Source organism: Klebsiella quasipneumoniae subsp. quasipneumoniae (assembly GCF_020525925.1).
Classification (GTDB): domain Bacteria; phylum Pseudomonadota; class Gammaproteobacteria; order Enterobacterales; family Enterobacteriaceae; genus Klebsiella; species Klebsiella quasipneumoniae.
The window spans coordinates 3,738,648-3,796,318 of sequence record NZ_CP084876.1; the positions used below are offsets into that span (position 1 = coordinate 3,738,648).

The 57,671-nt window shown below is 57.1% G+C and carries 54 protein-coding genes and 7 tRNA genes (2 of these 61 cut by a window edge); 51 read left to right on the forward strand and 10 right to left on the reverse strand.

Going from position 1 to position 57,671, the window contains the following annotated elements; genetic code table 11:
- The 10 genes from nagC to LGM20_RS18120 all read left to right on the forward strand — a co-directional run.
- Positions 1-230 carry the 3' portion of a DNA-binding transcriptional regulator NagC gene (gene nagC, locus LGM20_RS18075; protein ID WP_032455136.1) on the forward strand. 991 nt of this gene lie to the left of the window's left edge, so the window shows 230 of its 1,221 coding nt (coding positions 992-1,221); the start codon falls outside the window, past its left edge; its stop codon occupies positions 228-230.
- 119 nt (positions 231-349) lie between these two features.
- On the forward strand, positions 350-1,102 hold the full coding sequence (locus LGM20_RS18080; RefSeq protein WP_023288846.1) for an HAD-IIA family hydrolase: 753 nt from the start codon (positions 350-352) through the stop codon (positions 1,100-1,102).
- Between the two features lie 278 nt (positions 1,103-1,380).
- Complete coding sequence (gene asnB / locus LGM20_RS18085; RefSeq protein WP_032455135.1) at positions 1,381-3,045, forward strand: asparagine synthase B; 1,665 nt, start codon at positions 1,381-1,383, stop codon at positions 3,043-3,045.
- 237 nt (positions 3,046-3,282) lie between these two features.
- A tRNA-Met gene (locus tag LGM20_RS18090) sits at positions 3,283-3,359 on the forward strand.
- 9 nt (positions 3,360-3,368) lie between these two features.
- Positions 3,369-3,453, forward strand: a tRNA-Leu gene (locus tag LGM20_RS18095).
- 23 nt (positions 3,454-3,476) lie between these two features.
- Positions 3,477-3,551, forward strand: a tRNA-Gln gene (locus tag LGM20_RS18100).
- A 36-nt stretch (positions 3,552-3,587) separates the two neighbouring features.
- Positions 3,588-3,662: transfer RNA gene (locus LGM20_RS18105), tRNA-Gln, on the forward strand.
- A 23-nt stretch (positions 3,663-3,685) separates the two neighbouring features.
- Positions 3,686-3,762: transfer RNA gene (locus tag LGM20_RS18110), tRNA-Met, on the forward strand.
- 47 nt (positions 3,763-3,809) lie between these two features.
- A tRNA-Gln gene (locus LGM20_RS18115) sits at positions 3,810-3,884 on the forward strand.
- A 76-nt stretch (positions 3,885-3,960) separates the two neighbouring features.
- Positions 3,961-4,035, forward strand: a tRNA-Gln gene (locus tag LGM20_RS18120).
- Between the two features lie 118 nt (positions 4,036-4,153).
- Here LGM20_RS18120 and ubiF read toward each other — a convergent pair.
- Entirely contained in the window at positions 4,154-5,329 is a 1,176-nt protein-coding gene (ubiF, locus tag LGM20_RS18125) for a 3-demethoxyubiquinol 3-hydroxylase (protein ID WP_044521625.1), read from the reverse strand.
- A gap of 179 nt (positions 5,330-5,508) precedes the next feature.
- Between ubiF and miaB the strand changes: the two genes are divergently transcribed.
- From miaB to LGM20_RS18180, 11 genes are all read left to right on the forward strand, one after another.
- A complete protein-coding gene (gene miaB / locus LGM20_RS18130) occupies positions 5,509-6,933 on the forward strand; it encodes a tRNA (N6-isopentenyl adenosine(37)-C2)-methylthiotransferase MiaB (protein ID WP_004885906.1) in 1,425 nt (474 codons plus the stop codon).
- A gap of 153 nt (positions 6,934-7,086) precedes the next feature.
- Positions 7,087-8,133 (forward strand): PhoH family protein, encoded by a 1,047-nt coding sequence (locus tag LGM20_RS18135; RefSeq protein ID WP_044521622.1) that lies wholly within the window; start codon positions 7,087-7,089, stop codon positions 8,131-8,133.
- Positions 8,130-8,603 (forward strand): rRNA maturation RNase YbeY, encoded by a 474-nt coding sequence (ybeY, locus tag LGM20_RS18140; protein ID WP_044521621.1) that lies wholly within the window; start codon positions 8,130-8,132, stop codon positions 8,601-8,603. The genes LGM20_RS18135 and ybeY overlap by 4 nt, the downstream gene beginning before the upstream one ends.
- 146 nt (positions 8,604-8,749) lie before the next feature.
- Positions 8,750-9,628 (forward strand): CNNM family magnesium/cobalt transport protein CorC, encoded by an 879-nt coding sequence (gene corC / locus LGM20_RS18145; protein ID WP_004197606.1) that lies wholly within the window; start codon positions 8,750-8,752, stop codon positions 9,626-9,628.
- 128 nt (positions 9,629-9,756) lie between these two features.
- Positions 9,757-11,295 carry an apolipoprotein N-acyltransferase gene (gene lnt, locus LGM20_RS18150; RefSeq protein WP_044521618.1) on the forward strand — a complete coding sequence of 513 codons (1,539 nt, stop codon included), beginning with the start codon at positions 9,757-9,759 and terminating at the stop codon, positions 11,293-11,295.
- 356 nt (positions 11,296-11,651) lie between these two features.
- Positions 11,652-12,563 (forward strand): amino acid ABC transporter substrate-binding protein, encoded by a 912-nt coding sequence (locus LGM20_RS18155; protein WP_023288842.1) that lies wholly within the window; start codon positions 11,652-11,654, stop codon positions 12,561-12,563.
- Positions 12,564-12,727: 164 nt separating this feature from the next.
- A complete protein-coding gene (locus tag LGM20_RS18160) occupies positions 12,728-13,468 on the forward strand; it encodes an amino acid ABC transporter permease (RefSeq protein WP_032455129.1) in 741 nt (246 codons plus the stop codon).
- On the forward strand, positions 13,468-14,142 hold the full coding sequence (gene gltK, locus LGM20_RS18165) for a glutamate/aspartate ABC transporter permease GltK (protein ID WP_002894707.1): 675 nt from the start codon (positions 13,468-13,470) through the stop codon (positions 14,140-14,142). Before LGM20_RS18160 ends, gltK begins: the two co-directional genes overlap by 1 nt.
- Complete coding sequence (locus tag LGM20_RS18170; RefSeq protein WP_004885898.1) at positions 14,142-14,867, forward strand: amino acid ABC transporter ATP-binding protein; 726 nt, start codon at positions 14,142-14,144, stop codon at positions 14,865-14,867. Before gltK ends, LGM20_RS18170 begins: the two co-directional genes overlap by 1 nt.
- Positions 14,868-15,167: 300 nt before the next feature.
- Positions 15,168-16,838: a ShlB/FhaC/HecB family hemolysin secretion/activation protein gene (locus LGM20_RS18175; RefSeq protein WP_077255366.1), complete on the forward strand. Its 1,671-nt coding sequence runs from the start codon at positions 15,168-15,170 to the stop codon at positions 16,836-16,838.
- Positions 16,839-16,901: 63 nt separating this feature from the next.
- A complete protein-coding gene (locus LGM20_RS18180; protein WP_044521616.1) occupies positions 16,902-18,680 on the forward strand; it encodes a filamentous hemagglutinin N-terminal domain-containing protein in 1,779 nt (592 codons plus the stop codon).
- Positions 18,681-18,989: 309 nt separating this feature from the next.
- On the opposite strand, the gene LGM20_RS18185 is transcribed toward LGM20_RS18180, so the two are convergent.
- Entirely contained in the window at positions 18,990-19,472 is a 483-nt protein-coding gene (locus LGM20_RS18185) for a zinc ribbon-containing protein (protein ID WP_025999140.1), read from the reverse strand.
- 226 nt (positions 19,473-19,698) lie between these two features.
- Here LGM20_RS18185 and leuS point away from each other — a divergent pair, with 226 nt between their 5' ends.
- The 15 genes from leuS to lipA all read left to right on the forward strand — a co-directional run bounded on the left by leuS (position 19,699) and on the right by lipA (position 35,173).
- Positions 19,699-22,281, forward strand: coding sequence for a leucine--tRNA ligase (leuS, locus tag LGM20_RS18190; protein WP_044521615.1), 2,583 nt, complete (start codon positions 19,699-19,701; stop codon positions 22,279-22,281).
- 14 nt (positions 22,282-22,295) lie between these two features.
- Complete coding sequence (gene lptE / locus LGM20_RS18195; protein WP_004885890.1) at positions 22,296-22,886, forward strand: LPS assembly lipoprotein LptE; 591 nt, start codon at positions 22,296-22,298, stop codon at positions 22,884-22,886.
- A complete protein-coding gene (gene holA / locus LGM20_RS18200) occupies positions 22,886-23,917 on the forward strand; it encodes a DNA polymerase III subunit delta (RefSeq protein WP_032428664.1) in 1,032 nt (343 codons plus the stop codon). Before lptE ends, holA begins: the two co-directional genes overlap by 1 nt.
- Entirely contained in the window at positions 23,910-24,560 is a 651-nt protein-coding gene (gene nadD / locus LGM20_RS18205; protein ID WP_032455122.1) for a nicotinate-nucleotide adenylyltransferase, read from the forward strand. The genes holA and nadD overlap by 8 nt, the downstream gene beginning before the upstream one ends.
- A gap of 72 nt (positions 24,561-24,632) precedes the next feature.
- Entirely contained in the window at positions 24,633-25,262 is a 630-nt protein-coding gene (locus tag LGM20_RS18210; protein ID WP_044521614.1) for an adenosylcobalamin/alpha-ribazole phosphatase, read from the forward strand.
- Positions 25,263-25,484: 222 nt separating this feature from the next.
- Positions 25,485-25,802, forward strand: a complete 318-nt coding sequence (gene rsfS, locus LGM20_RS18215) for a ribosome silencing factor (RefSeq protein WP_023288834.1) — start codon at positions 25,485-25,487, stop codon at positions 25,800-25,802.
- Positions 25,803-25,805: 3 nt separating this feature from the next.
- Complete coding sequence (gene rlmH / locus LGM20_RS18220; protein WP_002894620.1) at positions 25,806-26,273, forward strand: 23S rRNA (pseudouridine(1915)-N(3))-methyltransferase RlmH; 468 nt, start codon at positions 25,806-25,808, stop codon at positions 26,271-26,273.
- 27 nt (positions 26,274-26,300) lie between these two features.
- Positions 26,301-28,202, forward strand: a complete 1,902-nt coding sequence (mrdA, locus tag LGM20_RS18225) for a peptidoglycan DD-transpeptidase MrdA (protein WP_023288833.1) — start codon at positions 26,301-26,303, stop codon at positions 28,200-28,202.
- Entirely contained in the window at positions 28,202-29,314 is a 1,113-nt protein-coding gene (gene mrdB, locus LGM20_RS18230) for a peptidoglycan glycosyltransferase MrdB (RefSeq protein ID WP_004885876.1), read from the forward strand. The genes mrdA and mrdB overlap by 1 nt, the downstream gene beginning before the upstream one ends.
- An 11-nt stretch (positions 29,315-29,325) precedes the next feature.
- A complete protein-coding gene (gene rlpA / locus LGM20_RS18235) occupies positions 29,326-30,474 on the forward strand; it encodes an endolytic peptidoglycan transglycosylase RlpA (protein WP_044521613.1) in 1,149 nt (382 codons plus the stop codon).
- 139 nt (positions 30,475-30,613) lie between these two features.
- Positions 30,614-31,813, forward strand: coding sequence for a D-alanyl-D-alanine carboxypeptidase DacA (gene dacA / locus LGM20_RS18240; protein WP_023288831.1), 1,200 nt, complete (start codon positions 30,614-30,616; stop codon positions 31,811-31,813).
- 112 nt (positions 31,814-31,925) lie between these two features.
- On the forward strand, positions 31,926-32,189 hold the full coding sequence (ybeD, locus tag LGM20_RS18245; RefSeq protein ID WP_002894474.1) for a DUF493 family protein YbeD: 264 nt from the start codon (positions 31,926-31,928) through the stop codon (positions 32,187-32,189).
- A gap of 104 nt (positions 32,190-32,293) precedes the next feature.
- Positions 32,294-32,938: a lipoyl(octanoyl) transferase LipB gene (gene lipB / locus LGM20_RS18250; protein ID WP_023288830.1), complete on the forward strand. Its 645-nt coding sequence runs from the start codon at positions 32,294-32,296 to the stop codon at positions 32,936-32,938.
- A gap of 192 nt (positions 32,939-33,130) precedes the next feature.
- Positions 33,131-34,027 carry a YbeF family transcriptional regulator gene (locus tag LGM20_RS18255; protein WP_032428660.1) on the forward strand — a complete coding sequence of 299 codons (897 nt, stop codon included), beginning with the start codon at positions 33,131-33,133 and terminating at the stop codon, positions 34,025-34,027.
- A 180-nt stretch (positions 34,028-34,207) separates the two neighbouring features.
- Positions 34,208-35,173, forward strand: coding sequence for a lipoyl synthase (gene lipA / locus LGM20_RS18260; protein ID WP_023288828.1), 966 nt, complete (start codon positions 34,208-34,210; stop codon positions 35,171-35,173).
- 190 nt (positions 35,174-35,363) lie between these two features.
- Here the strand turns inward: lipA and tatE are convergent, their stop codons facing one another.
- Positions 35,364-35,570, reverse strand: coding sequence for a twin-arginine translocase subunit TatE (gene tatE, locus LGM20_RS18265; protein ID WP_023288827.1), 207 nt, complete (start codon positions 35,568-35,570; stop codon positions 35,364-35,366).
- A 242-nt stretch (positions 35,571-35,812) separates the two neighbouring features.
- On the reverse strand, positions 35,813-36,601 hold the full coding sequence (locus LGM20_RS18270; RefSeq protein ID WP_044521609.1) for a deaminated glutathione amidase: 789 nt from the start codon (positions 36,599-36,601) through the stop codon (positions 35,813-35,815).
- 89 nt (positions 36,602-36,690) lie between these two features.
- Here LGM20_RS18270 and crcB point away from each other — a divergent pair, with 89 nt between their 5' ends.
- Complete coding sequence (gene crcB, locus LGM20_RS18275) at positions 36,691-37,074, forward strand: fluoride efflux transporter CrcB (RefSeq protein WP_002894459.1); 384 nt, start codon at positions 36,691-36,693, stop codon at positions 37,072-37,074.
- A gap of 67 nt (positions 37,075-37,141) precedes the next feature.
- Here crcB and cspE read toward each other — a convergent pair whose 3' ends face one another.
- Both cspE and pagP read right to left on the reverse strand, forming a co-directional pair.
- Positions 37,142-37,351, reverse strand: a complete 210-nt coding sequence (cspE, locus tag LGM20_RS18280) for a transcription antiterminator/RNA stability regulator CspE (protein WP_002439184.1) — start codon at positions 37,349-37,351, stop codon at positions 37,142-37,144.
- A gap of 194 nt (positions 37,352-37,545) precedes the next feature.
- On the reverse strand, positions 37,546-38,067 hold the full coding sequence (gene pagP / locus LGM20_RS18285) for a lipid IV(A) palmitoyltransferase PagP (RefSeq protein WP_224222685.1): 522 nt from the start codon (positions 38,065-38,067) through the stop codon (positions 37,546-37,548).
- Positions 38,068-38,402: 335 nt separating this feature from the next.
- Between pagP and dcuC the strand changes: the two genes are divergently transcribed.
- The 4 genes from dcuC (at position 38,403) to uspG (ending at position 41,871) form a co-directional block, all read left to right on the forward strand.
- Positions 38,403-39,776 (forward strand): anaerobic C4-dicarboxylate transporter DcuC, encoded by a 1,374-nt coding sequence (gene dcuC / locus LGM20_RS18290; RefSeq protein ID WP_044521606.1) that lies wholly within the window; start codon positions 38,403-38,405, stop codon positions 39,774-39,776.
- Positions 39,777-39,868: 92 nt separating this feature from the next.
- Positions 39,869-40,666 carry a ribonuclease I gene (rna, locus tag LGM20_RS18295; protein WP_023288823.1) on the forward strand — a complete coding sequence of 266 codons (798 nt, stop codon included), beginning with the start codon at positions 39,869-39,871 and terminating at the stop codon, positions 40,664-40,666.
- A gap of 177 nt (positions 40,667-40,843) precedes the next feature.
- Positions 40,844-41,254, forward strand: a complete 411-nt coding sequence (gene rnk / locus LGM20_RS18300) for a nucleoside diphosphate kinase regulator (protein ID WP_032455114.1) — start codon at positions 40,844-40,846, stop codon at positions 41,252-41,254.
- A 188-nt stretch (positions 41,255-41,442) separates the two neighbouring features.
- Positions 41,443-41,871 carry a universal stress protein UspG gene (gene uspG, locus LGM20_RS18305; protein ID WP_002894401.1) on the forward strand — a complete coding sequence of 143 codons (429 nt, stop codon included), beginning with the start codon at positions 41,443-41,445 and terminating at the stop codon, positions 41,869-41,871.
- Positions 41,872-41,947: 76 nt separating this feature from the next.
- On the opposite strand, the gene ahpF is transcribed toward uspG, so the two are convergent.
- Together ahpF and ahpC are read right to left on the reverse strand one after the other, a co-directional pair.
- Positions 41,948-43,513: an alkyl hydroperoxide reductase subunit F gene (ahpF, locus tag LGM20_RS18310; protein WP_017899084.1), complete on the reverse strand. Its 1,566-nt coding sequence runs from the start codon at positions 43,511-43,513 to the stop codon at positions 41,948-41,950.
- Positions 43,514-43,882: 369 nt separating this feature from the next.
- A complete protein-coding gene (gene ahpC / locus LGM20_RS18315) occupies positions 43,883-44,446 on the reverse strand; it encodes an alkyl hydroperoxide reductase subunit C (protein WP_002894394.1) in 564 nt (187 codons plus the stop codon).
- Positions 44,447-44,856: 410 nt separating this feature from the next.
- Between ahpC and dsbG the strand changes: the two genes are divergently transcribed.
- The 4 genes from dsbG to LGM20_RS18335 all read left to right on the forward strand — a co-directional run bounded on the left by dsbG (position 44,857) and on the right by LGM20_RS18335 (position 48,667).
- Positions 44,857-45,606, forward strand: a complete 750-nt coding sequence (gene dsbG / locus LGM20_RS18320; protein WP_023288821.1) for a thiol:disulfide interchange protein DsbG — start codon at positions 44,857-44,859, stop codon at positions 45,604-45,606.
- Positions 45,607-45,786: 180 nt separating this feature from the next.
- Complete coding sequence (citR, locus tag LGM20_RS18325; RefSeq protein ID WP_044521604.1) at positions 45,787-46,719, forward strand: DNA-binding transcriptional repressor CitR; 933 nt, start codon at positions 45,787-45,789, stop codon at positions 46,717-46,719.
- A gap of 113 nt (positions 46,720-46,832) precedes the next feature.
- Positions 46,833-48,056: a phosphoadenosine phosphosulfate reductase gene (locus LGM20_RS18330; protein ID WP_044521601.1), complete on the forward strand. Its 1,224-nt coding sequence runs from the start codon at positions 46,833-46,835 to the stop codon at positions 48,054-48,056.
- Complete coding sequence (locus LGM20_RS18335; protein WP_023288818.1) at positions 48,041-48,667, forward strand: IbrB-like domain-containing protein; 627 nt, start codon at positions 48,041-48,043, stop codon at positions 48,665-48,667. The genes LGM20_RS18330 and LGM20_RS18335 overlap by 16 nt, the downstream gene beginning before the upstream one ends.
- On the opposite strand, the gene LGM20_RS18340 is transcribed toward LGM20_RS18335, so the two are convergent.
- The gene (locus tag LGM20_RS18340) at positions 48,668-49,813 is read right to left on the reverse strand and encodes a pyridoxal phosphate-dependent aminotransferase (protein ID WP_072421916.1); all 1,146 of its coding nucleotides are present in this window, start codon (positions 49,811-49,813) and stop codon (positions 48,668-48,670) included. It lies immediately after the preceding gene.
- Between the two features lie 141 nt (positions 49,814-49,954).
- Here LGM20_RS18340 and mtnC point away from each other — a divergent pair, with 141 nt between their 5' ends.
- Both mtnC and LGM20_RS18350 read left to right on the forward strand, forming a co-directional pair.
- The gene (mtnC, locus tag LGM20_RS18345; protein ID WP_044521599.1) at positions 49,955-50,644 is read left to right on the forward strand and encodes an acireductone synthase; all 690 of its coding nucleotides are present in this window, start codon (positions 49,955-49,957) and stop codon (positions 50,642-50,644) included.
- The gene (locus tag LGM20_RS18350; protein ID WP_023288815.1) at positions 50,641-51,183 is read left to right on the forward strand and encodes a 1,2-dihydroxy-3-keto-5-methylthiopentene dioxygenase; all 543 of its coding nucleotides are present in this window, start codon (positions 50,641-50,643) and stop codon (positions 51,181-51,183) included. Before mtnC ends, LGM20_RS18350 begins: the two co-directional genes overlap by 4 nt.
- Before the next feature lie 107 nt (positions 51,184-51,290).
- Here LGM20_RS18350 and LGM20_RS18355 read toward each other — a convergent pair whose 3' ends face one another.
- The gene (locus LGM20_RS18355; protein WP_044521598.1) at positions 51,291-53,600 is read right to left on the reverse strand and encodes a molybdopterin-dependent oxidoreductase; all 2,310 of its coding nucleotides are present in this window, start codon (positions 53,598-53,600) and stop codon (positions 51,291-51,293) included.
- Positions 53,601-54,008: 408 nt separating this feature from the next.
- Between LGM20_RS18355 and LGM20_RS18360 the strand changes: the two genes are divergently transcribed.
- The 4 genes in view from LGM20_RS18360 to LGM20_RS18375 are tightly spaced (at most 44 nt apart) and all read left to right on the forward strand, a layout consistent with a single transcriptional unit that may run on beyond the window.
- Entirely contained in the window at positions 54,009-54,989 is a 981-nt protein-coding gene (locus tag LGM20_RS18360) for a sugar ABC transporter substrate-binding protein (RefSeq protein WP_044521596.1), read from the forward strand.
- A 44-nt stretch (positions 54,990-55,033) separates the two neighbouring features.
- Positions 55,034-56,536, forward strand: coding sequence for a sugar ABC transporter ATP-binding protein (locus LGM20_RS18365; RefSeq protein WP_074186689.1), 1,503 nt, complete (start codon positions 55,034-55,036; stop codon positions 56,534-56,536).
- Positions 56,533-57,522, forward strand: a complete 990-nt coding sequence (locus LGM20_RS18370; RefSeq protein ID WP_023288811.1) for an ABC transporter permease — start codon at positions 56,533-56,535, stop codon at positions 57,520-57,522. Before LGM20_RS18365 ends, LGM20_RS18370 begins: the two co-directional genes overlap by 4 nt.
- Positions 57,519-57,671, forward strand: partial view of an ABC transporter permease gene (locus LGM20_RS18375; protein ID WP_044521593.1) — the beginning only. Its footprint extends 852 nt past the window's final position; the window shows 153 of its 1,005 coding nt (coding positions 1-153); its start codon is at positions 57,519-57,521; its stop codon lies beyond the right edge, outside the window. Before LGM20_RS18370 ends, LGM20_RS18375 begins: the two co-directional genes overlap by 4 nt.

The following is a 57,671-nucleotide window of genomic DNA, read 5'->3' on the forward strand; positions in this document are numbered from 1 at the left end:
ACCTGTTCAATCCGCAAAAAATCGTCGTCGCCGGCGAAATTGTGGAAGCCGAGAAAGTGCTGCTCCCGGCCATTGAGGGCTGCATTAACGCCCAGGCGCTAAAGGCGTTTCGTAAGAACCTGCCGGTGGTGCGCTCCACCCTCGATCATCGCTCAGCGATTGGCGCCTTCGCGCTGGTCAAACGCGCCATGCTCAATGGCACGCTGCTGCAGCGCTTGCTTGAGAGCTAATCGCCCCCCTCTACAGATAAGCGCGTCGCTCTGTCACTGGCGGGCATCGCCCGTCAGAGGTGTGAAACCGCATCGATGACGCGTATAGTTTCGTCTTTGTTAATGATTCTGGACCCACCATGACCATTCAAAACATAATTTGTGATATTGACGGCGTGCTGATGCACGATAACGTCGCCGTTCCCGGCGCTGCCGAGTTTATCAAGCGCATCCTCGATAAAGGCATGCCGCTGGTGATGCTGACCAACTACCCGTCGCAAACCGGGCAGGATCTGGCGAACCGTTTCGCCACCGCCGGGATTGAGGTGCCGGATAGCGCCTTCTACACCTCGGCAATGGCGACGGCCGATTTTCTGCGCCGCCAGGAAGGCAAGAAAGCCTATGTGGTGGGTGAAGGGGCGCTGATCCACGAGCTGTATAAAGCCGGCTTTACCATCACCGATGTCAACCCGGACTTTGTCATCGTCGGGGAAACCCGCTCCTTTAACTGGGAGATGATGCATAAGGCGGCCTTCTTTGTCGCCAATGGCGCCCGCTTCATTGCCACCAACCCGGATACTCACGGTCGCGGCTTCTACCCGGCCTGCGGCGCCCTGTGCGCCGGGATCGAGAAGATCTCCGGCCGTAAGCCGTTTTACGTCGGTAAACCCAGCCCGTGGATCATCCGCTCAGCGCTGAACAAAATGCAGGCCCACTCCGAACAGACGGTGATCGTCGGCGACAATCTGCGCACCGACATTCTGGCCGGCTTCCAGGCGGGGCTGGAGACCATTCTGGTGCTCTCCGGCGTCTCGACCCTCGACGACATCGACAGCATGCCGTTCCGCCCGTCGTGGATCTACCCTTCCGTCGCGGAAATCGATATTTTCTAATGCCAGCCACGTCTCAGGACGTGGTTGTTCATTTCTGACGCCTGCTAAAAGCCCCCCATCTAATAAAAACGGCTTATAATTGCGTATTCTTCAATAAAGCCGTTCAAAAGATACTCTTTTTTTACTATTCAACAATCGCAGTTGCGTTTTTTCTTTTTCCGGCCGTAAAACCCTTGCGCCGGCTTCCCCTTTACGGCATTTTCTTAAGCACGCACTCAGGCTTCGCCACGAGACGAAGCCAGCACAACATCAAACACGACAGGGTAATGGAGAAGGCTATGTGTTCTATTTTTGGCGTACTAGATATTAAAACTGACGCAGGCGAGCTGCGTAAAAAGGCGCTGGAGCTTTCCCGCCTGATGCGCCATCGCGGTCCGGACTGGTCTGGCGTGTATGCCAGCGACAAAGCGATTCTGGCGCACGAGCGCCTGTCGATTGTCGACGTCAACGCCGGCGCCCAGCCGCTGTACAACGCCGAAAAAACCCATGCGCTGGCCGTTAACGGCGAAATCTACAACCATCAGGCGCTGCGCGCGGAATATGGCGATCGCTATCAGTTCCAGACCGGCTCCGACTGCGAAGTGATCCTCGCGCTGTATCAGGAAAAAGGCCCGGCGTTCCTCGACGACCTGCAGGGGATGTTCGCCTTCGCCCTGTACGACAGCGAAAAAGACGCGTACTTAATTGGCCGCGACCATATCGGTATTATTCCGCTGTATATGGGCCATGACGAACACGGCAACTTCTACGTCGCCTCAGAAATGAAAGCCCTTGTGCCGGTGTGCCGCACCATTAAAGAGTTCCCGGCGGGCAGCTACCTGTGGAGCAAAGACGGTGAAATTCGCCAGTACTATCAGCGCGACTGGTTCGATTACGACGCGGTAAAAGACAACGTTACCGATAAGAACGAACTGCGTCAGGCGCTGGAAGAGTCGGTGAAAAGCCACCTGATGTCCGACGTGCCCTACGGCGTGCTGCTCTCCGGCGGCCTTGATTCTTCGGTCATCTCCGCCATCACCAAGAAATTCGCCGCCCGTCGCGTCGAAGATCAGGAGCGTAGCGAAGCCTGGTGGCCGCAGCTGCACTCCTTCGCGGTCGGTCTGGAAGGCTCTCCCGACCTGAAAGCGGCGCAGGAAGTGGCTAACCACCTCGGCACCGTGCACCATGAAATTCACTTTACCGTTCAGGAAGGGCTGGATGCGATCCGCGACGTTATCTATCACATCGAAACCTACGATGTGACCACCATTCGCGCTTCGACGCCGATGTACCTGATGTCGCGTAAAATTAAAGCCATGGGCATCAAAATGGTGCTTTCCGGCGAAGGCTCGGACGAAGTATTCGGCGGCTACCTCTACTTCCATAAGGCGCCGAACGCCAAAGAACTGCACGAAGAGACGGTGCGTAAGCTGCAGGCGCTGCATATGTTTGACTGCGCTCGCGCCAACAAAGCGATGTCCGCCTGGGGCGTGGAAGCCCGCGTGCCGTTCCTCGATAAGAAGTTCCTCGACGTGGCGATGCGCATCAACCCGCAGGATAAGATGTGCGGCAACGGCAAAATGGAAAAACATATCCTGCGCGAATGCTTTGAATCCTATCTGCCGGCCAGCGTGGCGTGGCGCCAGAAGGAGCAATTCTCTGACGGCGTCGGCTACAGCTGGATCGATACGCTGAAAGAAGTGGCTGCGAAACAGATCAGCGACCAGCAGCTGGAAACCGCAAGCTTCCGCTTCCCGTACAACACGCCGACCTCCAAAGAAGGCTATCTGTACCGCGAGATCTTCGAAGAGCTGTTCCCGCTGCCAAGCGCGGCGGAGTGTGTCCCTGGCGGTCCGTCGGTGGCCTGCTCTTCTGCCAAAGCCATTGAATGGGATGAAGCGTTCAAAACCATGAACGATCCGTCAGGCCGCGCGGTGGGCGTCCACCAGTCGGCCTATAAATAAGCCCTGACAGGCGATGAAACGCGAAACGGACCCTCCGGGGTCCGTTTTCTTTTTGCGGGATTTATGCCGCTGAAAAACGATAAATAACCAATAATTGCCGATTATTGCAGCGAGCTGTTCGCAACCTAACCAAACAGTCACATTACAACGATTTTCCTTGAAAAAGAGGTTGACGCTCGCAGGCCCAATACGCATAATGCGCCCCGCAACGCCGATAAGGTTACGCGAAAAAAAGATGGCTACGTAGCTCAGCTGGTTAGAGCACATCACTCATAATGATGGGGTCACAGGTTCGAATCCCGTCGTAGCCACCATCTTTTTTTGCGGGAGTGGCGAAATTGGTAGACGCACCAGATTTAGGTTCTGGCGCCGCAAGGTGTGCGAGTTCAAGTCTCGCCTCCCGCACCATTCACCAGTCAGCGTTGTACGGATGGGGTATCGCCAAGCGGTAAGGCACCGGTTTTTGATACCGGCATTCCCTGGTTCGAATCCAGGTACCCCAGCCATATTTCTTCGATATTTGCGGTTCACCGCGACGGTATTGGGGTATCGCCAAGCGGTAAGGCACCGGTTTTTGATACCGGCATTCCCTGGTTCGAATCCAGGTACCCCAGCCATCGAAGAAACAGTAAGACAATTTGGCTACGTAGCTCAGCTGGTTAGAGCACATCACTCATAATGATGGGGTCACAGGTTCGAATCCCGTCGTAGCCACCATATTCGGGACGTATCGATACACATCGATAAATCCGCAAACAATTTGTTGGGGTATCGCCAAGCGGTAAGGCACCGGATTCTGATTCCGGCATTCCGAGGTTCGAATCCTCGTACCCCAGCCAAATTAAAAAGTCGTTCAGCAATGAACGCACTGTTGCGCTAAAACCGGGATAGTGACGGTTAAATGCAACAGACAATTGGGGTATCGCCAAGCGGTAAGGCACCGGATTCTGATTCCGGCATTCCGAGGTTCGAATCCTCGTACCCCAGCCACTTCAATGCAAAAAAGCCCACCTCGGTGGGCTTTTTTGTTATTGGCGTTTTGCCATCCTGGCGCATCACTGACTGCCGGGCAGGCGCTTTCCACGACGCCCCTGCCCGCGACGCCGGTTTACAAGCCTAACGCATACTTCAGCGCCTGACGCTTCAGCGCCCCGGCGCGTTCGGCCGCCATCAGGCCAATATTGCGCAGCATCCGCACCGGCGCCAGGTCATTGCTGAATCCGGCGTAAAACAGATCCATCCCCGACTGCATAATAAAATTATCCGCCCGCCGCCGCCCCTGGTAGCGCTTGAGCACCGGCAGGCTGGCCCACTCTTCGCCGCGGCCGCGCGCTTGCGTCAGGACCTCCAGCAGGGCATCCACATCACGGTAGCCAAGGTTAACCCCCTGCCCCGCCAGCGGATGAATGGTGTGCGCCGCATCGCCCACCAGCGCCAGACCAGGCTGAACATACTGCAGCGCATGACGCCGGGTGAGCGGGAAGGCGCCGGCCGCCTGCGGCGTCACCCGCCCGAGACGCGCCGGGAAATGGCGGGCGATCTCCTGCTGGAGCTGGGGCATGGACATGCCCTGCAGCTGACGGATCCGCGCCGGGGCGTCATACCACACCAGCGAGGCCCAGTTGTCGAACAGCGGCAGGAAAGCGCGCGGTCCGCTGGGGGTAAACTGCTGCCAGGTGCTGTCGCCGGGATCGTCGGCGCATTGGACGCTAATGAGCATACAGGATTGCTGATATTGCCAGGCATGCACGCCGATGCCGGCCATCTCCCGCACCTGAGAGCTGGCGCCGTCGGCGCCGATAACCAGCCGGGCGTGGATCGTCTCCCCGTCGCGTAAACGCAACGCCGTCTCCGCCTCGCCGCGCTGCATCGCCTCCAGTTCGCCGCCAACGCGCAGGGTAACCCCTTCGTGCGCCGTCAGCGCTTGCCACAGGCCCCACTGCAGGACCTTGTTCTCGACCATATAGCCCAGCTCCGGCAGCTTAAGCTCGGCGGCGTCAAAGGCGACGTGGGCGCTCTCCCACTCCCAGGTCTCCAGACGACGGTAAGCGTGGACGCGCATCGCCCGCACGGCATCCCAGACGCCAAGGCTTTTCAGCAGGCCGACCGAGGCCGCGCTGATCGCCGAGATCCGCACATCCGGAGCGGATGCCGGATCGAAAGCCGGAGGCGCCGTTTTCTCAAGCACCGTCACGGTAAATCCCTGTTGCGCCAGCCCCAACGCCAGGGCGCCGCCGACCATGCCGCCGCCCACGATGGCGACATCTGTTGCGTGAATTGTCATGGCTATTATCCTTAAAGCAGAATCCGTTAAGTTTACCGGATTTTTCGCCCTCTTGCGGTGATAACGCTCGCACTGGTCAGGGGGCGACCAAAGCATTACAATACGCGCCCTGGAATGCGAAATTCACCCTGTATATATCCCCGCGTTTTGGATATCTATTACTGAGCATGAGCAAGTCAATGACAAAAAAACTCCATATTAAAACCTGGGGCTGTCAGATGAACGAGTATGATTCATCAAAGATGGCCGATCTGCTGGATGCGACACATGGGTATCAACTGACCGAAGTGGCGGAAGAAGCAGATGTGCTGTTGCTCAATACCTGCTCAATTCGTGAGAAGGCCCAGGAAAAAGTTTTCCATCAGCTTGGCCGCTGGAAGCTGCTGAAAGAGAAGAACCCGGACCTGATTATTGGCGTTGGCGGCTGCGTGGCTTCCCAGGAAGGCGACCATATTCGTCAGCGCGCGCACTATGTCGATATTATTTTCGGGCCGCAAACCCTGCACCGCCTGCCGGAGATGATTAACTCCGTGCGCGGCAACCGCAGCCCGGTGGTTGATATCAGCTTCCCGGAAATTGAAAAATTCGATCGTCTGCCAGAACCGCGCGCCGAAGGCCCGACCGCCTTTGTCTCGATTATGGAAGGCTGCAACAAATACTGCACCTACTGCGTGGTGCCCTACACCCGCGGAGAAGAAGTCAGCCGCCCGTGCGACGATATCCTGTTTGAAATCGCCCAACTGGCGGCGCAGGGCGTGCGTGAAGTCAACCTGCTGGGCCAGAATGTGAACGCCTGGCGCGGCGAGAACTACGACGGCACTACCGGCAGCTTTGCCGATCTGCTGCGCCTGGTGGCCGCTATCGACGGCATCGACCGCATTCGCTTCACCACCAGCCACCCGATCGAATTTACCGACGATATCATCGACGTCTATCGCGATACGCCGGAGTTGGTGAGCTTCCTGCACCTGCCGGTGCAAAGCGGCTCCGACCGCGTGCTGAACCTGATGGGACGCACCCATACCGCGCTGGAGTATAAAGCGATTATTCGCAAGCTGCGTGAAGCGCGTCCGGATATTCAGATAAGCTCCGACTTTATCGTCGGCTTCCCCGGCGAAACTACGGAAGATTTCGAAAAGACAATGAAGCTTATCGCCGACGTCAATTTCGATATGAGCTACAGCTTTATCTTCTCCGCCCGTCCGGGCACCCCGGCGGCCGATATGGTAGACGACGTGCCGGATGCAGATAAGAAACAGCGTCTGTATATTCTGCAGGAGCGCATCAACCAGCAGGCGATGGCCTGGAGCCGTCGCATGCTCGGCACGGTACAGCGCATCCTGGTGGAAGGCACGTCGCGCAAGAACATCATGGAGCTTTCCGGACGTACGGAGAACAACCGGGTGGTCAACTTTGAAGGCACCCCGGACCTCGTCGGCAAGTTTGTGGATGTCGAAATTGTCGATGTTTACACCAACTCGCTGCGCGGCAAAATCGTGCGCACCGAAGCGGAGATGGGTCTGCGTATCGCTGAATCACCTGAATCAGTGATTGCCCGCACCCGTAAAGAGAACGATCTTGGCGTGGGTATCTATCAGCCGTGATCCCTTCAGGCCTGTCGGTTCCGGCAGGCCTTGTAATTCCTCTCTCCGTCCCTATATCTACAGCAATGCTTGCGCCATTTTCCTGTGACGTAAATAATTTCCTGATTAGCCGGCCACGCGCCGCGTCCGGCCACCTGCGTAAAGAGGAACAGTTTGAACATAGACACTCGTGAAATTACCCTGGAGCCAGCGGATAACGCACGCCTGTTAGCCCTGTGCGGCCCGTTTGACGACAACATCAAACAGCTGGAACGTCGGTTAGGCATTGAGATCAACCGCCGTGACAATCACTTTAAACTGACCGGACGCGCCCTATGCGTGCACGCCGCCGCCGATATTCTGCGCAGCCTGTATGTCGACACGGCGCCGATGCGCGGTCAGATTCAGGATATTGAACCAGAGCAGATCCATCTGGCGATCAAAGAGGCGCGCGTGCTGGAGCAGAGCGCCGAGAGCGTGCCGGAGTACGGAAAAGCCGTCAATATCAAGACCAAGCGCGGGGTGATCAAACCGCGTACGTCGAACCAGGCGCAGTACATCGCCAATATCCTCGATCACGACATCACCTTCGGCGTGGGTCCGGCAGGTACCGGGAAAACCTATCTGGCGGTGGCGGCGGCGGTCGATGCGCTGGAGCGCCAGGAGATCCGCCGCATTCTGCTGACCCGTCCGGCCGTCGAGGCGGGCGAAAAGCTCGGCTTCCTGCCCGGCGATCTGAGCCAGAAGGTCGACCCGTATCTGCGCCCGCTGTACGACGCGCTGTTCGAGATGCTCGGCTTTGAGAAGGTGGAAAAGCTGATTGAGCGTAACGTCATCGAAGTGGCTCCGCTGGCCTATATGCGCGGACGGACGCTGAATGACGCCTTTATCATTCTTGATGAAAGCCAGAACACCACCATCGAGCAGATGAAGATGTTCCTGACCCGCATCGGCTTTAACTCCAAGGCGGTGATCACCGGCGACATCACGCAGATTGACCTGCCGCGCAGCACCAAATCCGGTCTGCGCCACGCCATCGAAGTGCTGGCGGAAGTCGATGAGATCAGCTTCAACTTCTTCCATAGCGAAGACGTGGTCCGCCATCCGGTGGTCGCCCGCATCGTGAACGCCTATGAGGCATGGGAAGCCGCAGACCAGAAACGTAAAGCAGAACTGGCCGCCGAGCGCAAACGCGAAGCCCAGGAACAGGAGCAAAAATGAGTCAGGTGATCCTCGATTTACAGCTGGCCTGCGAAGAGACCAGCGGCCTGCCGGACGAAGCCCTTTTTCAACGCTGGGTCGACGCCGTCATTCCGCCGTTTCAGGAGGAGTCAGAGTTAACGATTCGTCTGGTCGACGTTGCAGAAAGCCATGAGCTGAACCTGACCTATCGCGGCAAGGATAAACCGACCAATGTCCTCTCTTTCCCGTTTGAAGCGCCGCCGGGGATTGAAATACCGCTGCTCGGCGATCTGATCATTTGCCGTCAGGTGGTGGAGCAGGAAGCCAGCGAGCAAGGGAAGCCGCTGGAGGCGCACTGGGCGCATATGGTGGTTCACGGCAGCCTGCATCTGCTGGGCTACGATCACATCGAAGATGACGAAGCGGAAGAGATGGAAGCCCTCGAAACAGAGATAATGCTTGCTCTGGGCTATGAGGACCCGTACATTTCCGAGAAGATTGCTGAATAGCCCCCTGCCGGATGGCGGCGCTTGCGTCTCATCCGGCCGCTGTTCATGCATTTTACCCGCCTGAACCTCAGGCAACCCATGCCGTCCGGCGCTGAGTGTACGCGCGACGAGCGACATTAAATCAACATGAGAACCCAAACGACGCCATGAGCGACGACAATTCACACAGTAGTGACACAGTAAACAGCAAAAAGGGATTTTTCTCCCTGTTACTCAGCCAGCTCTTTCACGGGGAACCGAAAAACCGCGATGAACTGCTGGCGCTGATCCGTGATTCCGGGCAGAACGACCTTATCGATGAAGATACCCGTGACATGCTCGAAGGGGTAATGGATATCGCCGACCAGCGGGTCCGCGACATTATGATCCCCCGTTCACAAATGATTACCCTGAAACGCAATCAGACGCTGGACGAGTGCCTTGATGTCATCATCGAATCCGCCCACTCGCGCTTCCCGGTTATCAGTGAAGATAAAGATCACATCGAAGGGATTCTGATGGCCAAGGATCTGCTGCCGTTTATGCGCAGCGACGCCGAAGCTTTCAGCATGGAAAAAGTGTTACGGCCGGCGGTTGTCGTTCCGGAAAGCAAGCGGGTCGACCGCATGCTGAAAGAGTTTCGCTCACAGCGCTACCATATGGCGATCGTTATTGACGAATTCGGCGGTGTCTCCGGTCTGGTGACCATCGAGGATATCCTTGAGCTCATCGTCGGGGAAATTGAAGACGAGTACGACGAAGAAGAAGATATCGATTTCCGCCAGCTGAGCCGCCATACGTGGACGGTGCGCGCTCTGGCCTCCATCGAAGACTTCAATGACGCCTTCGATACGCACTTCAGCGATGAAGAAGTGGATACCATTGGCGGACTGGTAATGCAGGCCTTTGGCCACCTGCCGGCTCGCGGCGAATCTATCGACATTGATGGTTACCAATTCAAGGTAGCAATGGCAGATAGTCGTCGTATCATTCAGGTGCATGTTAAGCTGCCGGATGACGCTCCCCAGCCGAAGCTGGAAGAGTAAGCGGCGGCGCTGAAGGTCACGGCCAGCCGGGAGACAGACCGTGGGCGATCCCCGGTTGTCCCCTCCCCCGGCTGGCAAACAGCATAGCCTGTGGCAACAGGCGTTAATTAACGGGACGATTAGCCTAAATGGTATTTGCCTCTCTTCTTGAACGTCAGCGCGTACGTCTGCTGCTGGCGCTGCTATTCGGAGCCAGCGGAACGCTGGCTTTTTCACCTTATGACTTCTGGCCCGCGGCGATTATTTCGCTGGTCGGTCTGCAGGCGTTAACCCTCAACCGCCGCCCGCTGCAAAGCGCCGGCATCGGCTATTTCTGGGGGCTCGGCCTGTTCGGCACGGGTATCAACTGGGTCTATGTCAGCATCGCGCAGTTTGGCGGTATGCCGGGCCCGGTTAACGTCTTCCTCGTCGTGCTGCTGGCGGCCTATCTCTCGCTCTACACCGGCCTGTTTGCCGGCCTGCTCGCCCGTCTGTGGCCCAAAACCAGCTGGCTGCGGGTGGCGATCGCCGCTCCCGTCGTCTGGCAGATCACCGAGTTCCTGCGCGGCTGGGTGCTGACCGGTTTTCCGTGGCTGCAGTTCGGCTACAGCCAGATTGACGGCCCGCTGAAAGGCCTGGCGCCGGTGATGGGCGTCGAGGCGATCAACTTCCTGCTGATGATGGTAAGCGGCCTGCTGGCCCTGGCCCTCGTACAGCGCAACGGGAAGTCGCTGGTCATTGCCGCGCTGCTGTTCGCCCTGCCGTTCCCGCTGCGCTATATCCAGTGGTATCAGCTGCTGCCGGCGCGTGCGACGCAGGTCTCGCTGGTGCAAGGCGATATCCCGCAGGCCATGAAGTGGGACGAGAAGCAGCTGGTTAACACTCTGAAAACCTATCTGGCGCTGACCCAGCCGCATATCGGCCACTCGCAGCTGATTATCTGGCCCGAATCGGCGATCCCGGATCTCGAGATCAACCAGCAGCAGTTCCTCAGCATGATGGACGATCTGCTGCGCGCAAAAGACAGCTCACTGATCACCGGCATCGTCGACGCGCGTCTCAATAAGCAGAACCGCTACGACACCTACAACACCATCATTACCCTCGGCAAAGATAACCCTTACCGCTACGACTCGACCAACCGCTACAACAAGAACCATCTGGTGCCGTTCGGCGAGTTTGTACCGCTGGAGTCGATTCTGCGTCCGCTGGCGCCATTCTTCGACCTGCCGATGTCCTCCTTCAGCCGCGGTCCCTACGTGCAGCCGCAGCTGATGGCGCATAACCTAAAGCTGACCGCGGCCATCTGCTACGAGATCATCCTCGGGGAACAGGTGCGGGATAACTTCCGTCCGGACACCGACTTCCTGCTGACCATCTCCAACGACGCCTGGTTCGGCAAGTCCATCGGCCCGTGGCAACACTTCCAGATGGCGCGGATGCGCGCCCTGGAGCTGGCCCGCCCGCTGCTGCGCAGCACCAACAACGGCATTACCGCCGTCATCGGCCCGCGCGGCGAGATTCAGAAGATGATCCCGCAGTTTACCCGCGAGGTGTTGACCACCACCGTGACGCCCACCAGCGGCTTGACCCCTTACGCCCGCACTGGCAACTGGCCGCTGTGGGCGCTGACGGCGCTGCTCGGCTTCGGCGCGCTGCTGATGAGCCTGCGTCAGCGTCGCCGATAAATGCTCTGCCGGCGACGCCCGTCGTCGGCTTTTTTTTCTTCCCGTCATTTGCCACCCTGGCACAGTCATTGCTTTATTTAATCGGGTAGCGCCGTCCTCTGGCCCAGTGCAACCGGGTTGCACCATAAACGATCGGCGGTCGCGCTATTTTGGTGCAATGGAAGATATTTGCCTCCGATTGGTGCGGAGCGCTTCGCAAAAATAAACAATAAAACAGCAAAATCTTTACATTAAGCCAAACTAAATGCTAACAAACACATACAAATGCGGCACGTGGATGCGTGCCCCCAATAACAACACACACAATCACAATGGGTATCAATAGCGTCGGTGACGCTGCGGATAAGGAGTTGGATATGCAATTACGTAAACTGGCCACGGCAATGCTGGTAATGGGAATGACCGCTGGTCTGGCGCAGGCGGAAGATGCTGCCCCGGCGGCTGGCCAGAGCACTCTGGATAAGATCGCGAAAAATGGCGTTATCGTTGTCGGCCATCGCGAATCTTCCGTCCCTTTCTCTTACTACGATAACCAACAGAAGGTTGTGGGTTACTCTCAGGACTACTCCAACGCCATCGTCGATGCCATCAAGAAAAAACTGAACAAACCCGATCTGCAGGTCAAACTGATCCCGGTTACCTCGCAGAATCGTATCCCGCTGCTGCAGAATGGCACCTTTGATTTCGAGTGCGGCTCAACCACCAACAACCTCGAGCGCCAGAAGCAGGCGGCCTTCTCCGATACTATCTTCGTCGTCGGCACTCGTCTGCTGGTGAAGAAAGGCGGCCCGATCAAAGATTTCCCGGACCTGAAGGATAAGGCGGTCGTTGTCACCTCCGGGACCACCTCAGAGATCCTGCTGCATAAGCTGAACGATGAGAAAAAAATGAATATGCGCATCATCAGCGCCAAAGATCATGGCGACTCTTTCCGCACCCTGGAGAGCGGACGCGCGGTGGCCTTTATGATGGATGACGCTCTGCTGGCCGGCGAACGCGCCAAGGCGAAGAAACCGGATAACTGGGAAATCGTCGGCACCGCGCAGTCGAAAGAAGCCTATGGCTGCATGCTGCGTAAGGACGATCCGGCCTTCAAGGCGCTGGTCGATGAAACCGTTGCCCAGGCCCAGACCTCTGGCGAAGCGGCGAAGTGGTTCGATAAATGGTTCAAAAACCCGATTCCGCCAAAAAATCTTAACCTGAACTTCGAGCTGTCGGACGACATGAAAGCGCTGTTCAAATCACCTAATGACAAAGCACTGAACTAATTATAACAACCAGGGGCGGGATATCCTGCCCTCCCGATGGTTGTCACAGCACGGACAGACTATACGGCGGCTGGTCGTTCCCCAGCCGCCGCGAATACCGAAACAAGCTGGACAACCGTCTTCGAGGGTAGCAATGGCTACCCTTTTTTTTCCAGGAGTCATGTATGTCAATAGACTGGAACTGGGGGATATTCCTGCAACAGGCCCCCTTCGGCAACACTACCTACCTGGGCTGGCTGTGGAGCGGTTTTCAGATCACCGTCGCCCTCTCCATCTCGGCCTGGATCATCGCTTTTCTCGTCGGCTCGCTGTTCGGTATTTTGCGCACGGTGCCCAATCGTCTGCTCTCAGGGATTGGCACCTGCTATGTCGAACTGTTTCGCAACGTGCCGCTGATCGTGCAGTTCTTTACCTGGTACCTGGTGGTGCCGGAATTCCTGCCGGAAAATATCGGCATGTGGTTTAAATCGGAGCTGGACCCAAACATTCAGTTCTTTGTCTCCTCGATGCTGTGCCTGGGGCTGTTTACCGCCGCTCGCGTCTGCGAGCAGGTACGCGCCGCTATTCAGTCGCTGCCGCGCGGGCAAAAGAACGCCGGTCTGGCGATGGGGTTGACCCTGCCGCAAACCTACCGCTACGTGCTGCTGCCGAACGCCTATCGCGTTATCGTGCCGCCGATGACCTCGGAGATGATGAACCTGGTGAAAAACTCGGCCATCGCCTCCACCATCGGTCTGGCCGATATGGCCGCGCAGGCGGGCAAACTGCTGGACTACTCCGCTCATGCCTGGGAGTCTTTTACCGCCATCACCCTGGCCTATGTTTTCATCAACGCGGTGATTATGCTGATTATGTATGTGGTCGAGCGTAAGGTTCGCCTGCCTGGCAATATGGGAGGCAAATAATGTACGATTTTGACTGGAGTTCGATCGTTCCCTCCATGCCCTACCTGCTGGCGGGGCTGGTGATCACCCTGAAGATCACAGTGATCGCCATCGTGGTCGGTATCGTCTGGGGCACCCTGCTGGCGGTAATGCGCCTGTCCAGCTTTCTGCCGCTGGCCTGGTTTGCTAAATCCTACGTTAACGTGTTCCGTTCTATCCCGCTGGTGATGGTTCTGCTGTGGTTCTACCTGATTGTCCCGGGCTTCCTGCAGAACGTGTTGGGACTGTCGCCGAAAACGGATATTCGCCTGATCTCGGCGATGGTGGCGTTTTCGATGTTCGAAGCCGCCTACTACTCGGAGATTATCCGCGCCGGCATCCAGAGCATCTCCCGCGGCCAGTCGAGCGCCGCGCTGGCGCTGGGAATGACCCACTGGCAGTCGATGCGGCTGGTGATCCTGCCGCAGGCCTTCCGCGCCATGGTGCCGCTGCTGTTAACCCAGGGGATCGTCCTCTTCCAGGATACCTCGCTGGTGTATGTATTGAGCCTCGCCGACTTCTTCCGTACCGCCTCGACGATTGGCGAGCGTGACGGGACCCAGGTCGAAATGATCCTGTTCGCGGGCGGCGTCTATTTTGTGATTAGCCTCAGCGCCTCGCTGTTGGTCAGCTGGTTGAAGAAAAGGACTGTGTAATGATTACCCTGAAAAATGTTTCAAAATGGTATGGTCACTTTCAGGTGCTGACCGATTGCTCCACGGAAGTGAAAAAAGGCGAAGTCGTGGTGGTCTGCGGGCCGTCAGGCTCCGGTAAATCCACACTGATTAAAACCGTGAACGGCCTTGAGCCGGTGCAGCAGGGGCAGATTATCGTCGATGGCACCGTGGTTAACGATAAAAAGACCAATCTTGCCAAACTGCGCTCGCATGTCGGAATGGTGTTTCAGCATTTTGAACTGTTCCCGCACCTGTCGATTATCGACAACCTGACGCTGGCGCAGGTTAAGGTGCTCAATCGTGACAAAGCGTCATCGCGCAAGAAGGGTCTCAAGCTGCTGGAGCGCGTGGGCCTGGCGGCGCATGCGGAAAAATATCCGGCGCAGCTCTCCGGCGGCCAGCAGCAGCGCGTGGCCATCGCCCGTGCGCTGTGCATGGACCCGATCGCCATGCTGTTTGATGAACCTACCTCCGCGCTCGACCCGGAGATGATCAACGAGGTACTGGACGTCATGGTGGAACTGGCCAACGAAGGGATGACTATGATGGTGGTTACCCACGAAATGGGCTTCGCCCGCAAGGTGGCCAACCGGGTGATCTTTATGGATGAAGGAAAGATTGTCGAAGACGCCGATAAAGAAGCGTTCTTCGCTAACCCACAATCCGATCGCGCCAAAGACTTCCTCGCCAAAATTCTGCACTAACTTCTGCGGCGCGCACGATATCACCGTGCGCGCCTGTCAGCCCCTCCCCTTTTCAATCGCTTCATCTCAAAGCGACAGCTTCACAACGTGAAGTAAAAATTTCACAAAGAATTCAAGGGCCGTAGAATAGATTAACCGCCACGTCATCGTTAGCATACGGCATCTTGTAATAATCCCCGTGAGTTTAAATTTCTTGAAAATAATATTTCAATTGACTTGCTATACGTCGCGCAGGCTATTTCATGCCGCGCACAACCATTAATTATAATCTTACTCAATGAAACAAACGGATATTGCTTCATGCGGACTAACACTAACAGACTGGCCATTATTTTGTGTTTAAATTTGCTCACCTGCTTTACCGCCTGGGCGGGTATTGAGGCCGCAACGGTAAACCAGGTTGAACAGGATAAAGCCCGTGAAAGCGCATTAATGCCCCATCAGCAGCAATACCAATCTTCTCGCACCTATGCGAAAACGCAAACCTTGATATTTCCCGAAGAAGCGACCTGTCGGTATATCACGAAAGTTGATATTACCTCCGAGGACAACGCAAAAACCACCGCCCTCCTCGGGAAGATCGCAGCCCAGGCGCCCGGCCATTGCCTCGGAATAGATGGGATTCGCCTGCTGACGAACGCCTTACAAAATGAACTGATAACGCAAGGGTATATTACTTCTCTGATCGATATCCCTTCTCAGTCACTAGAAGGGGGCATTCTCAAAATAACGCTGACTTATGGCAAAACGGGGCATATTGATTTTGCGCCGAATAGTGCCGTGACGAACCTGTGGACCTCCATGCCCACGCATACCGGTAAAATCCTGCGCCTCAGCGATCTTGAACAAGGGATGGCTAACCTGCAGCGGCTGCCTGGCACCAGCGCCCATATGAAGCTGCGGCCCGGGGAACACATTGGCGAAAGTGATATTGAAATCGCCCGGGTAATGGATAAACAGTGGCAGGTTGGCGCCTGGCTTGATGACGCAGGCAGCCGCGCCAGCGGTCGCTATCAGGGCGGCGGCGCGCTATACCTTTACGATTTATCTTCATTGAACGATATTCTTTCCATCTCGGCAGGCGGCGACGTTGAATTCAACCAGCACAACGACGGCAACCATAACGGCAATCTTTACTACTCCGTGCCTTTTGGTTACTGGTCATTGAGCCTGTACGGCTCCTACAGCCAGTACCGCCAGCTGTTTAAAGGAAGATGGTCAAGCATCGACTATAAAAGTAAAAACCGTTATTACAGCGCGACCCTTAGCCGCCTGCTTTCGCATACCCGACAACAAAAAACGACCGCCGATCTGCGCATAGCAAAGAGCAGTTCGCACTACTTTTTTGGCGGCGATGAGCTGCATGTAATGCGTAAACAAAATCCTGTCTGGGAATTTACCCTGCGCTACCAGCGCTATTTTAACAATAAAATTGTCGACGCCAGCGTAGGTATTCAGCGCAGCCTGCCGTGGCTCAGCTCCGTGCCTACGCCGGAGGAAAAAGCCGGTTTATATAGCCGCCATTCGCGCATCGTTCACGCCGATATACAGGCCTTAATGCAGTTTGCCGCAACCGGCGATAAGTTTAGCTGGATGCCGCGTTTCCATGCCCAGTTCAGCCCGGATAGATTATCTTCGGACAACCAGTTTAATATCGGCAATCGCTGGACGGTTCGCGGCTTTGATGGTGAAAATACGCTTTCGGCCAATCAAGGCTGGTACTGGCGCAATGATTTTAGCTGGAATATTCCCACCCCCGACCGGCAGGTATATCTTGGTCTTGACTTCGGCCGGATCATTGGTAGCGAGCGCGCCAGGCAAGGAAAAAGTCTTTCTGGCGCAGTCGGCGGCGTCCGCGGAGAAATAGCGTCTACGCAATATGACTTTTTTATCGGCACGCCCATCAGTAAACCTGACGACTTTCATAGCGATGCCATGAATATGGGCTTTTCATTACAGTGGAGGTATTAGTTTTCATCAGCACATTACTGCAATTTACTGATTCATTTTTTCATATTTAAAGGAATAAATTACATGTTTAAATTCAAGGTTTCATATGTTGCGCTGGCTGCAGCGCTAAGTTCATCCGTTGTTTATGCCGATCCCTCAAGCTATACGCATAAATCAGGGGCTAATGTTATTGATATCGAAGCCCCAAATGCCGCTGGCGTCTCGCATAACTTATATCGCGAATTTAACGTCGGCCCTAACGGCACCATATTAAACAATAGTGCCAGTGACGTTAATCACGAAACTCACGGTAATATCGCAAAGAATAACAATCTGACCAACGGCAGCGCTTCCGTCATTTTAAATGAAGTGACCTCCAATAAAATGAGTAACCTGCAGGGCTTTATCGAGGTTAACGGACAAAAAGCCGATGTCGTTATCGCCAACCCTAACGGCATCTCCTGCTCCGGATGCAGTTTTATTAATACTAACAAAGCAGTGCTGACGACAGGCCAGGTCAATCTGAGCGACACCGGCGCGATTGATAGCTATACGGTCACGCAGGGTAAAATCACCATCGGTGATAAAGGCATGAACGCCTCCTCAAACTATGCGATCTTGCTTGCGGATGCCATTGCGATTAACGGTACCCTTAACGCCGCCAGCACCGCCCTCAGCGCGGGTAACTTCACATATAATAACGCTACCGGAGAGATAGCAAACCATGGGAAAACGGCTACGGTCATGCAGATGCTCATACCGGAATATAGTATTGATATCAGCAATCTAGGCGGTATCAAGGCCAATAGCATCAGTATGGTGGGGAATACCTTAGGCCTCGGCGTGCGTAATAAAGGCGTTATTAGCGCAAACTCTATGCTTATGATGACGAGCTATGGTTCTCTGATTAATGAGGGCGCCATCAACGCGGACGGCCTTGTCGCTAATATGGTGTCTGCAGGGGATATGAAAAATAAAGGTACCATTAATAGCACCGCTTACGCTACGGCGTTGTCCAGTTTGGGGACATTAAACAATGAAGGCACTATTGCCAGCAGCAAAACACTTGGCGTAAATGCTAGCGGCGATCTCGTTAACGCGGGTACTTTTAGGGGAACTCAGATGCTATCCGTAGCCAGCGGGGGCAATCTCACTACTCGCTATGGGTCCTATATCGACTCTGATGGCCAGTTAGCCGTGTCCGCTGTCAATATCGATAACGGCGGTTCAATCCTGGGCGATGTCACAAACATTGCTTTCAGCGGCAATACGCTTAACGTCACCGGCAACATCCGGGCTAACTCCAGCCTGACCGTGCAAGCTAAAAAGGATGACAACATCACTTCGGGGAAGATATATAACAAAGGTCGCATTGAAGGTAACGATGTATCCATAGTGACTAACGGTAATCTGGATCAGGAAGGGAATATTGTTGGTCAACATTCCCTGTCGATTAAAGGCGATGTGATCGATAATATTTATTATATTTACGGCGACACGCTGAGCATCGAGAGTAACTACCTGCGGAACAGGGCAACGATCGACGGGAATGCTGTCAACATCACCGCGAATAACGGCATACTTAATGAGGGTCAAATGATGAGTAGCGGGGACATGACTCTGTATACGCAGCAAACCGCTGACATCACCAACTATAAAACGATTAAGGCGAATGGTTCCCTGACGATGACCACCCGGTATGTCAAAAATGGTGGCTACCGCTGCGGTTTCCTGAACCTTTCAATTTGTAATGCAGGTTCTCTTTCTGCTGATAAGTTAGTGGTCAATTCTTACCATAACTACGCCTCTGACATGGGTGGTCGCCAGCAGTATAAACAGGCAGAAATAAATACTATTCGTTGACAATAAGCGATGCGCTGGCGACAGCGCATCGCCGATGAGTCTCCGCAAATGACATAGCCTTGTTATCAGACAGCGCCCACGCCCCATTAGCAAGCGCACCGCGCATCTTATTCCAAATTAATTTGGTCAATATCATACGCTGAGCTGGCTGCGATACGCTGCGCGTTATGCTCCACGATAATCCGTGGCGGTGTAAAAAATATGAGCATAACACCAATAAATCTATAAGGTTTATATTGCCCCATTAGATTTATCATTAATTATTTTTTCACCGGCCCGGCGCAATCATTCAGCACCGGGCCCGATCGATCAGGGCTCAAACGGGCGACGCTGGAACTGATCGTGGCCGCACTTCGGACAGCGCGGTAGCACATCCGGGGTATACACCGCCAGGTGATAGTGACACTTCTCACACACCAGGTTACCTAAACCGACCACTTCGCCGCTGTGGTATACGCCGTGGTGATTCAGATCCTGAAAAACCTCCCGCCACTCAAGCTGGGTTTTGTCAGTGATATCGGCCAGCTCCTGCCACAGGCTCTCTTTGATCACCCGCATAAACACGCTGTCGCTCTCGTCTTCATGACTCTCTTCGTAGCTGCGGGCAAACTCCTCAAGATCGCGCTTGACCGCGGCTATTACCGACTCAATCTCGCTCTGCGTCAGATCGCCGGCGCGGACAATTTTATCGCGTGCCTGCGTCACCAGCGCGTCAATATCGCGTTCTCCATGGCGGAGCCGTTCGCTGAGCGAGGAGACCAGTTCACGGTAATATTGAGCAACCTTGTTCATCATTTCGCCTCCGGTGTGGTTAACGTCTTCTGATAATAGACCTTATTCCTCTCCCGCTGTGTCTGACAAGCCACAGACTCGCGAAATAATCTGCCCAGCTTTTGCCGATGTTGATGTGCGAAAAGCTGTTTTGACGTTGGCGTTTGGGCTATGCTATGCCGATCTGAAATAACACATCCATTGGCTACATTTTGTAGCTGTATTGAAAACAGGACCACTGGCTGCCATGCAAGAGCAATACCGCCCGGAAGAGATAGAATCGAAAGTCCAGCTTCACTGGGACGAAAATCGTACATTTGAAGTAACTGAAGACGAGAGCAAAGAGAAGTATTACTGCCTGTCGATGCTTCCTTATCCTTCTGGTCGACTACACATGGGTCACGTGCGTAACTACACCATCGGCGACGTGATTGCCCGCTATCAGCGCATGCTGGGTAAAAACGTCCTGCAGCCGATTGGCTGGGATGCGTTCGGTCTGCCTGCGGAAGGCGCGGCGGTAAAAAACAACACCGCGCCAGCGCCGTGGACCTACGACAACATCGCCTACATGAAAAACCAGCTCAAAATGCTGGGCTTCGGCTATGACTGGAGCCGTGAGCTGGCGACCTGCACCCCGGAATACTACCGCTGGGAGCAGAAGTTCTTCACCGAGCTGTACAAAAAAGGCCTGGTGTACAAAAAAACCTCCGCGGTGAACTGGTGCCCGAACGACCAGACCGTACTGGCCAACGAGCAGGTTATCGACGGCTGCTGCTGGCGCTGCGACACCAAAGTCGAGCGTAAAGAGATCCCGCAGTGGTTTATTAAAATCACCGCCTACGCCGATGAGCTGTTGAACGATCTGGATAAGCTGGACCACTGGCCGGACACCGTGAAGACCATGCAGCGCAACTGGATCGGCCGTTCTGAAGGGGTGGAAATCTCCTTTGACGTTAACCATTACGCCGACAAGCTGACCGTCTACACCACCCGCCCGGACACCTTTATGGGCTGTACCTACCTGGCGGTCGCTGCGGGTCACCCGCTGGCGCAGCAGGCTGCGGCCAACAATCCGGCGCTGGCCACCTTCATCGACGAATGCCGCAACACCAAAGTGGCGGAAGCCGACATGGCGACGATGGAGAAAAAAGGCGTCGATACCGGCTTTAAAGCTATCCACCCGCTGACCGGCGAAGAAATTCCGGTGTGGGCGGCTAACTTCGTGCTGATGGAGTACGGCACCGGCGCGGTGATGGCCGTTCCGGGTCACGACCAGCGCGACTACGAGTTCGCCAGCAAATACGGGCTGAACATCAAGCCGGTGATCCTCGCCGCCGACGGTTCTGAGCCAGATCTCTCGGAGCAGGCGCTGACCGAGAAAGGCGTCCTGTTTAACTCCGGCGAGTTCAGCGGCCTCGATTATGAAGCGGGCTTCAACGCCATTGCCGACAAACTGGCAGCCATGGGCGTCGGCGAACGTAAAATTAACTACCGCCTGCGCGACTGGGGCGTGTCCCGTCAGCGCTACTGGGGCGCGCCGATCCCGATGGTCACCCTGGAAGACGGCACCGTGCTGCCGACCCCGGAAGATCAGCTGCCGGTGATCCTGCCGGAAGACGTGGTCATGGACGGCATCACCAGCCCGATCAAAGCCGATCCTGAATGGGCCAAGACCACGGTTAACGGCCAGCCAGCGCTGCGCGAAACCGACACCTTTGACACCTTTATGGAGTCCTCCTGGTACTATGCGCGCTACACCTGCCCGCAGTATCAGGAAGGGATGCTGGATTCGCAAGCGGCCAACTACTGGCTGCCGGTCGATATCTACATCGGCGGTATCGAACACGCGATCATGCACCTGCTCTACTTCCGCTTCTTCCACAAGCTGATGCGCGACGCGGGCATGGTCAACTCCGATGAGCCGGCGAAACAGCTGCTGTGCCAGGGCATGGTGCTGGCTGACGCTTTCTACTACGTAGGCGAAAACGGCGAACGTAACTGGGTCTCCCCGGTTGACGCCATCGTCGAACGTGACGAAAAAGGCCGCATCGTGAAAGCGAAAGACGCGGCGGGCCACGAGCTGGTGTACACCGGCATGAGCAAGATGTCCAAGTCGAAAAACAACGGCATCGACCCGCAGGTCATGGTTGAGCGCTACGGCGCGGATACCGTGCGTCTGTTCATGATGTTCGCCTCCCCGGCGGATATGACCCTCGAGTGGCAGGAATCTGGCGTCGAAGGGGCGAACCGCTTCCTGAAACGCGTCTGGAAGCTGGTCTACGAACACACCACCAAAGGGGACGTTGCGGCCCTGAACGTGGCGGCGCTGAGTGAAGATCAGAAAGCGCTGCGTCGCGATATCCACAAAACCATCGCCAAAGTGACCGATGACATCGGTCGTCGTCAGACCTTCAACACCGCCATCGCGGCGATCATGGAGCTGATGAACAAGCTGGCGAAAGCGCCGCAGGAAGATGAGCAGGATCGCGCTCTGATGCAGGAAGCCCTGCTGGCGGTCGTGCGTATGCTCAACCCGTTCACCCCGCACGCCAGCTTCACCCTGTGGCGTGAGCTGAACGGTGAAGGCGATATCGACAACGCGCCGTGGCCAGTGGCAGATGAAAGTGCGATGGTGGAAGACAGCACCCTCGTCGTCGTCCAGGTCAACGGCAAAGTTCGTGGTAAAATTACCGTTGCGGTAGACGCAACTGAAGAGCAGGTCCGCGAGCGCGCCGGCCAGGAGCATCTGGTGGCGAAGTATCTCGACGGCAAAACCGTGCGTAAAGTGATTTACGTTCCGGGTAAACTGCTCAATCTGGTCGTTGGCTAAGCGCGGGAGGAAGCGTGCGATATCTGGTAACAATGTTGTTATCTCTGGCGGTGCTTGCCACCGCCGGCTGTGGCTGGCATCTGCGTAGCACTACCAAGGTGCCCACCACCATGAAAACCATGATCTTCCAGTCGAGCGATCCGAACGGGCCGTTAAGCCGCGCGGTGCGTAATCAGCTGCGTCTTAACGGCGTGGAACTGATCGACGCCAGCACGCTGCGTAAAGATGTCCCTTCTCTGCGCCTCGATGGATCGTCGATTCAGAAAGATACGGCATCGGTGTTCCAGGACGGTCGTACGGCGGAATATCAGATGGTCATGACCGTTCATGCCAGCGTCCTGATCCCGGGTCACGATATCTATCCGATAACCACCAAGGTCTATCGTTCGTTCTTTGATAACCCGCAGGCGGCGCTAGCCAAAGACGCCGAGCAGGATATGATTATCCAGGAAATGTACGATAAAGCGGCGGAACAGCTGATTCGTAAACTGCCAAGCGTTCAGGTAGCGGATGTTGAAGCCACCCAGCAGGAAGAAAAACCGGTCGCGGGCAGCACCGCGCCGGCGTCCTCGGGTAACCGCGTCTCCACCACGCTGGGTCAATGATGATTCGGTTGTACCCGGAACAGCTCCGCGCGCAGCTCACTGAAGGGCTGCGCGCGGCCTATCTGCTGCTTGGCAACGATCCTCTGCTGTTGCAGGAAAGCCAGGACGCTATTCGCGAAGCCGCTGCCGCGCAGGGCTTTACCGAACACCACACCTTCACTATCGATAGCAGCACCGACTGGCAGGCGCTTTTCGCCTTAAGCCAGGCGATGAGCCTGTTTGCCAGCCGGCAAACCCTGCTGTTGATCCTGCCGGAAAACGGCCCCAACGCGGCGATCAACGAACAGCTGGCGACGCTGGTCGGTCTGCTGCACGACGACCTGCTGCTGATCGTTCGCGGCAGTAAGTTGACTAAAGCCCAGGAGAATGCCGCGTGGCTCACCGCGCTGGCTCAGCGCGCCGTCCAGGTCAGCTGCCAGACGCCGGAATACGCGCAGCTGCCGCGCTGGCTGGCCGCGCGGGCCAAACAGCATCAGCTGCAGCTCGACGACGCGGCCAGCCAGCTGCTGTGCTACTGTTACGAAGGCAATCTGCTGGCGCTGGCGCAGGCGCTGGAGCGTCTGGCGCTCCTCTGGCCGGACGGTAAGCTGACCCTGCCCCGCGTTGAGCAGGCGGTGAACGATGCCGCGCACTTTACCCCTTACCATTGGGTCGATGCCCTACTGGCAGGCAAAAGTAAGCGCGTGCTGCACGTTCTGCAGCAGCTCCGTCTTGAAGGCTGCGAGCCGGCGATCCTGCTGCGTACGCTACAGCGGGAGCTGCTGCTGCTGGTCACCCTCAAGCGCCAGTCGGCGCAGACGCCGCTGCGTTCGCTGTTTGATAAACATCGGGTCTGGCAAAACCGCCGTCAGCTGCTCAGCGACGCCCTCGCCCGACTCAGCGGCGAACAGCTGCGCCAGGCGGTGACCCTTCTGACCCGCGCGGAACTGACCTTTAAACAGGATTACGGGTACGACGTCTGGCCCGAACTGGAAAGTCTTTCGTTGTTGCTCTGCCACAAAGCCCTGGCGGACGTTTTTATTGATGGTTGATATGACTCACTTACAGGCAATCTATGGCGGCACCTTCGATCCGGTGCATTATGGTCACCTCAAGCCGGTCGAGATCCTGGCGAATCAGATTGGCCTGAGCAAGGTCATCATCATGCCTAATAACGTCCCGCCGCATCGTCCCCAGCCGGAAGCCACCAGCGCCCAGCGCGTGCACATGCTGAAGCTGGCGATTGCCGATAAGCCGCTGTTCACGCTCGATGAACGCGAACTGCGGCGCGATACCCCCTCCTGGACGGCGCAAACGCTGCAGGAGTGGCGCCAGGAGCAGGGGCCGCACAAGCCGCTGGCGTTTATCATTGGCCAGGATTCGCTGCTCACCTTTCCCACCTGGCATAACTATGAAACCATCCTCGACAATGTCCACCTGATTGTCTGCCGCCGGCCGGGTTACCCGCTGACCATGGCCCATGAGGCCGATCAGCGCTGGCTGGATCGCCATTTAACCCACGACGTGGAGTCTTTGCATCACCGCCCTTCCGGCGTGATCTACCTGGCTGAGACCCCGTGGTTCGATATTTCGGCGACGATCATTCGCCAGCGCCTTGAGCGCGGCGAGTCCTGCGCCGAGATGCTGCCGGCCGCGGTGCTGGACTACATCCGCGAGCAGGGTCTCTATTGCTGACCCCGGGCTGGGCCTGGCGCGAAAAAAGCGCTATCGTAACGCCACCTCTCCAACGCCTGTCAGAGCCTGTTCATGAAATTGTGGTTAGTTCGCCATGGCGAAACCGAAGCTAACGTTGCCGGGTTATACAGCGGCCATGCCCCCACGCCCCTGACGCCGCGCGGCGTCGCTCAGGCGCGAGCGCTCGGTGAACGACTGCGCGCGGCGCCTTTCGATAAAGTCTTCTGCAGCGAGCTGGCGCGGACCGGGACAACGGCCGATCTGCTGCTTGGCGATCGCGCTATCCCGCGCGAATGCCATGCCGCGCTCAATGAGATGTTTTTCGGCGACTGGGAGATGCGCCATCATCGCGACCTCCAGCGAGAAGATGCGGAAAACTATGCCGCATGGTGCGCTGACTGGCAGCACGCGGCCCCGACCAACGGCGAAAGCTTTCAGCGTTTTGCCCGCCGTGTCAGCGAGTTTACCCCCACGCTGACCGACTGCCGCCATCTTGACCACCTGCTGATCGTCGGCCATCAGGGCGTCCTGAGCCTGCTGACCGCCCTGCTGTTGCAGATGCCCGCCGCGGCGATGTGGCACTTTCCGATAGCCCATGGCGCCTGGAGTCTCCTCGACATTCGCGACGATTTCACCACCCTGCGGGTATTAAATAGCCAGGCCGTCTGGCAGCCGCAACAAGAATTCCCGCCGAACCATTGACAGGCCAGAGCAGGCTGCTATTCTCCGCTGCCAGGCAGCATCCGCCAAAGCAGGTTTGCAGAAATTGTTTTACAAAAATGGCGATGCAATCCTCGGCGAGGGATGGGATGATACTCCGCCGCGAACGCCTGCCGACAGACATTTCACCCGACTTTTTCATTAGTTCAGGTATACTGTCAGGCTCTTTATGATTATCAATCTTCACGCACCCAGGGGGAACACTTGCAGGGTAAAGCACTCCAGGATTTTGTTATCGACAAAATTGATGACCTGAAAGGTCAGGACATCGTTGCCATTGATGTACATGGCAAATCCAGCATCACCGATTGCATGATTATCTGCACCGGCACCTCCACGCGTCATGTGATGTCCATCGCCGACCACGTGGTTCAGGAATCCCGCGCCGCCGGCTTGCTGCCCCTGGGCGTTGAAGGGGAAGCCGCCGCCGACTGGATCGTCGTCGACCTCGGCGACGTGATGGTTCACGTCATGCAGGAAGAGAGCCGTCGTCTGTACGAGCTGGAAAAACTCTGGAGTTAATGCGTGAAGTTGCAGCTGGTGGCCGTTGGCACCAAAATGCCGGACTGGGTACAGACCGGCTTTAGCGAGTATCTGCGCCGTTTTCCCAAAGATATGCCGTTCGAACTGGTGGAGATCCCTGCCGGTAAGCGCGGCAAGAACGCTGATATCAAGCGCATCCTCGAAAAAGAGGGCGAGATGATGTTAGCCGCTGCCGGTAAAAACCGCATCGTGACCCTGGATATTCCGGGTAAACCATGGGATACGCCGCAGCTGGCGCGCGAACTGGAACGCTGGAAACAGGACGGGCGCGACGTCAGTTTGCTGGTCGGCGGCCCGGAAGGCCTCTCTCCAGCCTGTAAAGCAGCGGCGGAACAGAGTTGGTCGCTCTCCACCCTCACCTTACCTCACCCGCTGGTGCGCGTACTGGTGGCCGAGAGCTTGTATCGGGCGTGGAGCATTACCACCAACCATCCGTACCACCGTGAGTAATGATGATCAGGGTAGACTGAGCAGCGAATGAAATTACAGAATTCTTTCCGCGACTATACGGCTGAATCCTCGCTGTTCGTGCGCCGGGCGCTGGTCGCTTTTTTGGGGATTTTGCTGCTTACCGGCGTTCTGATCGCCAACCTGTACAATGTGCAAATCGTTCGCTTCGACGACTATCAGACGCGCTCGAACGAAAACCGCATCAAGCTGGTGCCGATCCCGCCGAGCCGCGGCATTATTTACGATCGCAACGGCACCCCGCTGGCGCTTAACCGCACCATTTATCAGCTGGAGATGATGCCGGAGAAAGTCGATAACGTGCAGCAGACGCTGGATGCGCTACGCGATGTCGTCGATTTAACCGACGATGATATCGCCGGTTTCAAAAAGGAGCGCGCCCGCTCCCATCGCTTTACTTCGATTCCGGTCAAGGTCAACCTCAGCGAAGTGCAGGTGGCCCGCTTTGCCGTCAACCAGTACCGCTTTCCCGGTGTGGAAGTCAAAGGCTACAAGCGCCGTTACTACCCCTATAACTCGGCGCTGACGCACGTCATCGGCTACGTGTCGAAAATTAACGATAAAGACGTCGACCGCCTCGATAAAGAGGGCAAACTGGCCAACTACGCCTCGACCCATGACATCGGTAAGCTGGGTATTGAGCGTTATTACGAGGACGTCCTGCACGGTCAGACCGGCTACGAAGAGGTTGAAGTAAACAACCGCGGCCGCGTTATTCGTCAGCTCAAAGAGGTGCCTCCGCAGGCCGGACGCGACATCTACCTCACCCTCGACCTCAAGCTACAGCAGTATATCGAAACGCTGCTGGCCGGCAGCCGCGCCGCGGTGGTGGTCACCGACCCGCGTACCGGCGCCATTCTGGCGCTGGTTTCGACGCCGAGCTACGACCCGAACCTGTTCGTCGACGGCATCTCCAGCAAAGATTACTCCGGCCTGCTCAACGATCCCAACACGCCGCTGGTCAACCGTGCGACGCAAGGGGTCTATCCGCCGGCATCGACGGTCAAACCGTACGTCGCCGTCTCGGCGCTGAGCGCCGGGGTGATCACGCGCAATACCAGCCTGTTCGACCCGGGCTGGTGGCAGCTGCCCGGCTCGGAAAAACGCTATCGTGACTGGAAAAAATGGGGCCACGGCCATCTGAACGTCACCAAAGCGCTGGAGGAGTCCGCGGATACCTATTTCTATCAGGTCGCCTATGACATGGGCATCGATCGCCTCTCGGAGTGGATGAGCAAGTTCGGCTACGGCCACTATACCGGTATCGACCTCGCCGAAGAGCGCTCGGGCAACATGCCGACCCGCGAATGGAAGCTCAAACGCTTTAAGAAACCCTGGTACCAGGGGGACACCATTCCGGTGGGCATAGGCCAGGGTTACTGGACCGCCACGCCGATCCAGATGAACAAAGCGCTGATGATCCTGATTAACGACGGGGTGGTGAAAGTGCCGCACCTGCTGCAAAGCACCGTGGAAGACGGCAAGCCCGTTCCGTGGGTCCAGCCTCATGAGCCGCCGGTAGGCGACATCCATTCCGGCTACTGGGAAATCGCCAAAGACGGCATGTTCGGCGTGGCCAACCGCGGCAACGGCACCGCGCACAAATATTTCGCCAGCGCGCCGTATAAAATCGCGGCCAAGTCCGGTACCGCCCAGGTGTTCGGCCTGAAGGCCAACGAAACCTATAACGCGCACCGAATCTCTGAGCGTCTGCGTGACCATAAACTGATGACGGCGTTTGCGCCTTATAACAACCCGCAGGTTGCCGTGGCGATGATCCTGGAAAACGGCGGTGCCGGCCCGGCGGTCGGTACGATTATGCGCCAAATCCTCGATCACATCATGCTGGGCGATAACAACACCACGCTGCCAAGCGAAAACCCGGCGGTAACCGCAGGGGAGGATCAATAATGACGGATAATCCGAACAAAAAATCGCTGTGGGATAAGATCCATCTTGACCCCACTATGGTGCTGATCCTGCTGGCGCTGCTGACCTACAGCGCGCTGGTTATCTGGAGCGCCAGCGGTCAGGACGTCGGCATGATGGAGCGTAAAATCGGCCAGATCGCCATGGGCGTGGTGATCATGATCGTCATGGCGCAGATCCCGCCGCGGGTCTATGAGGGCTGGGCGCCCTACCTCTATATTTTCTGTATTATTCTGCTGGTGGCCGTCGACGCCTTCGGCGCCATCTCCAAAGGGGCGCAGCGCTGGCTGGATCTCGGTATCGTCCGCTTTCAGCCGTCGGAGATTGCAAAAATCGCCGTGCCGCTGATGGTGGCGCGCTTTATTAACCGCGACGTCTGCCCGCCTTCGCTGAAGAATACCGGTATTGCCCTGGTGCTGATCTTCCTGCCGACGCTGCTGGTGGCGGCGCAGCCTGACCTCGGGACCTCGATTCTGATCGCCCTCTCCGGTCTGTTTGTGCTGTTCCTCTCCGGCCTCAGCTGGCGCCTGATCGGCATTGCGGTGGTGCTGGTCGCCGCCTTTATCCCAATTTTGTGGTTCTTCCTGATGCACGACTATCAGCGCCAGCGCGTGATGATGCTGCTCGATCCGGAAACCGACCCGCTGGGCGCGGGGTATCACATTATTCAGTCTAAAATTGCCATTGGCTCCGGCGGTCTGCGCGGCAAAGGCTGGCTGCACGGCACCCAGTCGCAGCTGGAGTTCCTGCCGGAACGCCATACCGACTTTATCTTTGCCGTTCTCGCCGAAGAGCTGGGCCTGATTGGCGTGCTGATCCTGCTGGCGCTCTATATTCTGCTGATCATGCGCGGACTGTGGATCGCCGCCCAGGCGCAGACCACCTTTGGCCGGGTCATGGCCGGTGGTTTAATGTTGATTTTATTCGTTTATGTCTTCGTAAATATTGGTATGGTGAGTGGTATTTTACCGGTGGTGGGCGTACCGTTGCCGCTGGTGAGCTACGGGGGCTCCGCCCTGATCGTATTGATGGCCGGGTTTGGTATCGTGATGTCGATCCATACCCACAGAAAAATGTTGTCGAAAAGCGTTTAAAGGGGTTCGCAATGCGTAAGCAATGGCTGGGGATCTGCATAGCAGCGGGGCTGCTGGCGGCATGTTCGAGTGATGACGTGCAACAAAAGACGGTCAGTACTCCACAGCCGGCCGTCTGTAATGGCCCGACGGTTGAGATCAGCGGCGCCGATCCGCAGTATGAAACGCCGAACGCGACGGCGAATCAGGATTATGAGCGCGACGGTAAGCGCTACAACATCGTCCAGGATCCGGCAAACTTTACTCAGGCCGGTTTCGCGGCGATCTATGACGCGGAACCCAACAGCAACCTGACCGCCAGCGGTGAAACCTTCGACCCGACGCAGTTGACCGCGGCGCACCCGACGCTGCCGATCCCGAGCTATGCGCGGATCACCAACCTCGCCAACGGGCGCATGATCGTCGTGCGGATTAACGATCGCGGTCCCTACGGCAACGATCGGGTTATCTCGCTCTCCCGCGCGTCCGCCGATCGCCTGAACACCTCGAACAACACCAAAGTGCGTATCGACCCGATCATCGTCGCGCCTGACGGTTCGCTTTCCGGCCCGGGAATGGCTTGTACCACCGTCGCCAAACAGACTTACGCCCTGCCCGCCCGTCCGAATCTGGACGGCGGTGACGCCGCTGGCATGAGCCAGCCCGCGCCCACTGACGTTCGCCCGATCAGCAACAGCACGCTGAAGCCGGAAGACAGCGTTGGCGCACCGGTGAACAGCGGCGGTTTTCTCGGCGCCCCGACGCCGCTGAACAGCGGCGTGCTGGAGAGCAGCGAACCCGTGGCCGCCGCCGCGACGGCACCTGCCGCCGGCGCCACGCCAGCAGCGCCGGTAACCGCGCCCGGCTCCATCCAGGGTAGCGTCGCGCCCGCAGCGGCCACCGCCGCAGCCGCCGGCGCCGTTGCCGCTTCGTCTTCCACCGCCTCCAGCGCCAGCGGTAGCTTTGTCGTGCAGGTGGGCGCAGTGAGCGACCAGGCGCGGGCGCAGCAGTATCAGCAGCGTCTGAGCCAGCAGTTCTCTGTGCCAGGCCGGGTCATGCAAAACGGCGCGGTGTGGCGTATTCAGCTGGGGCCGTTTGCCGACAAGGCGCAGGCCAGCGCCGTTCAGCAGCGCCTGCAAAGCGAAGCGCAGCTGCAGTCTTTTATTACTCGCGCCAACTAAAGGCCGCGGGCAGCCCGTTCACCTTGCGCATGTAAAAGTCATTAACAAACTCATGCGCAATGTCGGATGCTGGCCCGCAGAGCATTTGCTATAGTAAGGCACTTTTTTTAACTCCATCACGGATGCCGTTGTTCTGACCATGAAGACCTCTTTCACCGCTCGTTTACTCATCACGGCGCTCTCCGTTGCAGCGCTCTCCTCCGCTGCCCGCGCCGATGACCTGAATATCAAAACGATGATCCCAGGCGCCCCGCAGATTGACGCCGAATCCTGGATCCTTATCGATTACAACTCTGGCAAGGTGCTGGCTGAAAACAACGCCGACTCCCGCCGCGACCCGGCCAGTCTGACCAAAATGATGACCAGCTATGTTATCGGTCAGGCGATGAAAGCGGGCAAATTCAAAGAGTCCGATCTGGTCACCGTCGGCAACGACGCCTGGGCCACCGGCAACCCGGTATTCAAAGGCTCTTCCCTGATGTTCCTCAAGCCGGGGATGCAGGTGCCGGTTTCCCAGCTGATCCGCGGTATCAACCTGCAGTCCGGTAACGATGCCTGCGTGGCGATGGCCGACTATGTCGCCGGCAGCCAGGACGCCTTCGTCAGCCTGATGAACAACTACGTCAACGCCCTCGGCCTGAAAAACACCCATTTCCAGACTGTTCACGGCCTCGATGCTGACGGCCAGTTCAGCTCGGCGCGCGACATGGCGCTGATTGGCCAGGCGCTGATCCGCGACGTGCCGAACGAGTACTCCATCTATCGTGAGAAAGAGTTCACTTTCAACGGTATCCGCCAGCTGAACCGTAATGGCCTGCTGTGGGATAACAGCCTGAACGTCGACGGCATCAAAACCGGCCACACCGACAAAGCGGGCTACAACCTTGTCGCTTCCGCCACCGAAGGGCAGATGCGTCTGATCTCGGCGGTAATGGGCGGCCGGACGTTCAAAGGGCGTGAGTCGGAAAGCAAAAAACTGCTGACCTGGGGCTTCCGCTTCTTCGAAACCGTCAACCCAATTAAAGCCGGCAAAGAGTTTGCTTCCGAACCGGCCTGGTTCGGCGACAGCGATCGCGCTTCGCTGGGGGTGGATAAAGACGTCTACCTGACCATCCCGCGCGGCCGGATGAAAGATCTGAAAGCCAGCTACGTGCTGAATAACACTGAGCTGCATGCACCGCTGCAGAAAAACCAGGTCGTCGGCACCATTAACTTCCAGCTGGATGGTAAAACCATTGACCAGCGCCCGCTGGTGGTGCTGCAGGAAATTCCGGAAGGTAATTTCTTCGGTAAAATTATTGATTACATTAAATTAATGTTCCACCACTGGTTTGGTTAAAAATCGAACACTTGAAAGTGTGATTTCCATCCCCATATACTATTCATCCAAGTAACCTGATAACTCCCGCCCTTGGTGGGAGTTATTATTTTGTCGTAACACCGGAGCTGACATGAAAACCAAACTTAACGAACTGCTTGAATTCCCTACGCCATTTACTTACAAAGTAATGGGGCAGGCGTTGCCTGAGCTGGTTGATCAGGTGGTGGAAGTGGTACAGCGCCATGCGCCTGGTGATTACTCGCCGTCAGTAAAACCGAGCAGCAAAGGTAACTACCACTCGGTCTCCATCACCATCAACGCCACTCACATTGAACAAGTGGAAACGCTGTACGAAGAGTTAGGCAATATCGATATCGTTCGGATGGTGCTGTAACCTTTTCCCTGACCCGGCCGCCGTGCCGGGTCTTCTCATTCCCTCCCGCACGGCTGTGATATACTCCCCGACCTGAATTCTCTCTTCCCGGCGGAGATGTTGTTTTGCAGCACAATAAAATTCTAATCCGGCAGCTTGGCCTGCAACCTTACGAACCCGTCTCGCAGGCGATGCACGAATTTACCGACGCCCGTGATGAAGATACCCTCGATGAGATCTGGCTGGTGGAACATCACCCGGTCTTCACCCAGGGTCAGGCCGGCAAAGCGGAACACCTGCTGGTGCCCGGTGATATTCCGGTGATCCAGAGCGATCGCGGCGGCCAGGTAACCTATCACGGCCCGGGACAGCAGGTAATGTACGTCCTGTTGAACCTCAAGCGCCGCAAGCTGGGCGTGCGTGAACTGGTGACGCTGCTGGAGCAAACGGTCGTCAATACCCTTGCCGAATACGGTATTGAGTCGCACCCCCGCGCCGATGCCCCTGGCGTCTACGTCGGCGATCGCAAAATATGCTCTCTGGGGCTGCGGATCCGCAAAGGCTGCTCTTTCCACGGCCTGGCGCTCAATATCGCGATGGATCTGACGCCGTTTCTGCGTATCAACCCCTGCGGCTATGCCGGTATGGAGATGACGCAAATGCGCCAGTGGCAGCCGGAAGCCACTCCGGAGACAGTGGCTCCGCGGCTGGTCGCCCATCTGCTGGCGCTGCTGAACAATCCCCCGCACGAATACCTTCCTCAGGGTTAAGGGCAGACCAGCGCCCCGCTGACGGCGGGGTGCTGAACGAGTAACACATTATTTTTGCAATCAATTGTCACGCACGGCAACGCGGTGGGCCGCTATACTTGGCCTATCATTCCCAACCGGACTCATCGCGTGCCAGAGAATACGCCGCCGTCAGAATCTCCTGACCGACAGGACGAACGTTACGACCGTCAGATGTTTCGCATCCTGCGTAATATTGACCTCAATCTGTTGACCATCTTCGAAGCCGTGTACGTACACAAAGGTATCGTCAATGCCGCGAAGATACTCAATATCACGCCGTCGGCCATTAGCCAGTCAATAAACAAACTGCGGGCGCTGTTCCCCGATCCGCTGTTTATCCGCAAAGGCCAGGGCGTAACGCCCACCGCCTATGCCACCCATCTTCACCAGTACATCAGCCGCGGTATGGAGGCTTTCCTCAGCGCGCTGGATATCACCGGCAGCCCGCACCAGCAGCGGGTGATCACTATCGCCACCACGCCAGCCATGGGGGCGCTGCTGATGCCTGGCCTGGCCAGCGCGCTGAAGCCGGTCTTTCCGCAGATCCTGCTGCACAACATCGCCCTCACCGACGCCGCGCGGCAGCTCGACCAGCGCCAGGTGGATTTGTTGATTGATACCCATCTGCACAGCGGCCAGGCGATAAGCCATCACGTGCTGTATCAGGAACGGGTGCAGATGTACTGCCGCGCTGGGCATCCCGCGCTGGAGGGTCCGCAGGATGAATCCGCCCTTGCACAATACGAGTTTGCGCTGCTGCTGCCGGAAGGCCAGCGCTACCCTACGCTGCACCGTCGGCTGCAGGAGGAGATGGGCGAGCGCCGCTGCGGTTTCAGCACCTTCAACCTGCTAACCCAGGCGGCAATGATCGCCGAGAGCGACATGCTGGGGCTGACCACCGAGCGCCTGTTCGCCATGGTATCCCGTCTCTGGCCGCTGCAGACCCTGGACTTCCCCTCCCTGCGGGAAGAGCAGATTGATGTTGCGCTGCACTTCAATAAGCAGAGCGGGAAAGAGCCATTGCTGAAAGAGATCATTGAGACCGTGATCCAGGCGTTTAAGGCGTAGCGCACGGAAGGGAAAAGGATAAAACAACAACTATTTTACAATTTGCCGGGCAGGCAGGCTGCTTTCTGCCCCTTTTCAATGGTATACTGCCTGCTCTTGATTCAAAAATAGTTGATAATTGCAACATTTCATTGAATTAATTCGCTTTCCTTCGTGACTCGCAACTGGAACACGCACGCTATGAGTAAACCCATTGTGATGGAACGCGGTGTTAAGTACCGCGACGCCGATAAAATGGCCCTTATCCCGGTGAAGAACGTGGCAACTGAGCGTGAAGCTCTGCTCAGAAAACCGGAATGGATGAAAATCAAACTTCCGGCAGACTCGTCCCGTATCCAGGGAATCAAAGCAGCGATGCGTAAGAACGGCCTGCACTCCGTGTGCGAAGAGGCCTCCTGCCCGAACCTTGCAGAGTGCTTCAACCACGGTACCGCGACCTTTATGATCCTCGGCGCGATCTGTACCCGCCGTTGCCCATTCTGCGACGTCGCGCATGGCCGCCCGGTCGCGCCAGATGCGAACGAGCCACAGAAGCTGGCGCAAACTATCGCCGATATGGGGCTGCGCTACGTGGTGGTCACTTCGGTGGACCGTGACGACCTGCGCGATGGCGGCGCACAGCATTTTGCCGACTGCATCAGCGCCATTCGCGAGAAAAACCCGACGATTAAAATCGAAACGCTGGTCCCGGATTTCCGCGGCCGCATGGATCGCGCCCTGGATATTCTGACGGTGACCCCGCCGGACGTCTTCAACCACAACCTCGAAAACGTACCGCGCCTCTATCGTCAGGTGCGTCCGGGCGCGGATTACAACTGGTCGCTGAAGCTGCTGGAGCGTTTTAAAGAAGCGCACCCGGAGATCCCGACAAAATCCGGCCTGATGGTGGGCCTGGGCGAAACCAACGACGAGATCATCGAAGTCATGCGCGACCTGCGCCGTCATGGCGTCACCATGCTGACGTTAGGCCAGTATCTGCAGCCGAGCCGTCACCACCTGCCAGTGCAGCGTTACGTTAGCCCGGAAGAGTTTGAAGAGATGAAAGCGGAAGCCATGGCGATGGGCTTCACCCACGCCGCCTGCGGCCCCTTCGTTCGCTCTTCCTATCACGCCGACCTGCAGGCTAAAGGGATGGAAGTTAAATAACCTGCCGCTTCTCCCGCTGCGTCACTTCCCGGCGCAGCGGCGCTCTCCGCTTCATTCGCTTCGCCTTCCCGTAACAGTTAGTTGCATCTTTCCTGCGCGGCGTCGACAAAAACGACAAAGGCCGCAACGTCAAACGTCGCGGCCTCTTCGCCGTACCACCCGCATCCCGCCAGGGGACGCAGCCGGAGAATTACTCTTTATGAGAGAGCTTCTGCGCCGGTGCTTCGTCTTCAGCGGTGGTTTTTTTCGCGCTATCGTCATCTTCGTTCATGGCTTTTTTAAAGCCCTTGATAGCCGATCCCAGGTCGCCGCCCAGCGTACGTAATTTCTTGGTACCAAACACTAAGATAATCAGTGCTGCGACTACCAGCAGTTTGGTAATACTAATCTCACCCATAGCTAACCTTCTTCTCTATACAAGCTGCGAATACGCCATCATACACGCATTTATCCGTCATATTGTAATCCACCTGTGCGTGGGCTGCGTGATTCAGCCCGAGGCCTCCCCTCCGGGAGCGAGCGCTGGGGTGTCCGTCCTGACGTGCACAGCGAATTATTGGGATAAACAATACGGGTATTTGGCGCGCGGACACAATAGCAATCTGTAACAAGGTGAATCAAGCCTTGTTTAAAAAAACATCACAATAATTGCGGTGGCGCAAACCGTCGGTTCTGCAGCACCGGCAAACGCTCGCGAACCCGCGCAAGGTAGTCTGCGGATATATCGGCATAGATCAGCTGCGGCTCGCTCCCCGCGCCCGCCACGGTGGTCCCCAGCGGATCGACGATGCGGCTCTGCCCGATGTTACGCGTCCCGCATTCGCCTGCCGCCACGACGTAGCAGGTCGTGTCCAGCGCGCGCGCCGCCAGCAGCGTCGCCCAGTGATGCTCTTTTTGCGGCCCTTTCACCCATGCGGTGGGCAGCACCAGCAGCTGCGCCCCGTTCAGCGCCAGCGACAGCGCCAGCTCCGGAAAACGCAGATCGTAACAGGTCATCAGGCCAACGCGGAAACCCGCCACTTCAATCACCGGCGGGATTTGCCGGCCGGGATCCACCCGCCGGGACTCCTGCATTGCGAAGGCGTCGTATAAATGAAGTTTGTGATAATGGGCAATAATCTTCCCTTCACGCAATACCACCAGCGTGTTGGTTGCTCTCCCCTCCCCCGACGGCACATGCAGCGTCAGGATCGTCGTCAGACCGTTACGCGCGCTCTCGGCCAGCAGCAGCTCTAAAAACTCTCCATCCAGCGTTTGGGCCGATTTCACCGACAGATCCGGGTCGTTGTCATCACGTGCCAGCAACGCCTCCGGCAGCACCAGCAGCGCCGCCCCTTCACGCGCCGCCTGCTGCATCATCGCCACACAAGTTTGCGCATTCGTCCGCCATACTGGCGTGACGATAAACTGCCCTGCCGCTACCCGCATGTTTTTCTCCCGTCAGGTTATGAATAGCCAATTGCGCCCGTTGCGCGCTACACTTGACACTCTCTTACATCAAATAGCAGGAAACGACCGTGTTTCAACTTCTTTGCGCCGTGTTTATTGGCGGCGGCACCGGCAGCGTTTTGCGCTGGTGGCTCGGCATGAAGCTCAATCCTGTGCACCATGCTATCCCGATTGGGACGCTGACTGCCAACCTGTTAGGCGCCTTTGTGATCGGCGCCGGGCTGGCGTGGTTTAATAGACTGACCGGCATTGACCCGATGTGGAAACTGCTGATCACCACGGGTTTCTGCGGCGGGTTGACCACCTTCTCCACCTTCTCTGCGGAAGTGGTGTTTCTTCTGCAGCAGGGGCGAGTGAGCTGGGCGCTCCTCAACGTCGCGGTGAACTTGCTGGGCTCGTTTGCCATGACGGCTGTCGCCTTCTGGCTCTTCTCGCAGGCCGCCAGCCGCTAAAGGCGTAATCAACAGGCAAAAAAAAACCCGCTGATTAGCGGGTTTTTATATTCTACTGACGCGTTGCTTACAGAGCGATTACGTTTGCAGCAGAAGGGCCTTTGGCACCGTTAGTGATTTCGAACTCTACGCGCTGACCTTCAGCCAGAGTTTTGAAACCGTTGGACTGGATTGCAGAGAAGTGTACGAATACATCTTTGCTGCCATCTTCCGGAGTAATGAAACCGAATCCTTTGGACTCATTAAACCACTTAACGTTACCTTTAATCTTAGACATCAAAATTACCTTTATATGAAAAATCGACACTAATGCTGTGTCGGGTATCAGTACACCAATTGTGGTACCTTTTGTCCAGTGCAACTTTGCTAAAAAGTGATAAAAGTCGCTATCTTTTTTAGTGGGTAACGCTTTAGTCCTTGTTTTTCCACAAGACGCATCGCTTATCTCATTTATTGCTAAGACTTAGCGAATTAAAACTGTATGCGAGCCCAGGCGAAGTAAACGTTACCGTTATTGTAGGTGCCGGGAATATAGGTCATCTGGAACGTTGCCGGACCGTAACCTATTGACGCTAAGGGCAAGATCACCGGAATCGGGATGTAGTTCCAGTTATCGCGCGCCGTCACCCCGAGGGTATAGCCGAGACCGAGGCGGAAGTTCTGGTCCGTCAGCGGACGCCAGGTTTTCTCCCAACCGTAGCCGCCGATGGGCTCCCACTTATTGAAAGAGTCTTTAAACGCCATCAGGTACAGGCCGTGCCAGTTCCCTTTCTCATCCCAGCGCGAAACGCCGAAGCCTGCCCCCCACGGACGTTCGTTATACTTGTCCGTCTTTTCCTTATCATAAGCAAAGCGCGCGTGCCAGGTGATGGCTGGAACGTACAGATCATAGTGCTCCGGCTTATTCCAGGTCTGCGCAACGTTATTACTTAAGGTATGGTAACCTTCGCTAAGGGTCGATGAAAACGACGCGCTGGCGTTTCCGGATACCAATAACCATCCTAAAAAACCAAGAGAAAACAATGAAAAACGACGTAACATCAACACTTTTCTATTACCACTTTCATTTAAAAGCCACCTAAGATAGCAAAGATAGTCTCAATACAGGTTGAACGAAATAAGGCAAACTCCTGATTTTCGCCCGCTGACCATCAGAACCGCTTAACTATCCATCTGGTGATTATATCCAGGCGGGACGGGAGGGGCGTAGTTCTTATCGCTTTATTGATTTGCATCAGCGAGTTTCGTCCGTTTTTTCGGCACATTCGCACATTAAAATTTGGTGTGGCGCTTTTTAACTACATATTCTTTGGGCTTAGGGGAAATGAATGCTGACGTTTGTTGAGATCCTGATCGGGATTGCGGTCATTGTGGGCGTCGCCCGCTATATCATTAAGGGCTATTCGGCCACCGGCGTGCTGTTCGTCGGCGGCTTAATATTGCTGATCGTCAGCGCCCTGCTGGGTCATAAAGTCTTACCAGGCAATACCGAGGGCACCGGTTACTCCGCCACTGACATTATTGAATACATTAAGATTCTACTCATGAGCCGTGGCGGCGATTTGGGTATGATGATCATGATGCTGTGCGGCTTCGCCACCTATATGACGCATATTGGCGCCAATGATATGGTGGTGAAATTAGCCTCAAAGCCATTACGCTATATCAATTCGCCCTATCTGCTGATGATTGCCGCCTACTTTGTCGCCTGCCTGATGTCGCTGGCCGTCTCCTCCGCGACCGGCCTCGGCGTCCTGCTGATGGCGACGCTGTTCCCGGTGATGGTAAACGTCGGTATCAGCCGCGGTGCGGCGGCGGCCATCTGCGCCTCCCCGGCGGCGATTATCCTTTCGCCTACCTCGGGTGACGTCGTGCTGGCGGCAAAAGCGGCTGAAATGCCGCTGATCGACTTTGCCTTCAAGACCACGCTGCCGATCTCCATCGCCGCTATCATCTGCATGGCGATCGCCCACTTCTTCTGGCAGCGCTACCTGGATAAAAAAGAGAACATTTCCCACGAAATGCTCGACGTCAACGAGATCACCACCAATGCCCCGGCGCTGTACGCCATCCTGCCGTTTACCCCGATTATTGGCGTACTGATCTTTGATGGCAAATGGGGGCCGGAACTGCACATTATTACCATCCTCGTCGGCTGCATGCTGCTGGCGGCGATCCTCGAATTCCTGCGCGGGTTCAACACCAAAAACGTCTTCAGCGGACTGGAAGTCGCCTACCGCGGGATGGCTGACGCCTTCGCCGGCGTGGTGATGCTGCTGGTCGCCGCCGGCGTTTTTGCTCAGGGATTAAGCACCATCGGCTTCATCAACGGTCTGATCTCCATCGCCACCTCCTTCGGCTCGGCCAGTATTATTCTGATGCTGGTGCTGGTGATCCTGACCATGCTGGCAGCGATGACCACCGGCTCCGGCAATGCCCCGTTCTACGCCTTTGTCGAGATGATCCCCAAGCTGGCGCACTCCTCCGGCATCAATCCCGCCTATCTGTCGATCCCGATGCTGCAGGCCTCTAACCTTGGCCGCACGATCTCGCCGGTCTCCGGCGTGGTGGTGGCCGTCGCCGGGATGGCGAAGATCTCCCCGTTCGAAGTGGTCAAACGCACCTCGGTGCCGGTGATGGTTGGCCTGCTGGTGGTGATTGTCGCGACCGAGATCCTCGTCCCGGGCAGCGCGCTCCGCTAATGGTCTAACCACGTGAAAAGGCGCCAGCAGGCGCCTTTTTTATGCTTTAATAACTCCCCGTTATCTTTTGCCATCCACAATCAGGAATAAACATGTTCAGGAAGGAATTCGCCGCGCTTGCCCTTGTGCTTACCGCCACTCAGGCCGGCGCTGAACCGCTCACCGCGACGCGATACGCTGATTTTGACCGCTATGTCCTGGCCCTCTCCTGGCAAACCGGATTCTGTCAGAGCATGTATGACCGTAACCGCAACGAACCGGAAGAGTGCCGCCTGCAGCAGGAAACCGCGAATAAAGCCGATTTTCTGACCGTGCACGGCCTGTGGCCCGGGCTGCCAAAGTCCATTGCCGCGCGCGGAGTGGATGAACGACGCTGGATGCGCTACGGCTGCGCCACGCGCCCGCTGCCCGACATGCCGGAGGTGAAAGCGAACCGCAAATGTCAGGCGGCGGAGACGGGATTGTCGCTGGAGATGGCCAACAAACTGAATAGCGTAATGCCGGGCGCGGGCGGCACCTCCTGCCTCGAACGTTACGAATATGCCAAACATGGTGTCTGCTTCGGCTTCGATCCCGACAGCTATTTTGGCGCCATGGTGCGCCTGAACGGGGAAATTAAGCGCAGCCCGGTTGGTGATTTCCTTGCCAAACACTATGGCCAAACCGTCAGCCGGGCCGACTTCGACGCCGCCGTGGCCCGCGCCTGGGGTCCGCAGAGCGTGAAGGCGTTTAAATTAACCTGTAACGGTAATCCTGCCTATTTGACCGAGATGCAAATCTCGCTCAACGCCGCGACCATCAACGCCCCACTGGCCACCTCCGCCTTTCTGCCCCAGCCTCACCCGGGTAACTGCGGCGCGCAGTTTATCCTCGATAAGGTTGGCCACTAGCGCAACGCGGCATACTGTTCAGAAAACGCCCTTCGCCGGAGGCGTTGCGCGCTGATTGTGCGTTTCATCACTTCAAACTGCCGGCAACTCTCAGTATGATGGGAGAACCTTAACCCTTGCCTTTTTCGGCGAGGGTTTTCTTTTACGGACAGGTTCCTGGATAACATGGAGTATGCAATGACCAGACCCGCAATCATCATTAACGAACTGGATGCCGAACGTATCGACAGGCTGCTGGAGCAGCCGGCTTTCGCCAGCTCGCCGGTTGCCGATGCCCTGAACGACGAGCTCGACCGCGCGCAAATGCTGGCGCCGGAAGCGATGCCGCACGATGTCGTCACCATGAACAGTACGGTTAAATTCCGCGATTTAACCAGCGGCGAAGAGCGCGTGCGGACGCTGGTGTTTCCGACGCAGGTGACCGACAGCGCCAGCCAGCTCTCCGTCCTCGCGCCGGTGGGCGCCGCGCTGCTCGGCCTCAAGGTCGGCAGCACCATTCACTGGGAGCTGCCGGGCGGGGCGTCGACGCACCTGGAAGTGCTGGCGCTGCTGTACCAGCCGGAAGCCGCTGGCGAATTCCACCGTTAATCCCCGCTGCCTGAGGCGTATCGCGCTTTATTCAGAGGATGTCCACACATCCTCTTTCTGCTGTCTTTCCCCCCGCTAACCTTTTTTTACGCTTTGCGCCTGCCTGACTGACAGTTTTGCGACCTGAATGACACAATATCCGCATATAATATGTTGATATAGACGCAAACGAACAAGGAGGATTGCATATGTATAAGACTATCATTATGCCGGTTGATGTCTTTGAGATGGCGCTGAGCGATAAAGCCGTCCGGCATGCGGAGTTTCTGGCCCAGCAGGACGGGGTGATCCATCTGCTCCACGTCTTACCCGGTTCAGCGAGCTTCACGATGAGCCGTTTTACCGCCGACCTGCGGCGTTTTGAGGAACATCTGCAGCACGAGGCGGAAACCCGCCTGCAGACCATGGTCAGCCATTTCAGCATCGACCCATCGCGGATCAAGCTGCATGTGCGTTTCGGCAGCGTGCGCGACATGGTCAACGAACTGGCCAGCGAAATAAACGCCGACGTGGTGGTGATAGGCTCACGCAATCCCTCCATCAGTACTCACCTGTTGGGCTCCAACGCCTCGAGCGTCATCCGTCACGCCCATATCCCGGTGATGGTCGTCAGGTAAGGCTGAGGAAAAGCGCATAAAAAAAGAGGCTACCCCTGGGTAGCCTCTTTGTTATGCAGGTCTATTGTCTGACTTGTTATGCGGTTTTCGTGCGGATCAGGTAGTCGAAGGCGCTCAGCGACGCTTTCGCCCCCTCCCCTGCCGCGATGATAATCTGCTTGTACGGCACGGTGGTGCAGTCACCGGCGGCGAATACGCCTTTAACGTTGGTTTCGCACTTCGCATCGATGATGATCTCGCCCATGCGGTTACGCTCAACCGCGCCTTCCAGCCAGGTGGTGTTAGGCAGCAGGCCGATCTGCACGAAGATGCCCGCCAGCGCGACGTGATGCTCATCGCCGCTCACCCGGTCACGATACTGCAGACCGGTGACCTTGCTGCCGTCGCCTTTCACTTCCGTGGTCTGCGCATTGAGAATGATGTCGACATTCTTCAGACTGCGGACTTTATCCTGCAGCACCTGGTCGGCCTTCATCTCCGGTGCGAATTCCAGCAGGGTCACGTGTTCCACGACGCCCGCCAGGTCGATGGCGGCTTCCACGCCGGAGTTCCCCCCGCCGATCACCGCCACGCGCTTACCTTTAAACAGCGGGCCGTCGCAGTGCGGGCAGTAGGTTACGCCCTTGGTGCGATACTGATCTTCGCCCGGCACGTTCATGTTGCGCCATTTCGCCCCGGTGGCAATGATGACGCTGCGCGCCTTCAGCACCGCGCCGGAGGCGGTTTCGATCTGATGCAGGCCGCCCTCTGTCGCCGCTGGCGTCAGTTTGGTCGCGCTCTGGGAGTCGATCACATCGACGTTATAGTCGCTAACGTGCGCTTTCAGGGCCCCGGCCAGCTTCTGGCCTTCGGTTTTCGGCACCGAAATGTAGTTTTCGATATCCACGGTATCCAGCACCTGGCCGCCGAAGCGCTCGCCCATCAGGCCGGTACGAATCCCTTTACGCGCAGAGTAAACCGCGGCCGCCGCGCCGGACGGGCCGGAACCGACGATCAGCACATCGTAAGCGTCACGCTGATTCAGCTCTTCCGCTGCGCGTTTTTCCGCACCGGTGTCCACTTTGGCGACGATTTCCGTCAGCGTCATCCGCCCCTGACCAAACTCCTGGCCGTTCATGAACACCGCCGGCACGCCCATCACGTTGCGCTCGGTGATCTCATTCTGGAAAGTACCACCGTCAATCGCCGTATGTTTGATACGCGGGTTGAGCACCGCCATCAGGTTCAGCGCCTGGACCACGTCCGGGCAGTTATGGCAGGAGAGCGAGTAGTAGGTTTCAAACTCGAAGTCGCCATCGATATCGCGGATCTGCTCCAGCAGAGACTGAGCCTCTTTCGACGGATGACCGCCGGTCCACAGCAGCGCCAGCACCAGCGAGGTAAACTCGTGGCCCAGCGGGGAGCCCGCAAAGCGTGGGCCCTGGTCGGAACCGGGGTTAGTAATCAGGAACGATGGCTTGCGTACCGCCAGCGTGTTGTCTTCTTTAAAGGTGACTTTGTCTGACAGTTCAGCAATTTCAGCCAGCAGTTCCCTGATTTCTGCCGATTTAGCGCTGTCATCCAGCGTGGCAATCAGCTCAACAGGCTTGGTCAGCTTCTCAAGATAGGCCTTGAGCTGGGTTTTCATGTTGGTGTCGAGCATTGTTATCTCCTGGGCTTAAAACATCATCATGCAAGCGGCCTTGTCAGGCTGCCTGAATGCGCTTGCATCATGGTGTTGGAATGAAATGGGCACAGGTGCGCCCATGACTGAAGTAATTTCCAAAGTATTTCGCGTCAGAGCAAGGCGGCTAGCCTGAGAATCCCCGAGAGCTTACTGAAGTAAGCGACCGGGGTGAGCAGGCGACGCCAACGCAGCTATGGCGTGAAAGGCGACGGAAATTGTAATTCACCAGTATTTCGCGTTAGAGCAAGGCGGCAAGCTTATGAACCCCCGGGAGCTTACACGAGTAAGTGACCGGGGTGATTAAGCGCAGCCAACGCCGCTATGATGCGAAAGACGCCGTGATTATTAGATTTTGCCGACCAGGTCCAGGGATGGAGCCAGCGTCGCTTCGCCTTCTTTCCATTTCGCCGGGCACACTTCGCCTGGGTGGGAAGCAACATACTGCGCCGCTTTGATTTTACGCAGCAGGTCAGACGCGTCACGGCCGATACCTTCAGCGGTAACTTCGATCGCCTGGATGATACCCTGCGGGTCAACCACGAAGGTGGCGCGGTCAGCCAGACCTTCATCTTCACGCATGTTGTCGAAGTTACGGGTCAGGGCGCCAGTCGGGTCGCCAATCATCGCATATTTGATTTTCGCGATGGTTTCAGAGCTGCTGTGCCACGCTTTGTGGGTGAAGTGGGTATCGGTAGAAACAGAGTAAACGTCTACGCCCAGCTTCTGCAGTTCTTCGTAATGGTCAGCCACGTCGCCCAGTTCGGTCGGGCAGACGAAGGTGAAGTCAGCCGGATAGAAGAAGAAGACGCTCCAGCGGCCTTCGGTGTCTTTCTCGGTGACTTCGATGAATTCACCATTTTTGAATGCCTGGTTTTTGAACGGTTTGATTTTGGTGTTAATTAAGGACATCTATACTTCCTCCGTGTTTTCGTTGAGGTCTAAGTTAACGAATTTTTCCTGACCCGACCAATGCGTTTACATTATCGAATCAATAAGCGTTATCTAACAACCGGAACAAGACAACAATGTGAACCTGTCGACGCGTTCAGCGCAGTTCGCTGTTTTTCGCATCATTTGCCGCGACAAAAGTAAAAAGGCCACCCTTTCAGGCGGCCCCGTTACCTGAAATACCCGAAGGTAGGTTCAGCGCCAGTCAGACTGGCTATGTGTTGCGCTCTACATTACCTTAATGTAACAGCATCCAGGATTACATCACCCATGCCAGGAAAGGGCAATCCGTCGTTCTGCTGATCCTGCCTATAACTGTAATAGGTTTGGCAATATTTCTTCCTTTCCTGCTGATTTTACAAGGAATACTCATGTTAAAACGTCTGCTGTTGCTCAGCCTTTTGCCTTTTTGTAGCTATGCGGAAGAACTGCCCGCCCCGGTAAAAGCAATTGAAAAACAGGGCATTACCATCATCAAACCCTTTGACGCGCCGGGGGGAATGAAGGGCTGGCTGGGGAAATACCAGGATATGGGCGTCGCCATCTACCTCACGCCTGACGGCAAACATGCCATTTCCGGTTATATGTACGACGAAAACGGCAACAACCTCAGCGAGCAGTTATTTCAAAAAGCGCTCTACACGCCGGCGGGACAGGAGATGTGGAAGAAGATGGCCAGCGCCCACTGGCTGCAGGATGGCGACAAAGACGCCCCCATCGTGCTGTATGTCTTTGCCGATCCCTTCTGCCCTTACTGCAAACAGTTCTGGCAGCAGTCCCGTCCCTGGGTGGAGGCCGGTAAAGTGCAGATCCGCACCCTGCTGGTGGGCGTGATCAAGCCGGAGAGCCCGGCCACCGCCGCGGCGATCCTCGCCAGTAAAGATCCGGCGAAAACCTGGCACGATTACGAGCAATCGAACGGTAAAATGGCCCTGACGATACCGAAGGCTATCCCGCCGGAGAAGATGAAAATGCTCAACGTCAACCAGCAGCTAATGGACGATCTGGGGGCCAACGTCACGCCAGCTATTTATTATATGAATAAGGATAATATGCTGCAGCAGGTGGTCGGCCTGCCGGATAAAGAGAAGCTGTCTATTATGATGGGTGAAAAAGAGTAATTCCGTCCCGGTGTGGCGCCTGGCGAAACCGACCTCTGGTGCCACTACCGATAGTAAGATATATTAAGCAAAACTTAACTTTATTTGCCCACAATTAAATTCACGCCACAAATACTAAGACTCAAGATATTATCGTTAGAAATATTTTAACTTACACTGGCAATAAACAGGACTGTATTAATGGCAAATCTTTACGATCTGAAAAAGTTCGATCTAAATTTATTGGTTATTTTTGAATGTATCTATCAGCATTTAAGCATCAGCAAAGCGGCGGCGATGTTATTTATCACCCCGTCAGCGGTAAGTCAGTCATTGCAGCGTCTGCGTCAGCAGTTAGACGATCCGCTATTTGTGCGCGTCGGGAAGGGAATGACGCCCACCACCGCCTGCGTGAATCTTCATTACCACCTGCAGCAAAATCTGGAGCAGCTGGAAAAAACGATCAATCTCAATAACCGTTCCGATCTGCGTAAACGTATTGTAATATATGGCCCCCCGCTGTTCTGTTCAGTAAACAGCCACTTTATGATTAACCAGCTTTGTCATCAGGCCAACTTGCAAATTGAGCACCATAACCTGACCACCACCGAATCGGCTGAGGAGCTGCTGGCATATCGCCAGGCTGACCTGGTGTTCACCCGAATGCCCATCACCAACCGCGCCACCATCTGTCAGCCCTATCAGACGGTGCAGACCCTCGCGGTGTGTCGGACGAACCATCCGCGGCGCGAGGCGCTCACGTCAGTTGACGCGCTGGCGCAGGAGTTTTTCACCCACTATATTACCAACGATCCCGTTATCCAGCGCGTTCAGCAAAGCAGCACGCCCTGGCTGAACCCGCGTAATATTGCCTTTCGCAGCGACTCTTTTATGACCATTCTTAACATGATCAATAAAACCGATCTGATTGGCTTCTTGCCGTCCTATTTATATGATTTTATTTCGCCAGCCATGCAACTTCACGTCCTCGATATAAACGAACTTTTTCCAGACATTACGATATATATTAACTACCATCAATCATCCGCACAAAATCATTTTTTATCTGAATTAATCACCATTTTAATGAATGACAGAGAGATATCACGTCCCCAATTCAATAACAGCCAATAACGATCCGACTTATTGACCCTCCCCAAAGGAAGGGAAAGTCGACCATTAATTTCCCGCTCGTCATCGTTTATACTGAGCGAACGGGAATCTCTAGTATTAAAGGATTAATGGTCATGTCGTTTATCAAATATCCCTTAGCGGAATCGGTGCTGCAGGCGACGGAGCAGCGGATCGATTGGGTTATGGATAATTTTTCACGCATTTGCGTCTCTTTCTCTGGCGGAAAAGACTCTACCGTTATGCTCCATTTAACCGCGCAGGCAGCGCGGTTACAGGGTAAGAAAATCAGTGTGCTGTTTATTGACTGGGAAGCGCAGTTCTCCTGCACCATCGCTCACTGTGAAAAACTGCGCGCCCTCTATCAGGATGTTATCGATACCTTTTACTGGGTCGCCCTGCCGCTCACTACCCAAAATGCCCTGACGCAGTATAAGCCGCAATGGCAATGCTGGCAGCCCGGCACCGACTGGGTCCGCCAGCCCCCCTCCTGGGCCATTACCCACCCGGGCTATTTTTCGTTTTACCAGCCGGGGATGAGCTTTGAAGCCTTCGTCAGCCACTTTGCCGAGTGGTTTTCACAGCGCCGTCCCGCCGCCGTGCTGGTGGGTATTCGGGCAGATGAATCGCTGAATCGCTTTATGACCATCTCTTCTCAGCGAAAACAGCGCTTCGCCGACGATAAACCGTGGACCACCTCGGCGCCGGGCGGCCACGCCTGGTACATCTACCCGATCTATGACTGGAAAACCGCCGATATCTGGACCTGGTTTGCTAAAAGCGGCCAGCCCTATAACCCGCTGTACGATCTGATGTATCAGGCCGGTGTGCCGCTGCGCTATATGCGCATCTGCGAACCCTTCGGTCCGGAGCAGCGCCAGGGGCTATGGCTGTACCATGTGCTGGAGCCGGAGCGCTGGGCCGCGATGTGCCAGCGGGTGAGCGGCGCGCACAGCGGCGGCATCTATGCCGGGCATGATAATCAATTCTACGGTCACCGAAAAATCGACAAACCGGACCATTTGACATGGAAAAGCTATGCGCTGTTTCTGCTCGACAGCATGCCGGAAACCACCGCCGAGCATTACCGCAATAAGATCGCCGTCTACCTGCGCTGGTACCAGAAAAAAGGCATGGAAGAGATCCCCGATACTCAGCCCGCGGACGTTGGCACCAAAGATATCCCCTCCTGGCGACGGATCTGCAAAGTGCTACTCAATAATGACTACTGGTGCCGCCAGCTCTCCTTCAGCCCAACCAAAAGCAGCCACTATCAGCGCTACCGAAAACGTATGGAAAAACATCGCCAACAATGGGGGATATTATGCAACAACAACTAACGCAGGCGCTGGAGGATTTCCTGCAAACGCTGGATGACGAAGCGCGTATCGAGGCTATCAACGCGTTTCGCCAGGTGCTCCACCAACACAGCCCCTTCCGCTCGCAGCCCGTTGACTGTGTGTTGTGGGTCAAACAGGAGCAGGTTATCCCGAACGACTATAATCCGAATAACGTGGCGCCGCCGGAGAAGCGCCTGCTGCAGACCTCGCTGGAGGCCGATGGCTTTACCCAGCCGGTGGTGGTCATCAGGCAGGGACCGCAGGGGTACGCGATTGTCGACGGTTTTCACCGCCATGAGCTGGCCTGCAGCAAAGCGTCGCTGAAAAAAAAGCTGAAAGGCTATCTACCGGTCACCTGCCTGACGCATGAAAACGCCTCACGCGACGGGCTGATGGCAGCGACAATACGCCACAACCGGGCGCGCGGACGCCACCAAATTCACGCCATGTCAGATATTGTCCGCGAGCTAACCCGGCTCGGCTGGACGCCGCAAAAGATCGGCAAAGAGCTGGGGATGGATGCCGATGAGGTGCTGCGCCTGAAGCAAATTAGCGGCCTGGCAGAGATGTTCGCCGACCGCCAGTTCTCTCAGGCGTGGACCATAAAGTAACTACAGCTCGCACAAACGCGCCGCCGCGGCCAGCAGGGTCTCCGGTTGTTTAGCGAAGCACAAGCGGATCAGCTTGTGCGGGAACGGGTCGGCGCAGAAGACGGAGAGCGGGATCGCCGCCACCCCAACCTCTGTCGTCAGCCAGCGGCAGAAGCTGACGTCGTCAAGGTCGGAGATGGCGCTGTAGTCCGCCAGCAGGAAATAGGTCCCCTCACAGGGCAGGAGCTCCAGCCGGCTGGGGCGCAGCGCCTCAATAAACAGATCGCGGCGTTCACGATAAAAGGCCGGTAGTTCTCGGTAGTGATCCGGCGCCTCGCGCAGCATGTCGGCGATCGCCAGCTGCGCCGGGGTATTTACCGAGAAGGTCAGATACTGGTGCACCTTGCGCAGCTCCGCGCTGATGGCTGCCGGAGCCACGCAGTAGCCAACCTTCCAGCCGGTCATATGAAACGTTTTGCCAAACGAAGAGACCGCCACCGCCCGCTCGCGCAATAGCGGATGCGCCAGCACGCTGGCGTGGCCGTCCTCGGCAAAGTTGATATGCTCATAGACCTCGTCGCTGAGAACATAGATCTCGCGTTCGGCAATCGCCTGCCACAGGGCGGCAAAATCCTCGCGTTGCCAGACCGTGGCCGAGGGATTGTGCGGGGTGTTGAGGATCACCAGCCGGGTTTTGTCGCTCAGCGTCGCGGCAAACTGCTGCCAGTCGACGCGAAAATGCGGCGGCTGAAGGGCAATACGGCGTAATTCGCCGCCGGCCAGCGCCACCGCGGGAGCATAGCTGTCGTAGCTGGGATCGAAACAGACCACCTCGTCGCCGCGGCGCACCAGAGCGGTAATCGCCGCGTACAGGGCCTCCGTCGCCCCGGCGGTGACCGTGATATCGCTGTTGACGTCGGGTCGATATCCATACAGCTCCGCCGTCTTGTCAGCGATCGCCTCACGCAGCGCCGGCACGCCGGTCATCGGGGCATACTGATTCGCCCCCTGCGCCACGTGGTACGCCAGACGCTCCTGAAGATAGCGCGGGCCGTCGAAATCGGGAAAGCCCTGCGACAGGTTTATGGCCTGATGCTGCTGGGCGAGAGCGCTCATCTGGGTAAAAATGGTGGTGCCAAGTGACGGGAGTTTACTCTCTGGAATCAATGGGTTATTACTCATTCTTTTTGTACCGATTGTAATGCTGTTGTTGAAGCCACTATAACACGATGTTAATATTTGGCAATCAAGACGCTTAGACGTCTAAATGCTAATGTTATTCCACGCTACGCCCACTCTGGAGAAACCATGATCCGCGCCATCGTGACCGACATAGAAGGCACCACCAGCGATATCCGCTTCGTGCATAACGTGCTGTTCCCCTACGCCCGCGAACGACTGGCCGGCTTTGTGACCGCTCAACAGCACGCTGAACCGGTGAGAACGATCCTCGACAACTTGCGCCGCGAGACAGACGCCCCCGCCGCCAGCACCGCCGACCTGATTGCTACCCTCTTCGATTTTATGGACGAAGATCGGAAATCCACTGCGCTGAAGGCGCTGCAGGGGATCATCTGGCGCGATGGCTACCTCAACGGCGACTTTACCGGCCATCTCTACCCGGACGTGCTGCCGGCGCTGGAGAAATGGAAAGCACAGGGCATTGATCTGTATGTATATTCTTCTGGCTCCGTGGCAGCGCAGAAATTGTTATTTGGCTACAGCGATGAAGGTGATATTACTCATCTATTTACGGGCTATTTCGATACCCTGGTAGGCGCCAAACGCGAAGCGCAGTCCTACCGCAATATTGCTGAACACCTGGGCCACGCCCCCGGGGCCATCCTGTTCCTGTCGGATATCCATCAGGAACTCGACGCCGCCGAAGCCGCGGGGTTGCGCACTGTCCAGCTGGTACGCGGCGACCGCGACCCGGCAAGCCGCCACCCTCAGGTTCAGCGTTTTGACGACATTCATCCGGAGCAGATCCCAGCATGAGCGCATTAACCCTTTTTTCCGTGAAAGATCCGCAAACGCCGGTCTGGCACAGCACCGACGCCAAAGCGATTCAGGAGCAGCTTAACGCCAAAGGCGTCCGTTTTGAGCGCTGGCAGGCTGACCGCGATCTCGGCGCGGCCCCCAGCGCAGAAACTGTGATTGCCGCCTATCAGCATGCGATTGACAAACTGGTCGCCGAAAAGGGCTATCAGAGCTGGGACGTCATCAGCCTGCGCGCCGATAACCCGCAGAAAGAGGCGCTGCGGGAAAAATTCCTGAACGAACACACTCATGGCGAAGACGAGGTGCGGTTTTTTGTCGAGGGCGCCGGCCTGTTCTGCCTGCACATTGGCGACGAGGTGTTCCAGGTGCTGTGCGAAAAGAACGATCTAATTTCGGTTCCCGCCCACACTCCGCACTGGTTTGATATGGGTTCAGAACCGAACTTCACCGCCATTCGCATTTTTGATAACCCGGAAGGCTGGATCGCCCAGTTTACCGGCGACGATATCGCCAGCGCCTACCCACGGCTGGCGTAACGTCGCCCTGTCATCAGCCTTAAAACGCCTGGCGCGCGCTTTCCCGGAGGCGGCGCATACCGCGCTTTCTCCGGGATAGCCGACCCGCCGCCGGCGATCCCTGACACCTAAACCGCAATAAACTTCGGCGGGTCAAAGGCGGTGATCGGCGGCAGTTCCTCTCGCCACGGGGCGATCTCCACCCAACAGCTCTGGGCGCTACAGCCCTGTCCCAGGCGCGAACTGCCGCGATCCTCGGTTAACACGTTGGGATTACCGTGCTTATCGAGAGATCCTTTTTCATTCGGATCCAGAGGGTCATACCAGGCGCCGGTGGACATCTGTACCACCCCCGGCAAAATCTGCTCGCTCAGGTGCACGCCCGCCAGAATCGCCCCACGGTCGTTATACACTTTCACCACGCTGCCTTCGCGAATGTCTCTTGCCTGCGCATCCTGCGGATGCATCCACAACGGCTCGCGTCCCTGAATTTTCGTCGCCCGGCTGACGCTGCCGTGGTCGTACTGACTGTGCAGGCGGGCGCGCGGCTGACTGGAGAGCAGATGAAGCGGCCAGCGCGCCGCCTCCTGTCGCTGCCGGGCGGCCTCTTCCTCATCCCACCAGGGATGGCCAGGGCATTCGCGATAGCCAAACCCGGCGACGGTAGCGGAAAAGAGTTCAATCTTGCCGGAGGGCGTGGAAAGCGGATAGCGCTGCGGATCGGCGCGAAAATCGGCGAGAAAGACCTGCGGCCGCGCCGGCGCGCTGTACTCCAGCACCCCTTGCTGCCAGAAGTCTTCGAACGAGGGCAGCGCAATGCCCTCCTCCTGCGCCCGCGGTCTTGACTCCTCATAGAGATGGCGCAGCCATTGCCCGGCGTCCCGCCCCTCGCTGAACTGTTCTCCGAAGCCCAACCGCCCGGCAAGATCGAGGAAAATAGCGTAATCATCACGCGCTTCGCCCACCGGCGGGATCTGCGCGCTCATGGCAATCATAAACCCGTCGTGACCGCCGCTGCCGATATCCTCTCGCTCCAGCGAGGTGGTAGCCGGCAGAACGATGTCGGAGAATTTGGCCTGGGCGGTCCAGTACTGCTCATGCACCACCACCGTCTCCGGACGGCGCCAGGCCTCGCACAGTCGGTTAATATCCTGATGATGATGAAACGCATTGCCTCCCGCCCAGTAGACCAGACGGATGTCGGGATAGTGCAGCTGCTGACCGTCGAACTCATAGGCTTCTCCCGGGTGCAGCAGCATATCGGACAGCCGCGCCACCGGGATGACGCTGTCCACCGCATTCTCCCCGGCGGGCAAGCGCGGGCCGGAAAACGCTTTTCGCACCGCCCCCGCCAGGTTGGTACAGGCATAGCCAAACCCGAGGCCGCCGCCGGGCGTGCCGATCTGTCCCAGCAGCGCGGTCAGGGCCACCGTCGCCCAGTAGGCCTGCTCCCCCTGACGGGCGCGCTGGATAGACCAGGAGATATTCACCATCGTCCGGTGGCGGGCCATCTCCCGCGCCAGGTCGGCGATGCGCTGCGCGTCCAGGCCGGTTATCGCCGCCGCCCACGCCGGGGTTTTCGCCACGCCGTCATGCTCGCCCAACAGATAGGCGCGATAGGGAGCAAACCCGACGGTATGGCTGGCGACAAACGCCTGGTCGTAGAGGGACTCAGCGATCAGCACATAGCTCAGCGCCAGCAGCAGTGCGGTATCGGTACCCGGCCGAATGGCCAGCCACTCGGCGTCGGCCACCGCGCTGAGGTCATTGCGCACCGGACTGATATTAATAAACCGCGTGCCGTTGGCCTGCATCTTATCCAGCCAGTACGGCAGCATATGGTCATTGGCGCCGCCGCCGTTGACCTGGGCATTGCGCAGCGGCAGACCGCCAATCGCGACAAACAGCTGACACTCCCGCGCCAGCTCGGAAAAATGGGTATGCTGACGGTGCAGCGGGCTCAGCGGCCCAAGAATATGCGGCAGAATGCGCTCGCCCGCGGCGCTGCTATAGGTATTGGTGCTGGCGGTATACCCGCCAAAGCCCTTAAGAAAACGGTGCAGCTGGCTCTGCGCATGGTGAAAGCGCCCGGCGCTGGCCCAGCCGTAGGAGCCGCCGTAAATCGCCTCATTGCCGCAGCGCGCCTTGACCGAGCGCAGCTCGCGAGCCACCAGGTCCAGGGCCACCTCCCAGCTGACTTCGACAAAGGGCTCCTTGCCTCGCCCTTCTCGTGACGCCGGCCCGTGCTGCAGATAGCCGGCGCGCACCGCCGGGCGGCGAATGCGCGTTTGGCTGGTCACCGCGTCGGGGAGCGATTGACCGATGCGTGAGGGGTTTTTATCCCAGGGCACCGGCTTAACTGCCACGATCTCGCCCTCGCGGCTCTCCACCTGCCAGGTTCCCCAGTGCATCACCGTATAATTATGCTGTTTCTTCATAGCGCACGCGTTCTTCTCAGCCTAAGGTTCGTTAAAATAAAGCGGGGAAATGCGGTAATATTGTTTACCCTGCCAGATATTGCTCTGCTAAAAAAAGCGTTAGCCCGCGCAATCTTCTCTTTTTCGCAGTAGAGGCCGTATTTCCCATGCACTCATAATATTAAGAAAATTGTCTTTATCCGCTAAATAAACACAGAACAAACCAAAAATAAAACCACAAAATAAAAAGGCCTACCCGGCATCATGAAATATTTTCAGGTTCTTCATGACAAAATAAACTTTTTCTCTGGCGTTTCCGCGATATAACATTGCCGGCATAACTTAGACTTATTTTGTATTTGAGGTGGCGAGGTGCTTCTTGTCATGCTACCGGTCCGCAACCACCTTCATCACAGGATCATAATAACAATGTCGCAGAAGAGAAAATTATTGCCTGCCGCGCTGGGACTGCTTTCCCTTGCCTCGCTGAGCGTCACCGCCGCTGACGCCCTCTCATTACAGGGAAAAACCATTGGCGTGGCCGTCGTAGGCACCCAGCATTTCTGGGATCGCGAGGCTTTCAAAGGCGCGACAGAAGAAGTGGAGAAGCTGGGGGGCAAAGTCATTGGCGTCGATGGCGGCCGGGATAATCAGGTTCATGCCAATAATCACGATATTTTACTGTCACGCAAGGTGGACGCGGTAATTAGTATTCTCGGCGACAGCGCCGTCGAACCCAAATTTAAAGCCTTACGTGATGCCGGCATCCCGGTATTCACCGTGGATCATGTTTCACAATATTCGGTCAACAATTCCACCTCCGATAACTACACTCTGGGCTCCACCATCGGTCGCTACATGGCGGACGAATTAGGCGGCAAAGGTAATGTGGCGGTATTTAATGCGTTCTCCAGCGCGCTGCGTATTTGCGGAATTCGCTACGATCAGTGGAAATATGTCTTTAAGGATTATCCGGATATTCATATTATCCAGCCTGAGCTCGCGGAACAGTTCGCCAACTCGCCGGAAGACGCGCGGAAGAAAACCCTCGAATTACTCAGCCAGTATCCGAAAGGCAAACTGGATGCCATCCATGTCGCCTGCTGGGATCAACCGGCCATCGGCATCGTCCAGGCGCTGGAAGAGACCGGTCGTGATAAGGACGTGAAAGTGACGGCCATCGACGCCGGCCCGGAGACACTGGAGATCATGGCGGAGCCCGGTAGCCCCTTCGTGGCTAACGTCGCGCAGCAGCCGCATCTGATCGGCCAGACCTCCGCCGATAACGTGGCCCGCTACTTTGCCGGTCAGAAACTGCCGGTGCAAACCTTTATCCCGGTCATACCGGTGAAAGGTCCGCAGGAAGCGAAAGCGGTGTATAAACAGTTGGGATACGGCGAACTGCAGTGATAAATCAACACCCTGGCGGGGAGCGCCCCGCCGCGGGTCTGGTCATGGACCAGATCGGCAAACGTTTTGCCAGCGTAACGGCGCTGAATGCGGTTACCCTGCGCCTCAACCCGGGGGAAATTCATGGCCTGATTGGCGAGAACGGCGCCGGTAAATCGACGCTGATCAAAATCCTCGCCGGCGTCTATCAGGCCGACAGCGGCAGCGCGACCCTCGACGGTCGCCCGCTGCCCCTCGGCAACCCGGCAGCCATCGAAGCCGCCGGCATCCGCGTGATCCACCAGGAGCTCAACCTGATCCCGCACTTTACCGTCGCGGAATCGGTGTTTCTGGGTCAGGAGTATCGCACCCGCTGGGGGGCGCTGGATCGCCGACGGATGAGGGCCGCCACGGCGCAATTTTTCCAGCAAAACTGGCAGCTGGCGATCGACCCCGAACGCCTGGTGCGGGATCTGAGCCTGGCCGAGCGCAAGCTGGTGCAAATCGCCCGCGCGCTGATCGACGGCGCGGCGCGGCTGGTGGTGTTCGACGAGCCCACCGCCCCCCTCGAGGCCCAGGAGGCCAGTCTGGTCTCCTCCGCCATCCTGCGCCTGCGCGACCAGGGCATTGCCATTCTGTATATTTCCCACTACCTCAATGAGATAGCCACCCTCTGCGACCGCGGCACCGTGCTGCGCAACGGGGAAGTGGTCGGCTACCCGGACCGCGACCTGCTGCAGAATACCGAGGCGCTGATCGCCATGATGGTCGGCCGGGAAATCGACCAGCTGTATACCCCGCGCCAGCGCCCGGCGGCAGACAACGGGGCGGCTCCATTACTCTCGGTGCGCCAGCTGAGCGACGGACGGCAGCTACAGGACCTCTCTTTTGATATTCACCCGGGGGAGATCGTCGGCGTCGCCGGCCTGCTCGGCGCCGGGCGCGATGTGCTGGTTGACTTACTCTACGGCTTGCGCCCGGCGGAGCGCGGTACGATCCACCTCGACGGCCAGCCGCGACGTATCCGTACGCCAAAGCAGGCGATCCGCGCCGGAATGGCGCTGGTCCCGCGTGACCGCCGTCATCAGGGGCTGATCCTGCCTTTCACCACCGCTGACAACATTAATCTCGCCTCGCTGCCCGAGACCGCCACCTTTGGCTGGGAGCGGCGGGGGCTTGCCGAGCAGAAAGCGCGCGACTGGATAGCGCAGCTGGCTATCCGCCCGGGACGCCCGGCCCTGCCGGTACGCTACATGAGCGGCGGCAACCAGCAAAAAGCGATCCTCGCCCGCTGGCTCGGTACCGATGCCCGGCTGTTTATTCTCGATGAACCCACCCTTGGGGTTGACATCGGCGCCCGCCGCGATATTTATCAACGTACGCGCCAGCTGGCCGATCAAGGACGGGCGGTGCTGGTCTCCTCCAGCGACGCCACCGAATTACTCGGACTATGCGACCGGATCCTCGTCCTCTGGCGCGGCGCGCTGGCGGCCAATCTGCCCACCCGCGGGCTGACCCTCGACGCCCTGCTGGTGGCGATCAACGGCGGACAGGAGCCTTCACCATGAGTACCGCTATCCAGCGTCGCAGCCGTCCGGGCCTGGCGACGCTTATTGAAAAATTCCCCCTGATCCTGTTTCTGGCGCTGCTGGTGTGGCTGAGCGTGCAGTCGCCCTACTTCCTCAGCTGGCAAAATATCAGCCTGATGCTGGTCCAGAGCGTACCGCTGGCGATCCTCTGTTTCGGCCTGGTCTGCGTCATCGCCGTTGGCGGAGATGACGTGGTCTCCGGCGGCATCGACCTCTCCCTGCCGGCGACCGCGGTGCTCGGCGTCGCGCTGCTCAGCCTTGGGCTGGCCGAATGGCAGACGCCGTATCTCCTGCTGCTGGCGCTGCTGGCGGCGGTTTGCCTGCTCTGCGGGGCGATCAACGGCTTCCTGGTGCTGGCGGCCGGCCTGCCGCCGCTGCTGGCCACCCTCTCGACCTCGGTGGCGTTTACCGGCCTGACGGACCTGTTGACCGGCCAGCGGCGCATCGCGGTCAGCGATCCGCTGATGGTCGCCTTTCGCGATAACAGTGTGCTGGGCCTGCCCTGGCCGCTGGTCTATCTGCTGGGGGTGTTTATTCTGTTCCAGTTCCTGCTCCATCACTCCCGCTTCGGCCAGCATGTGCAGGCGGTGGGCGGCAATCGCGATATGGCGCAGATGAGCGGCCTGAACGTGCGCCGCTTAACCTTGCTGGTCTGGCTGTTAGCGGGCATCGCCGCCGGGCTGGCTATTCTGCCGCTGCTCAGCCAGGGCTCCGGCAGCTCCAGCGGAACGGCCACGCCGCTGCTGCTGGAAACCGTGCTGGCGACCTTTATCGGCGCCGCCTTCTCGCGTCGTCGGGTGGTCACCATCTGGGGCGCGCTGCTGGGGGCGATTCTGGTTAACGCCCTCTCTAACGGGCTCGGCCTGCTGGGGGTCAATATCTTCTGGATGGGCGCCATTAAAGGCGGCCTGATCCTGGTGGTGCTGGCGGCATCGGCGGTCAGACACAAAGGAGGCGAGGCATGAGCCAAATCACCCTGAAAACCCCAGCGCCTGCGGAACAGACGGTCAGCAGCCCGCTGGCCTGGCTGTCGCGGGCCGGATTCGGCGTCATCACCCTGCTGGCCATTGCCCTGTTCGGCTGGGCGAATCCGGTATTTTTAACCGTGGATAAC

Coding starts and splice junctions, on each gene's coding strand:
- LGM20_RS18080 (WP_023288846.1), top strand. CDS start 350: ATGACCATTCAAAACATAATTTGTGATATTGACGGCGTGCTGATGCAC.
- asnB (WP_032455135.1), top strand. CDS start 1,381: ATGTGTTCTATTTTTGGCGTACTAGATATTAAAACTGACGCAGGCGAG.
- ubiF (WP_044521625.1), bottom strand. CDS start 5,329: ATGACAATTCACGCAACAGATGTCGCCATCGTGGGCGGCGGCATGGTC.
- miaB (WP_004885906.1), top strand. CDS start 5,509: ATGACAAAAAAACTCCATATTAAAACCTGGGGCTGTCAGATGAACGAG.
- ybeY (WP_044521621.1), top strand. CDS start 8,130: ATGAGTCAGGTGATCCTCGATTTACAGCTGGCCTGCGAAGAGACCAGC.
- corC (WP_004197606.1), top strand. CDS start 8,750: ATGAGCGACGACAATTCACACAGTAGTGACACAGTAAACAGCAAAAAG.
- lnt (WP_044521618.1), top strand. CDS start 9,757: ATGGTATTTGCCTCTCTTCTTGAACGTCAGCGCGTACGTCTGCTGCTG.
- LGM20_RS18155 (WP_023288842.1), top strand. CDS start 11,652: ATGCAATTACGTAAACTGGCCACGGCAATGCTGGTAATGGGAATGACC.
- LGM20_RS18160 (WP_032455129.1), top strand. CDS start 12,728: ATGTCAATAGACTGGAACTGGGGGATATTCCTGCAACAGGCCCCCTTC.
- gltK (WP_002894707.1), top strand. CDS start 13,468: ATGTACGATTTTGACTGGAGTTCGATCGTTCCCTCCATGCCCTACCTG.
- LGM20_RS18170 (WP_004885898.1), top strand. CDS start 14,142: ATGATTACCCTGAAAAATGTTTCAAAATGGTATGGTCACTTTCAGGTG.
- LGM20_RS18175 (WP_077255366.1), top strand. CDS start 15,168: ATGCGGACTAACACTAACAGACTGGCCATTATTTTGTGTTTAAATTTG.
- LGM20_RS18180 (WP_044521616.1), top strand. CDS start 16,902: ATGTTTAAATTCAAGGTTTCATATGTTGCGCTGGCTGCAGCGCTAAGT.
- LGM20_RS18185 (WP_025999140.1), bottom strand. CDS start 19,472: ATGAACAAGGTTGCTCAATATTACCGTGAACTGGTCTCCTCGCTCAGC.
- leuS (WP_044521615.1), top strand. CDS start 19,699: ATGCAAGAGCAATACCGCCCGGAAGAGATAGAATCGAAAGTCCAGCTT.
- holA (WP_032428664.1), top strand. CDS start 22,886: ATGATTCGGTTGTACCCGGAACAGCTCCGCGCGCAGCTCACTGAAGGG.
- nadD (WP_032455122.1), top strand. CDS start 23,910: ATGGTTGATATGACTCACTTACAGGCAATCTATGGCGGCACCTTCGAT.
- LGM20_RS18210 (WP_044521614.1), top strand. CDS start 24,633: ATGAAATTGTGGTTAGTTCGCCATGGCGAAACCGAAGCTAACGTTGCC.
- mrdA (WP_023288833.1), top strand. CDS start 26,301: ATGAAATTACAGAATTCTTTCCGCGACTATACGGCTGAATCCTCGCTG.
- mrdB (WP_004885876.1), top strand. CDS start 28,202: ATGACGGATAATCCGAACAAAAAATCGCTGTGGGATAAGATCCATCTT.
- rlpA (WP_044521613.1), top strand. CDS start 29,326: ATGCGTAAGCAATGGCTGGGGATCTGCATAGCAGCGGGGCTGCTGGCG.
- dacA (WP_023288831.1), top strand. CDS start 30,614: ATGAAGACCTCTTTCACCGCTCGTTTACTCATCACGGCGCTCTCCGTT.
- ybeD (WP_002894474.1), top strand. CDS start 31,926: ATGAAAACCAAACTTAACGAACTGCTTGAATTCCCTACGCCATTTACT.
- LGM20_RS18255 (WP_032428660.1), top strand. CDS start 33,131: ATGTTTCGCATCCTGCGTAATATTGACCTCAATCTGTTGACCATCTTC.
- lipA (WP_023288828.1), top strand. CDS start 34,208: ATGAGTAAACCCATTGTGATGGAACGCGGTGTTAAGTACCGCGACGCC.
- tatE (WP_023288827.1), bottom strand. CDS start 35,570: ATGGGTGAGATTAGTATTACCAAACTGCTGGTAGTCGCAGCACTGATT.
- LGM20_RS18270 (WP_044521609.1), bottom strand. CDS start 36,601: ATGCGGGTAGCGGCAGGGCAGTTTATCGTCACGCCAGTATGGCGGACG.
- cspE (WP_002439184.1), bottom strand. CDS start 37,351: ATGTCTAAGATTAAAGGTAACGTTAAGTGGTTTAATGAGTCCAAAGGA.
- dcuC (WP_044521606.1), top strand. CDS start 38,403: ATGCTGACGTTTGTTGAGATCCTGATCGGGATTGCGGTCATTGTGGGC.
- rna (WP_023288823.1), top strand. CDS start 39,869: ATGTTCAGGAAGGAATTCGCCGCGCTTGCCCTTGTGCTTACCGCCACT.
- rnk (WP_032455114.1), top strand. CDS start 40,844: ATGACCAGACCCGCAATCATCATTAACGAACTGGATGCCGAACGTATC.
- uspG (WP_002894401.1), top strand. CDS start 41,443: ATGTATAAGACTATCATTATGCCGGTTGATGTCTTTGAGATGGCGCTG.
- ahpF (WP_017899084.1), bottom strand. CDS start 43,513: ATGCTCGACACCAACATGAAAACCCAGCTCAAGGCCTATCTTGAGAAG.
- ahpC (WP_002894394.1), bottom strand. CDS start 44,446: ATGTCCTTAATTAACACCAAAATCAAACCGTTCAAAAACCAGGCATTC.
- dsbG (WP_023288821.1), top strand. CDS start 44,857: ATGTTAAAACGTCTGCTGTTGCTCAGCCTTTTGCCTTTTTGTAGCTAT.
- citR (WP_044521604.1), top strand. CDS start 45,787: ATGGCAAATCTTTACGATCTGAAAAAGTTCGATCTAAATTTATTGGTT.
- LGM20_RS18330 (WP_044521601.1), top strand. CDS start 46,833: ATGTCGTTTATCAAATATCCCTTAGCGGAATCGGTGCTGCAGGCGACG.
- LGM20_RS18335 (WP_023288818.1), top strand. CDS start 48,041: ATGCAACAACAACTAACGCAGGCGCTGGAGGATTTCCTGCAAACGCTG.
- mtnC (WP_044521599.1), top strand. CDS start 49,955: ATGATCCGCGCCATCGTGACCGACATAGAAGGCACCACCAGCGATATC.
- LGM20_RS18350 (WP_023288815.1), top strand. CDS start 50,641: ATGAGCGCATTAACCCTTTTTTCCGTGAAAGATCCGCAAACGCCGGTC.
- LGM20_RS18355 (WP_044521598.1), bottom strand. CDS start 53,600: ATGAAGAAACAGCATAATTATACGGTGATGCACTGGGGAACCTGGCAG.
- LGM20_RS18360 (WP_044521596.1), top strand. CDS start 54,009: ATGTCGCAGAAGAGAAAATTATTGCCTGCCGCGCTGGGACTGCTTTCC.
- LGM20_RS18365 (WP_074186689.1), top strand. CDS start 55,034: ATGGACCAGATCGGCAAACGTTTTGCCAGCGTAACGGCGCTGAATGCG.
- LGM20_RS18370 (WP_023288811.1), top strand. CDS start 56,533: ATGAGTACCGCTATCCAGCGTCGCAGCCGTCCGGGCCTGGCGACGCTT.